The organism is Amycolatopsis pretoriensis (assembly GCF_900107925.1).
GTDB classification, from domain to species: domain Bacteria; phylum Actinomycetota; class Actinomycetes; order Mycobacteriales; family Pseudonocardiaceae; genus Amycolatopsis; species Amycolatopsis pretoriensis.
The window spans coordinates 169,654-214,624 of the sequence record NZ_FNUJ01000015.1; the positions used below are offsets into that span (position 1 = coordinate 169,654).

At 72.5% G+C, this 44,971-nt stretch carries 25 protein-coding genes and 1 pseudogene (1 of these 26 cut by a window edge); 11 read left to right on the forward strand and 15 right to left on the reverse strand.

The genetic code is table 11. The features are described 5' to 3' along the window. The 4 genes in view from BLV96_RS45330 to BLV96_RS45345 are tightly spaced (at most 10 nt apart) and all read left to right on the forward strand, a layout consistent with a single transcriptional unit that may run on beyond the window. On the forward strand, positions 1–7,077 hold the 3' end of the coding sequence (locus BLV96_RS45330) for a non-ribosomal peptide synthetase (protein WP_086675823.1). It extends 10,506 nt beyond the left edge of the window; the window shows 7,077 of its 17,583 coding nt (coding positions 10,507–17,583); its start codon lies beyond the left edge, outside the window; it ends in the stop codon at positions 7,075–7,077. A 10-nt stretch (positions 7,078–7,087) separates the two neighbouring features. Next, complete coding sequence (locus BLV96_RS45335; RefSeq protein WP_091390391.1) at positions 7,088–21,811, forward strand: non-ribosomal peptide synthetase; 14,724 nt, start codon at positions 7,088–7,090, stop codon at positions 21,809–21,811. After that, positions 21,808–23,067, forward strand: coding sequence for an MFS transporter (locus BLV96_RS45340; RefSeq protein WP_086675825.1), 1,260 nt, complete (start codon positions 21,808–21,810; stop codon positions 23,065–23,067). The genes BLV96_RS45335 and BLV96_RS45340 overlap by 4 nt, the downstream gene beginning before the upstream one ends. Further along, entirely contained in the window at positions 23,067–23,264 is a 198-nt protein-coding gene (locus tag BLV96_RS45345) for an MbtH family protein (RefSeq protein ID WP_086675826.1), read from the forward strand. Before BLV96_RS45340 ends, BLV96_RS45345 begins: the two co-directional genes overlap by 1 nt. Positions 23,265–23,308: 44 nt before the next feature. On the opposite strand, the gene BLV96_RS45350 is transcribed toward BLV96_RS45345, so the two are convergent. The 3 genes from BLV96_RS45350 to BLV96_RS45360 all read right to left on the reverse strand — a co-directional run bounded on the left by BLV96_RS45350 (position 23,309) and on the right by BLV96_RS45360 (position 25,070). Next, the gene (locus tag BLV96_RS45350; RefSeq protein WP_086675827.1) at positions 23,309–23,803 is read right to left on the reverse strand and encodes a roadblock/LC7 domain-containing protein; all 495 of its coding nucleotides are present in this window, start codon (positions 23,801–23,803) and stop codon (positions 23,309–23,311) included. Then, entirely contained in the window at positions 23,800–24,168 is a 369-nt protein-coding gene (locus BLV96_RS45355) for a hypothetical protein (RefSeq protein ID WP_086675828.1), read from the reverse strand. The genes BLV96_RS45350 and BLV96_RS45355 overlap by 4 nt, the downstream gene beginning before the upstream one ends. A 251-nt stretch (positions 24,169–24,419) precedes the next feature. Beyond that, complete coding sequence (locus tag BLV96_RS45360) at positions 24,420–25,070, reverse strand: DUF4230 domain-containing protein (RefSeq protein WP_208608507.1); 651 nt, start codon at positions 25,068–25,070, stop codon at positions 24,420–24,422. A 59-nt stretch (positions 25,071–25,129) separates the two neighbouring features. Here BLV96_RS45360 and BLV96_RS45365 point away from each other — a divergent pair, with 59 nt between their 5' ends. Further along, on the forward strand, positions 25,130–25,336 hold the full coding sequence (locus tag BLV96_RS45365; protein WP_086675829.1) for a hypothetical protein: 207 nt from the start codon (positions 25,130–25,132) through the stop codon (positions 25,334–25,336). Here BLV96_RS45365 and BLV96_RS51605 read toward each other — a convergent pair. From BLV96_RS51605 to BLV96_RS45375, 3 genes and pseudogenes are all read right to left on the reverse strand, one after another. Further along, a complete protein-coding gene (locus tag BLV96_RS51605) occupies positions 25,240–25,536 on the reverse strand; it encodes a cellulose binding domain-containing protein (RefSeq protein WP_425266224.1) in 297 nt (98 codons plus the stop codon). The genes BLV96_RS45365 and BLV96_RS51605 overlap by 97 nt on opposite strands. 147 nt (positions 25,537–25,683) lie before the next feature. Next, positions 25,684–26,597 (reverse strand): annotated as a pseudogene (locus tag BLV96_RS45370) (glycoside hydrolase family 10 protein); the annotation flags it as partial. Between the two features lie 7 nt (positions 26,598–26,604). Further along, positions 26,605–27,357, reverse strand: a complete 753-nt coding sequence (locus BLV96_RS45375) for a GH12 family glycosyl hydrolase domain-containing protein (protein ID WP_244180958.1) — start codon at positions 27,355–27,357, stop codon at positions 26,605–26,607. Between the two features lie 235 nt (positions 27,358–27,592). On the opposite strand from BLV96_RS45375, the gene BLV96_RS45380 reads away from it, so the two are divergent. Continuing rightward, a complete protein-coding gene (locus BLV96_RS45380; RefSeq protein ID WP_086675830.1) occupies positions 27,593–30,469 on the forward strand; it encodes a glycoside hydrolase family 9 protein in 2,877 nt (958 codons plus the stop codon). A 119-nt stretch (positions 30,470–30,588) separates the two neighbouring features. Then, complete coding sequence (locus tag BLV96_RS45385; protein WP_086675831.1) at positions 30,589–32,199, forward strand: long-chain fatty acid--CoA ligase; 1,611 nt, start codon at positions 30,589–30,591, stop codon at positions 32,197–32,199. Between the two features lie 140 nt (positions 32,200–32,339). Here the strand turns inward: BLV96_RS45385 and BLV96_RS45390 are convergent, their stop codons facing one another. Beyond that, positions 32,340–33,998, reverse strand: a complete 1,659-nt coding sequence (locus BLV96_RS45390) for a helix-turn-helix domain-containing protein (RefSeq protein ID WP_086675832.1) — start codon at positions 33,996–33,998, stop codon at positions 32,340–32,342. Positions 33,999–34,142: 144 nt separating this feature from the next. Between BLV96_RS45390 and BLV96_RS45395 the strand changes: the two genes are divergently transcribed. Then, a complete protein-coding gene (locus tag BLV96_RS45395; protein WP_086675833.1) occupies positions 34,143–35,519 on the forward strand; it encodes an MFS transporter in 1,377 nt (458 codons plus the stop codon). 55 nt (positions 35,520–35,574) lie between these two features. Continuing rightward, positions 35,575–37,155 (forward strand): tannase/feruloyl esterase family alpha/beta hydrolase, encoded by a 1,581-nt coding sequence (locus BLV96_RS45400; RefSeq protein WP_425266225.1) that lies wholly within the window; start codon positions 35,575–35,577, stop codon positions 37,153–37,155. Here BLV96_RS45400 and BLV96_RS45405 read toward each other — a convergent pair. From BLV96_RS45405 to BLV96_RS45420, 4 genes are all read right to left on the reverse strand, one after another. Further along, positions 37,137–37,871: an FAD:protein FMN transferase gene (locus BLV96_RS45405; protein WP_208608508.1), complete on the reverse strand. Its 735-nt coding sequence runs from the start codon at positions 37,869–37,871 to the stop codon at positions 37,137–37,139. The two genes, BLV96_RS45400 and BLV96_RS45405, sit on opposite strands and share 19 nt — an antisense overlap. Further along, on the reverse strand, positions 37,868–38,293 hold the full coding sequence (locus BLV96_RS45410; protein ID WP_086675834.1) for an FMN-binding protein: 426 nt from the start codon (positions 38,291–38,293) through the stop codon (positions 37,868–37,870). The genes BLV96_RS45405 and BLV96_RS45410 overlap by 4 nt, the downstream gene beginning before the upstream one ends. Before the next feature lie 15 nt (positions 38,294–38,308). After that, entirely contained in the window at positions 38,309–39,679 is a 1,371-nt protein-coding gene (locus BLV96_RS45415) for a ferredoxin reductase family protein (protein ID WP_086675903.1), read from the reverse strand. Positions 39,680–39,776: 97 nt separating this feature from the next. Then, a complete protein-coding gene (locus tag BLV96_RS45420; protein ID WP_086675835.1) occupies positions 39,777–40,715 on the reverse strand; it encodes an SDR family NAD(P)-dependent oxidoreductase in 939 nt (312 codons plus the stop codon). A gap of 54 nt (positions 40,716–40,769) precedes the next feature. Between BLV96_RS45420 and BLV96_RS45425 the strand changes: the two genes are divergently transcribed. Then, positions 40,770–41,324, forward strand: coding sequence for a TetR/AcrR family transcriptional regulator (locus tag BLV96_RS45425; protein ID WP_086675836.1), 555 nt, complete (start codon positions 40,770–40,772; stop codon positions 41,322–41,324). Here BLV96_RS45425 and BLV96_RS45430 read toward each other — a convergent pair. Together BLV96_RS45430 and BLV96_RS45435 are read right to left on the reverse strand one after the other, a co-directional pair. Further along, on the reverse strand, positions 41,312–42,397 hold the full coding sequence (locus BLV96_RS45430) for a spore photoproduct lyase family protein (RefSeq protein ID WP_244180959.1): 1,086 nt from the start codon (positions 42,395–42,397) through the stop codon (positions 41,312–41,314). The two genes, BLV96_RS45425 and BLV96_RS45430, sit on opposite strands and share 13 nt — an antisense overlap. 6 nt (positions 42,398–42,403) lie before the next feature. Next, positions 42,404–42,853, reverse strand: coding sequence for an ATP-binding protein (locus tag BLV96_RS45435; protein WP_086675837.1), 450 nt, complete (start codon positions 42,851–42,853; stop codon positions 42,404–42,406). A 105-nt stretch (positions 42,854–42,958) separates the two neighbouring features. Here BLV96_RS45435 and BLV96_RS45440 point away from each other — a divergent pair, with 105 nt between their 5' ends. After that, entirely contained in the window at positions 42,959–43,804 is an 846-nt protein-coding gene (locus BLV96_RS45440; protein ID WP_086675838.1) for a MerR family transcriptional regulator, read from the forward strand. Here BLV96_RS45440 and BLV96_RS45445 read toward each other — a convergent pair. Together BLV96_RS45445 and BLV96_RS45450 are read right to left on the reverse strand one after the other, a co-directional pair. Next, positions 43,785–44,186, reverse strand: a complete 402-nt coding sequence (locus tag BLV96_RS45445) for a hypothetical protein (protein WP_086675839.1) — start codon at positions 44,184–44,186, stop codon at positions 43,785–43,787. The genes BLV96_RS45440 and BLV96_RS45445 overlap by 20 nt on opposite strands. Next, positions 44,183–44,971: cytochrome b family protein (locus BLV96_RS45450; RefSeq protein ID WP_482746381.1), on the reverse strand; the 789-nt coding region annotated here is incomplete at its 5' end. The genes BLV96_RS45445 and BLV96_RS45450, both read right to left, overlap by 4 nt.

The window sequence follows — 44,971 nt, forward strand, 5'->3', positions numbered from 1 at the left end:
CACGCCGACGTCCCGATCACCCACCTCGACTGGCGCGGCCGCACCCCGGACGAGCGCCAAGAGGCCTGGCAGGACGTCCTCGCCGCCGACCGCGCCCGCGGCCTCGACCTCACCGAGACGCCGTTGCTGCGCCTGGTGCTGGCGCGTCTGTCCGACACCGAAGTCCGCGTGCTGTGGACGTTCCACCACGTCCTGCTCGACGGCTGGAGCGTCTTCGGCGTGCTGTCCGACGTTTTCGCCGCCTACGCCGGCGGTGCACTGCCCGAGCGGCCGCCGTTCCGCGACTACGTGGCCTGGCTGGCCCGCCAGGACGACGCCGCGGCGGAACGCCACTGGCGCGCGGAACTCGGCGACCTGGTGGAACCCGCCCGGCTGCCCTTCGACCGCGTGCCCGCGCAAGCCCACACCACCCGGTCCTCGCAGTGGCTGCGCATCCCGCTAGAGAACTCCGACCGGCTGCGGGACGCGGCTCGGCGCGCCGGGCTCACGGTGAACACGGTCCTGCAGGGCGCGTGGGCGCTGCTGCTGGCTCGCCTCGGCGGCGAACGGGACGTCTGCTTCGGCACGACGGTGTCCGGCCGCCCGGTCGAACTGCCCGGCGCCGACGACGTCACCGGCATCTTCATCAACACGCTGCCCGTGCGCGTCACCGTCGCGGGCGGATCGGTGGCGGACTGGCTGGCCGCGTTGCAGGCGCGCCAGGTCGAGTCGCGCCGGTACGGGCACCTGCCGCTGACGAAGCTGCAGGCGTGGAGCGGTACCACGGGGAGTCTCTTCGACAGCATCGTCGTGTTCGAGAACTACCCGGCCGACACCGCGGCGGCGCACGGCCTGACCTTGCGGGACGTCGACGCGGCCGAGACGACCAACTACCCGCTCAGCGTCGTCGCCTCGCCGGGGGAGCGCATCACCCTCGACGTCGGCTACGACCCGGACCTGTTCGACACCGCGACGGCCGAGCGGATCGCGCGGCAGCTCACCGGCGTCCTCGACGCCTTCGCCGCGGACCTGAACCGGCCCCTGTCCGACGTCGACCTGCTCACCGAAGCCGAACGCCGGCAGGTGCTGATCGAGTGGAACGCCACCGCACACCCGCTGCCGGACGACGATCTGGCGCACCTGTTCGCCGCCCAGGTCGAGCGCACCCCGGACGCCGTCGCGTTGACCGGGGACGGCTTCCAGCTGACCTACGCCGAACTGGACGAGGCCGCCGACCGGCTCGCGCGGCACCTGGTCTCGCTCGGTGCCGGGCCCGAACGCCTGGTCGGGGTGCTCATGGACCGCTCGCCCGGGCTGCTCGTCGCCGAACTGGCGATCATCAAGGCGGGCGCGGCCTACCTGCCGCTGGACACCCGCGCACCCGCACCCCGGCTCAAGACCCTCCTCACCGGCGTGACGATCCTCGTCGCCGACGACAGCTGGGCCTGGACCGCCCGGGCGATCCACAAGGGACTCGTCGTCGTGCCGGACGGCCGGACGGCGGACGTGCCGCTGCCCACCGCGGACCGGGACAACCTCGCCTATGTGATGTACACGTCCGGTTCGACGGGGACGCCGAAGGGCGTGGCCGTGCGCCGGCGGGACGTCGTGGCGCTGGCCGCCGACCGGCGGTTCGGCCCGCACGACCGGGTGCTGCTGCACTCGCCGCACTCGTTCGACGCCTCGACGTACGAACTCTGGGTCCCGCTGCTCACCGGCGGCACGGTCGTCGTCGCGCCGCCGGGCGACCTCGACGTCGACACCCTCGGCCGGCTGCTCACCACGCACGGCGTGACCGGCGCGTTCCTCACCACCGGGCTGTTCCGGCTGGTCGCGCAGGAAGCCCCGGCCGCCTTCGCGGGGATGAGGGAGGTGTGGACCGGCGGCGACGCCGTACCGGCCGCCGCCCTGCGCCGCGTCCGCGAAGCCTGCCCCGGCACCGTGGTCGCCGACGTCTACGGCCCCACCGAAACCACGACCTTCGCGACCGTGCACCCGATGCCCGGCGCGGTCCCGGACGTCGTCCCGATCGGCAAGCCCCTGGACAACATGCGCGCCTACGTCCTCGGCCCGGACCTGCGGCCGGTGCCGCCCGGCGCCCCCGGCGAGCTGTACCTCGCCGGGGAAGGCCTGGCCCGCGGGTACCTCGGCCGGCCCGGGCTCACGGCCGAGCGGTTCGTCGCCGACCCGTTCGGGCCGGCGGGGGAGCGGATGTACCGCACCGGCGACCTCGCGCGCTGGACCGCCCGCGGCGAACTGGAGTTCGCCGGCCGCGCCGACGAGCAGGTCAAGGTCCGCGGGTTCCGCATCGAGCCCGGCGAGATCGAAGCCGCGCTGGCCGCCCACCCCGGGATCGCCCAGGCCGCGGTGGTGGCGCGCGAAGACCACGGCGTCAAGCGCCTGGTCGCCTACTTCACGGGCGACGGCAACGACTTGGCCGAATTCCTCGGGCAGACGCTGCCCGACTACATGGTCCCGGCCGCGTTCGTCCGGCTCGAGCGCTTCCCGTTGAACGTCAACGGGAAACTCGACCGGCACGCCCTCCCGGCCCCGGACTTCGCCGCGGGCGGCACCCGCCGGGCGCCGTCGACCGAGGCCGAGCGGGCCTTGGCCGCGATCTGGGCGGACGTGCTCGGCGTCGAGGACGTCGGCGCCGAGACGAACTTCTTCGAACTCGGCGGCGACTCGATCCTCAGCATCCAGGTCGTCTCCCGCGCCCGCCGCGCCGGCCTGACCCTGCTGCCGCACGACGTCTTCCGGCACCCGACCCTGGCCGCGCTCGCGGCCCACGCCGGCACCGACGACGGCCCGCGCGCCGAACAGGGCCCGGTCACCGGTGACGCACCGCTCACCCCGATCCAGCGGTGGTACTTCGAAACCCAGCCCGCGCGGTTCGACCAGCGCGTCGTCCTCGAGGATGTCGACGAGGCGGCCGTACGCGGTGCGCTCGAGGCGGTGTGGGCGCACCACGACGCTCTCCGCCTGCGGTTCGAGGGTGGCGTCCAGCACGGCGAGCCGGTGTGGCCCGCGGAGCTGCTCACCAAGGAGGTCTCGTTCGACCTCGGGCGCGGGCCGCTGCTGAACGCCGTCCTCGACGGGCGGCGGCTGCTGCTCGCCGCGCACCACCTGGTCGTCGACGGCGTCTCGTGGCGGATCCTCTTGGAGGACTTCCAGGCGGCGTACCGCGGTGAGGACCTCGCGCCGAAGACGACCTCGTTCCTCGCCTGGGCCCGGAAACTGGCCGAGCACGCCGAAGCCGGCGGCTTCGACGACGAACTCGACCACTGGCGGAGCCTGCCGCCCGTGCCGCCGCTGCCCGCCGACGGCGAGGGCCCGGCCACCATCACCGACAGCCGCGAAGTCACCGTTCGGCTCACGGGCGACGAGACGCGGGCGCTGCTGCACGACGTCCCCGAGGTCTACCGGACGCAGGTCAACGACGTCCTGCTGGCCGCGCTCGGCCGCGTGCTGCGGGACTGGACCGGGCACCCCCCGGTGCTCGACCTCGAAGGCCACGGCCGCGAAGAACTCTTCGACGACGTCGACCTCTCCCGGACGGTCGGCTGGTTCACCACGATGTTCCCGGTCGCCGTGGACGTCCCGGACGACTGGGGCACGGCGTTGAAGTCGGTCAAGGAACAGCTGCGGGCGGTGCCGCGGCGCGGCATCGGTTACGGCGCCCTGCGGTACCTGACCGGCACGGCCCCCGCGATCGACCCCTTGGTCAGCTTCAACTACCTCGGCCGGTTCGACGACGCCGCCGGCGGCCTCGACGCCGACGTCGACCCGGACGCACCCCGCACGCACGCCCTCGACGTCGTCGGCCGGGTCGTCGGCGGGGAGCTGGAACTGACCTGGTCGCACATCGCCGGCGTACACCACCGGGACACCGTCGAGAACCTCGCCGAGCGGATGCTGACGGCGCTGCGGGAAATCGTCGCGCACTGCGCCGAACCGGGCGCGGGCGGCCGGACCCCGTCGGACTTCCCCCTGGTGTCGCTCAATCAGTCCATAGTGGACGACCTGGTCTCGCGGGGTGCCGAGGACGTCTACCCGGTGACGCCCATGCAGGGCGGCATGGTCTTCCACGGGCTGTCCCAGGCCGGCCAGGGCTTGTACTTCGAGCAGGCGACCTTCGTGCTCGACGGCGTCACCGACGTCGACCGGCTCGCCGAAGCCTGGCAGCGGGTCGTCGACCGCACGCCGATCCTGCGCACCGCGTTCGTCTGGGCCGGGGTCGCCGAACCGGTCCAGGTCGTGCACCGCGAAGTCACGCTGCCGGTCCGCCGCCTCGACTGGACCGGGGGCGACCGCGACGAGGAACTGCGCAAGCTCCTCGCCGAGGACCGCGCGGAAGGCCTCGACCTCGGCGCGGCGCCCCTGCTCCGGGTCGCGCTGGCCCGGCTCTCGGCCACCGAAGTCCAGGTGCTGTGGACGTTCCACCACGTCCTGCTCGACGGCTGGAGCGTCTTCCAGGTGCTCTCCGACGTCTGCACCGCCTACGCCGGGCAGCCGCTGCCCGCGCGGCCGCCGTTCCGCGACTACCTCGCTTGGCTGGGCCGCCAGGACCAGGCGGACGCCGAACGCTTCTGGCGCGCCGCGCTCGAAGGGATCGAGGGCCCGACGCCGATCCCCGCCGACCGGACGCCGGCCCCGGGCCACGCGCCGGTTTCGGCCGAGTGGCTGCCGGTCAAGCTCGACGAGCCCGCCACGGCCCGGCTCGACGCCTTTGTCAAACGCCACGGCCTCACCCACAACGTCGTGCTGCAGGGCGCGTGGGCGCTGCTGCTGTCGGTCTACAGTGGACGCGACGACGTCGTGTTCGGCGCCACCACCTCCGGCCGCCCGGCCGAAGTGCCCGGCGTGGACGACATCACCGGCATCTTCATCAACACCCTGCCGGTCCGAGCCGGCGTCGACCGCCGCGCCCGCGTGGCGGACTGGCTCGCCGGGCTGCAGGCCGCGCAGGCGGAGGCCCGCGGGCACGGGCACGTGCCGCTCGCCCGCGTCCAGGACTGGGCGGGCCTGCCCGGCGGCGTCGACCTGTGCGCCAGCCTGGTCGTGTTCGAGAACTACCCGATCACCGGCGCGGCCGCCGGTCACGGCCTGACCGTGCGCGGCCTGTCGGCGCGGGAAACGACCAACTTCCCGCTCACCGTGGTCGCGTCGCCGGGCGCCGAGCTGTCGGTCGACGTCGGCTACGACCCGGGCCTCTTCGACGCCGCGACGGTGTCCCGCCTGGCCGGGCACCTGCTGACGGTCCTCGGCGAGCTGGCCGCGGACGGCGACCGGACCCTCGGCGCGGTCACGATGACCACCCCGCAGGAGTCCCGGCTGCTGGCGCAGTGGTCGGCGACCGGCGACGAGCCGCCGGCCCGGTCGCTGCCCGCGCTGTTCGCCGAGCAGGTCCGCACCCGGCCGGACGCGGTCGCGGCCGTCCTCGACGGCGAGGCGGTCACCTACGCCGAGCTGAACCGCCGGGCCAACCGGCTCGCGAACCGCCTGGTGGGCCTGGGTTTGCGGCCGGAGGAACCGGTCGGGCTCGCCGTGTGCCGCACCGACGCCGTGGTCGCCGAGCTGGCCGTGGTCAAGGCCGGCGGCGCCTACCTGCCGATCGACACCCGCGCCCCGGCCGAACGGCAGAAGCTGCTGCTCGACGGTGTCCGGTTCGTCGTCTCGGCCGCGGAGTACCCGGTCGGGCAGACCGTGTTGCTGTCCTCTGTGGACGACGAGTCCGCCGCGGACCCCGAGGTCGCTGTCGATCCCGACCAGGCGGCGTACGTGATGTACACGTCCGGGTCCACCGGCGTGCCCAAGGGGGTCGTGGTGCGCCACCGCGATGTCGCCGCGCTGGCCGCCGACCGGCGGTTCCGCGGCGGCGCGCACGACCGCGTCCTGCTGCACTCGCCGCTGGCCTTCGACGCCACGACGTACGAGCTGTGGGTGCCGCTGCTCGGTGGCGGCCGGGTGGTCGTCGCCCCCGGCGAAGGCGTCGACGCGCCGGCGTTGCGCGACCTCGTGCGCGAGCACGGCGTGACCGCGATGTGGATCACCGCCGGGCTCTTCCGCGTCCTCGCCCAGGAAACCCCGGACTGCTTCAGCGGTTTGCGCGAAGTCTGGACCGGCGGCGACGTCGTCCCGGCGACCTCGGTGCGGCGCGTGCTGACCGCGTGTCCGGGGCTGCGGGTCGTCGACGGCTACGGACCGACCGAGACCACGACGTTCGCGACCGCGCACCCGATGGCCGACGTCGTCGGGGACCGGATCCCGATCGGCCGGCCCCTCGACGGCGTCCGGGCCCGCGTCGTGGACGCGGACCTGCGGCCGGTGCCGCCGGGCGTGCCCGGTGAACTGTGCCTGGCCGGGGCGGGCCTGGCCCGCGGCTACCGGGACCGGCCGGGCCTCACCGCGGACCGGTTCGTCGCCGATCCCCTCGGTGCGCCGGGGGAACGGATGTACCGCACCGGCGACCTCGTCCGCTGGAGCGCCGAAGGCACTCTCGAGTTCCTCGGCCGCCGCGACGACCAGGTCAAGCTGCGCGGGTTCCGCGTCGAACCAGGCGAGGTCGAGACCGTGCTGGCCCGGCACCCGGACGTGGCGCAGGCCGCGGTCGTCGTGCGCGAAGACCAGCCGGGCGCCAAGCAACTGGTCGCTTACGTGGTGTCCGATGTGGACGGGGAAACGCTGCGCGAGTTCCTGGCCCGCACCCTGCCGGACTACCTCGTGCCGACCGCGTTCGTCGCCCTCGAGGGACTGCCGGTCAGCGCCAACGGCAAGGTCGACCGCCGCGCGCTGCCCGCCCCCGCCGCGCCGGAAACCCGGCACGTCGAACCGGAGACCGAGACCGAACGCGCGCTCGCCGGGATCTGGGCCGAGGTGCTCGGCGTGGCCCGGGTCGGCGCCGAAGACAGCTTCTACACCCTCGGCGGCGACTCCCTGCGCAGCCTGCAGATCGCCGCGCAAGCCAGCGCGCTCTTCGACGTCCGGCTCACCCCGGCCGACGTCCTGACCGCGCGCACGGTCGCCGGGCTGGCCGGAACCGTCGAGGAACTCATCCTGGGCGAGCTGGAAAGCCTCGCCTTCGACCAGGAAGCGTGAGGACTGCTCCATGACCACGTCCCGACAGGACCGCATCGCGGCGCTGCCCGCCCACCTGCAGGAAGCGCTGCGCCGGCGGATGGCGGGAGCGGGCGCGCGCACGCCGGAGATCCCGGCCGCCGCCGACCGCTCCCGCCCGATCCCGCTGTCGTCCGCACAGCGCCGGCTGTGGTTCCTCAGCCGGCTGCGGCCCGGCGACCCGGAGTACAACAGCGCGTTCGCCCTGCGCCTCACCGGCGAACTCGACGTCGACGCTCTGGCCACCGCGCTGCGGCTGCTCGTCGACCGCCACGAGCCGCTGCGCACCACCTTCACCGAGGTCGACGGTGAAGGCGTGCAGGTGGTGCGGCCGCCGTACGAGGTGCCGCTGCCCGTCGTCGACGTCGCCCCGGCCGACCTCGACGCCGTGCTGCGCGAGGAGTACGTTCGGCCGTTCGACCTCGAACACGGCCCGCTGCTGCGAGCGCTGCTGGCCCGCGTCGGCCCGGCCGAGCACGTGCTGCTCGTGTGCGTGCACCACATCGCCACCGACGGCGCCTCGATGGGCGTGCTCACCGAAGAACTCGGGCTGCTCTACCGCGACGGCTCGGCCGCCGAGCTGCCGCCGCAGCCCCTGCAGTACGCGGACTTCGCGCTGTGGCAGCACGACCGGCCGACCCGTGCGGCCGGGCTCGAGCACTGGAAGGACCACCTCGCCGGGATCACTCCCCTGGACCTGCCGGCCGACCGTCCGCGCCCGGCCACCCGCGGGACGGCGGGCGCGGTCCGCGAGTTCACCGTTCCCGACGACGTCGCCCGGCGGCTGGCCGAGCTGGCCCGCACGTCGGAGACCACGCTGTTCACCGTGCTCGTCGCCGCCTGCCAGGCCCTGTTCGCGCGCTACACCGGGCAGGACCACATCGCGCTCGGCACCGTCGTGCAGGGCCGCGACCGGCCGGAGCTGGAACGGGTCGTCGGGTTCTTCGTCAACACCGTCGTCCTGCGGTCCACAGTGGACACGTCGGTGTCCTTCGCCGACCACTTGGCCACCGCGCGGCAGACGGTCCTGGACGCCTTCGCCCACGACGACGTGCCCTTCGAGGAACTCGTCGACGCCGTGCACGCCGGCCGCGACCCCGCCCGGCACCCGCTGTTCGACGTCATGGTGCTGCTGCACAGCGCCGGCGGCGGCCTGTCGTTCCCCGGCCTCACCGCCGCACCGGCCGAGGTCGCCCGGGATTCGTCGAACTTCGACCTTTCGCTCGAGTTCGAGGAATCCAGCGGGCGGCTGGCCGGGCTCGTCGAGTACAGCACCGAGCTGTTCGAAGCGGCGACGATCGACCGGCTGCTCACGCACCTGCTGCGGCTCCTGGGCGGGGTCGCCGCGGACCCGGCCCGCCGGATCGCCGACCTGCCGCTGACGACCGAAACCGAAGAAGCCGCGCTGCTGGAGTGGGGGAGCAGGACGCTCGACGTCCCCGCGACGACCGTCGTCGACCTCCTCGACCACCAGGCACGGACCCGGCCGGACGCGACCGCGCTGGTCTGCGGCGACGTCCGGCTCAGCTTCGCCGAACTCGCCGCCCGCACCGACGCGCTCGCCGCGGACCTCGCCGCGCGCGGTGCCGGGCCGGACCGGGTCGTCGCGGTGCTGCTGCCGCGCTCGGCCGAGGCGATCGTCGCGCTGTTCGCCGTGCTCAAGGCGGGCGCGGTGCACCTGTCGATCGACCCCGGGCTGCCGGCGGAACGCATCCGCGTCCTGCTGGCCGACACGCGGCCGGTCGTCGTGCTGGACGGCACGGTCGTGCCCACCGGGAGATCGAGACCGGCCGGGCCACGCCCGTCCGACGCCGCCTACGTCATCCACACCTCCGGCTCGACCGGCACGCCCAAGGGGGTCGTCGTCGAGCACGCGGCCCTGGTCAACCTCCTGGTGAACCACCGGAGCGTGTTCGGGCGCGAGCCGATGCGGGTGGCGCTCACCGCGACGCTGTCGTTCGACACCTCCTGGGAAGGCCCGCTGCTGCTGGCCGACGGCCACGAACTGCACCTGATCACCGACGAAAACCGCCTCGACCCGGCCGCGCTCACCCGGTACGTCCGCGACCGCCGCGTCGACTTCCTCGACGTGACCCCGTCCTACCTGCGGCAGCTGCTGCCCGCCGGGCTCCTGACCGGAGCGCACCACCCGCGGTTCCTGATGGTCGGTGGCGAAGCGATGGACCGCGATCTGTGGCGGGAGCTGGCCGCCTCGGACACGGCCGCGTACAACTACTACGGGCCCACCGAGTCCACTGTGGACGCCACCTGCGCGCCGGTGACCGGCGACCGCCCGCTGATCGGCCGCCCGCTCGGCAACGTCGGTGCGTACGTCCTCGACGAGCACCTGCGGCTCGTCCCGCCCGGTGTGCCCGGCGAACTCTGCCTTGCCGGGGCGCAGCTGGCCCGCGGCTACCTCGGCCGGCCGGGCCTGACCGCGGACCGGTTCGTCGCGAACCCCTTCGGCGCACCGGGTTCCCGGCTTTACCGCACCGGCGACCGCGTCCGCTGGGTCGACGGACAGCTCGAACACCTGGGCCGGATCGACGACCAGGTCAAGGTGCGCGGGTTCCGGATCGAACCCGGCGAAGTCGAGGCGGCACTGCGGCCGTTCGTGACCGACGCCGCGGTGGACGTGCGCGGCGGCCGGCTCGTCGCGTACGTCGTCGGCGACGCCGCCGGCCTGAAGGCCGAGCTGTCCCGCACCCTGCCCGCGCACCTCGTGCCGACCGCCTTCGTGCGCCTCGACCGGCTGCCGCTGACCCGGCACGGCAAGCTCGACCGCCGGGCCCTGCCGCAGCCGGAGCTGGACGCGGCCGCGGAGTACGTGGCCCCGCGCGACGACCGCGAGCGGCTGGTGACCCGCGTCTGGGCGGACGTGCTCGGCGTCGAACGCGTCGGCGTCGACGACAACTTCTTCGACCTCGGCGGCGACTCGCTGCTCGGCATCCGGGTCGTCTCCCGGCTCCGGGACGAACTCGGCGCCGACGTCCCGGCCCGGCTCGTCTTCACCGCGCCCACCCCGGCGCAGCTGGCCGCCCGGCTGCCGGACGCGGCGGCCCCGCAGACGGCGATCCCGCTCCTGCCGCGTGACGGCGGCCCGCTCGAAGCGCCGCTTTCCTTCGCCCAGCAACGGCTGTGGTTCCTCGACGAGTTCGAGCCGGGCAGCACCGAGTACGTCTCGCCGACCGTGCTGCGCCTGCGCGGCGAGCTGGACTACTCGGCATTGAACCAGGCGCTCACCGCGCTGGTCGCGCGGCACGAGTCGCTGCGCACGACGTTCGCGACCGTCGACGGCCGCGGCGTCCAGATCGTCCACCCGCCGTACGCGGTCGACGTTCCGGTGACGGATGGCGACCTGGCCGCCGCGCTGACCAGCGCGACCGGTCCGGTCGACCTGCGCACCGGGCCCCTGCTGCGCACGGCGTTGACCCGGCTCGCGCCCGGTGACCACGTGCTCACCCTGGTGCTGCACCACATCGTCACTGACGGCTGGTCCTCGGGCGTGCTCCTGAACGAGCTGGCCGCGCTCTACACCGCGTTCACCCGCGGCGAGGACCCGGCGTTGCCGTCGCTGCCCCTGCAGTACGCCGACTACGCGGTCTGGCAACGGGATCGCACCGAGTTCGACGACCAGCTCAGCTACTGGCGCCACCGCCTCGACGGGGTCCCGGTGCTGGACCTGCCCACCGACCGGCCGCGCCCGGCCGTGCGCACCAAGAACGGCGCCCTGCACGAATTCAGCGTCCCGGCCGGCCCGACCGCCCGGCTCAAGGAGCTGTCCCGGCAGCACGGCGGCACGCTGTTCATGACCCTGCTCGCCGCCTGCCAGCTGCTGTTCGCCCGCTGGTCGGGCCAGGACGACGTCGCCGTCGGCACGGTCGTCACCGGCCGCGAGCGCACCGAACTCGAAGGCCTGGTCGGGTTCTTCGTCAACACCCTCGTCCTGCGGTCCACTGTGGACCTGAACCGGGACTTCGACGCCTTCCTCGGCGACGTGCGCGACACCGTGCTGGACGCCTTCGCCCACCAGGACGTCCCGTTCGACCGCGTCGTCGACGACCTGCAGCCCGAGCGCGACACCAGCCGCACGCCGCTGTGCCAGGTGATGGTCGTGCTGCACAACACCCCGGACACCCGGCCCGCGCTGCCCGGCCTCGACGTCGAAGAGCTGGCGCCGCCGATCGTCACCGCCGGGTTCGACCTGATGGTGCACTTCCAGGAGACGGCCGGCCGGCTCGACGCGCTCGTCAACTACAACACCGACCTGTTCGACGCGGCCACGATCGAGCGGCTCACCGGCTGGCTGCGCACCCTCCTGGAAGGCATCGCGGCCACGCCGTCCCGCCCTCTGCGTGGGCTGCCGTGGATGACCGACGCCGAGCGCGATCTGGTGCTGCGCCAGTGGAACCCGGCCGGATCACCGGCGCCGGGATCGACGCTGCCCGAGCTGTTCGCCGCGCAGGTGGCACGCACGCCGGACGCCGTCGCCGTGACGCACGAGGGCACCGAGCTGACCTACCGCGAACTGGACCGGCGGGCGAACCGCCTGGCCCACCGGCTGATCGCCGAAGGTGCCGGGCCGGAGCGCCTGGTGGCGTTGCGGCTGCCGCGGTCGGCCGACCTCGTCGTCGGGGTCCTCGGCGTGCTCAAGTCCGGCGCCGGCTACCTGCCGATCGACCCGGACTACCCGCCCGCGCGCATCGAGGCGACCCTCACCGACGCCCGCCCGGTCTGCGTCGTCGACGACGTGGGTGCCGAGGACCGGCCGGACACCGACCCGGAGGTGCGCGTCGACGCGGAGAACACGGCGTACGTCATCTACACCTCCGGCTCGACCGGCGTGCCGAAGGGCGTGCTGGTCCCGCACGCGAACGTCACCCGGCTGTTCTCCTCGACCGCGCCCTGGTTCGGCTTCGACGACCAGGACGTCTGGACGCTCTTCCACTCCTACGCCTTCGACTTCTCGGTGTGGGAGCTGTGGGGCGCGCTGCTGCACGGCGGCCGGCTCGTCGTCGTCCCACCGGAGGTCGTCCGCGCCCCCGAGGACTTCCTGACGCTGCTGGCCGAGCAGCGCGTGACTGTGCTGAACCAGACGCCGTCGGCGTTCTACCGGCTCGGCACACTGCCGTCGCCGCCGCTGAGCCTGCGGTACGTCGTCTTCGGCGGCGAAGCCCTCGATCCGGTGCGGCTGGCGGACTGGCGCCGCCGGCACCCGGACGGCCCGCGGCTGGTCGACATGTACGGCACCACCGAGACCACCGTGCATGTCACCCACCGCGTCCTCGACGCCGAAGGCCCCGCCACGGTCGGTGTGCCGATCCCGGACCTGCGTGCCTACGTCCTCGACGCCGATCTCGCCCCGGTCCCGCCCGGCGTCACCGGCGAGCTGTACGTCGCCGGCGCCGGACTCGCCCGCGGCTACCTGAACCGGCCGGGCCTGACCGCGTCCCGGTTCGTCGCCGACCCCTTCGGCGCGCCGGGCACCCGGATGTACCGCACCGGCGACCTGCTGTGCTGGACTGCCGGGGGCGAGCTGGCCTACCGCGGCCGCGCCGACCACCAGGTCAAGATCCGCGGCTTCCGCATCGAACTGGGCGAGGTCGAGGCGGCGCTGACCGCACACCCGGACGTGACCGGTGCCGCCGTCGTCGCCCACGGCGCCGGCGACTCGCGCCGGCTCGTCGCCTACCTGACCGGAACCGTGCCCGGCACCACTGCGCTGCGCGAGTTCCTCGGCCGCTCCCTGCCCGCGCACATGGTGCCCGCGGTGTTCGTCGGCCTGGCCGAACTGCCGCTCAACGCCAACGGCAAGCTCGACCACAAGGCGCTGCCCGAACCCGGCGCGCGCACCGAAAACCGTTACGTGGCCCCGCGTACGCCCGAGGAGACCGTGCTGGCCGATATCTGGTCGGCGGTGCTCGGCGTCGACCGGGTCGGCGTCGAGGACAACTTCTTCGGCCTTGGCGGCGACTCGATCCTCAGCATCCAGGTCGTCGCCCGCGCCCGGCAGTCGGGGCTGGGGATTTCGTCGAAGGACCTCTTCCAGCACCAGACCGTCGCCGAACTCGCCCGGGTCGCCACGCCGAGCGCGGCGCCTGTCGTCGTCGAGGAGACCGGGCCCGCGCCGCTCGGCCCGATCCAGTCGTGGCTGGTCGAGCACCTCGACGACCCGTGGCGGCTGACCATGTCCGTCCACGTCGTACTGTCCTCCGTGGACCGGGTGCGGCTGATCCGCGCGATCGCCGCGGTGACCGAACGCCATGACGCCCTGCGCATGCGGTTCTCCCGTGCGGGCGGCACCTGGCAGCAGGAACCGGCCGCCACCGAGGCCGCCGACGTCCTCCGGCACGTCGATCTGTCCGAAGTGGACGACGTCGTCACCGCGATGCACGCCGAAGCCGTCCGCGCGCAGACGTCGTTGGACATCGCGGAGGGCCCGGTCTGGCGGGTGGTGCTGTTCACCTTCGCCGACCGGCCGCCCCAGCTGTTCCTCACCGCCCACCACCTGGTCATGGACGGCGTCTCCTGGCGCATCCTGCTGGGCGACCTCGACCGCGCCTACCACGGCGAAGCCCTCGAGCCAGTGGGCAGCTCGTTCACCCACTGGGCCCGGTCGCTGGCCGAGCACGTGAAAATGGGACACCTCGACAAGCACACCGCGTATTGGGAAACTGCGCTGCGCGGTGCGCGGACGGAACTCCCGGTCGACCGCTCTGGCCGCAACCGCGCGAAGTCGGCGCGCGCGGTCTCGGTGTCACTTGGCCGGGCCGAGACCGCCGCGCTCCTGCACGACGTGCCGGCGGCGTACCGGACCGAAGTCAACGACGTGCTGCTCAGCGCCCTCGGCCGGGTGCTCGCCCGGTGGACGGGCCGGCCCCGGATCGTCGTCGCGATGGAAGGCCACGGCCGCGAGGAAATCGCGGCCTCGCTGGACCTGTCCCGGACGATCGGCTGGTTCACCGCCCAGTATCCGCTGGTTCTCACGGTGCCCGACGGGGATTGGGGTGACGTCCTCAAGGCCGTCAAGGAACAGTTGCGTGCCGTGCCGGACAAGGGCGCCGGCTACGAAGCCCTGCGCTACCTGAGCCCGCCGGCCGCACCCGGCGCGGCCCTGCGCGACGACCCCGCGCCGCGGATCTCCTTCAACTACCACGGCCGCTGGGACGTCGACGGCGACGGCTGGTACGCCGGCCGCGGCGAACCCCTCGGGCACGACAGCGATCCGGACGGCACCCGGCCGTACCTGCTCGACGTCGTCGGCGTCGTCGAAGCGGGCGAGCTGCACTTCACCTGGGAGTACTCCGAAGACGTGCACGACGAGTCCACCGTCGGCGCGCTGGCTTCGGAGCTGGTCGAGGCGTTGGCCGAAGTGGTGGACCACTGCGCCGGCGCCGGGGGCCGCACACCGTCGGACTTCCCGCTGGCCCGGCTCGACCAGGACACGGTCGACCGGCTCGCCGGCGACGGCCGCGACGTCGAGGACCTCTACCCGCTCACCCCGCTGCAGGCGGGGATGGTGTTCCACAGCCTGGTCGACCGCGATTCGAGCGCGTACTTCGACCAGTTCCGGCTGCGGCTGGCCGGCGTCCGCGACCCGCACGCGCTCGCCGAGGCGTGGCAGCGCGTGGTGGACCGGACGCCGATCCTGCGCAGCACCATGGTCTGGGACGGCGTCGACGAGCCGCTCCAGCGCGTCCACCGGCACGTCCGCGTCCCGGTCGGGCAGCACGACTGGCGCGGCCGCACCTCGGCCGAACAGGACAGCGCGCTCGCGGAGCTGCTCCGAGCCGACCAGGTCGCGGGGATGGACCTGACGGCACCGCCGTTGATGCGCCTGGAAATCGCCCGCGTCACCGACGACGAAGTCCAGCTGGTCTGGACGTCCCACCACGTCCTGCTCGACGGCTGGAGCACGGCGCAGGTGTTCGGCGAAGTGGCCGAGCAGTACGCGGCGATCGCCGGCGGCCGGACCGCCGAGCTGGCCCCGCGCCGCCCGTTCCGCGACTACCTCGCCTGGCTCGCGGCGCAGGACCACTCCGAAGCCGAACGGCATTGGCGCGCGGCGCTCGGCGACTTCGCGGCTCCGACGCCGTTGCCGTACGACCGCCGTCCCCAGGAGGCCCACCGCGCCGAGTCGGCCGCCGAGGTGCGGGTGGAGCTGTCCTCCGCGGAGTCGGCTCGGCTGCGGGACGTGGCGAAGGCGGCCGCGCTGACGGTGAATTCGCTGGTGCAGGGGGCGTGGGCGCTGCTGCTGGCCCGCCACAGCGGGGAAACCGACGTCCTGTTCGGCACCACGGTCTCCGGCCGGCCGGCCGAACTGCCCGGCGTCGAATCGATGATCGGCATGTTCATCAACACCGTGCCGACCCGGGTCTCCATCCACAATGGACTGCCGGTGGCCGAGTGGCTGCGGGAGATCCAAGGGGCGCAGGCCGAAGCGCGGCGGTACGACTTCCTCGCGTTGTCGCGGCTGCAGGCGTTCACCGGAGTTCCGGCGGGCACGGCGTTGTTCGACAGCGTGGTGGTGTTCGAGAACTACCCGATCGAGGACAGCGGGCAGGACGGCGTGCGGGTGCTGGACGTCAGCTCGCTCGACACCACGAGCTACCCGCTGAACCTGACGGCGTTCCTGCACGACCGGCTGGGTCTCGAGCTGTCGTACGACCCGCGGCTGTTCGACGAGCCGACGGTCCGGCGGCTGGCCGGGCAGCTCGCCCACCTGGTCCGCGCGATCGCGGCGGACCCGGATCGGCGGGTGGGGGAGCTGTCGCTGTCGACGGTCGAGCAACGGCGGGAACTGGTCGAGGCCGGGGTGGGGGCCGCGCTCGAAGTCCCGGCGGGGACGGTCTTGGACATCTTCGAGGCGACAGCGGCGCGGATCCCGGAGGAGACGGCGCTGGTGTTCCGCGACACCCGGTTGACGTTCGCCGAACTCGACGCCCGGGCCACCGAGCTGGCGGGCCGGCTGGTCGCGGCGGGGGCCGGGCCCGAGCGGGTGGTGGCGATCCGGTTGCCGCGCTCGGCGGAGGCGGTCATCGCGATCCTGGCGGCCTTCAAGGCGGGGGCGGCTTACCTGCCGATCGATCCCGGGCTGCCGGAGGACCGGGTGCGGATGCTGGTCGAGGACGCGCGGCCAGTGGTGGTGCTGGATGGCACGGAGCTGCCGCCGAGAGCAGCCGTTACGGCGGAGCGCCCCGGTCCCGCCAACACCGCCTACGTCCTCTACACCTCCGGCTCCACCGGCCGCCCGAAAGGCGTGCTCGTCGAGCACCGCGGGCTGGTCAACATGCTCGCCAACCACCGCGGCGTCTTCCTCGGCGGCCCACGGCTGCGCGCCGCGCTCACCGCGTCCTTCTCCTTCGACACCTCCTGGGAACCCCTCCTCGCCCTCGTCGACGGCCACGAGCTGCACGTCCTCGACGACGACACCCGGCTCGACCCGCGCGCCGCCGTCCGGTACGTGCGGGATCAGCGGATCGACCTGCTCGACCTCACCCCGACCTACCTCCAGCAGCTGCTGGGAGCCGGCCTCTTCGACGGCGACCACCGCCCCGCCACCGTGCTCGTCGGCGGCGAAGCGACCGGCGAAGCCCTCTGGCGCGAACTGGCCGGCTCCGGTGTCAGCGCCCACAACTACTACGGGCCGACCGAAGTGACCGTCGATGCCACGCACGCCCCCGTCACCGGCGACCGGCCGTCGATCGGGCGGCCGCTGGCCAACCTTTCGGCCTACGTCCTCGACGCGGCGGGCCACCCGGCCCCCACCGGCGTCGCGGGGGAGCTGTTCCTCGCCGGCCCTCAGCTGGCCCGCGGTTACCTGAACCGGCCCGGCCTGACCGCCGACCGGTTCGTCGCCGACCCCTTCGGACCGCCGGGCACCCGGATGTACCGGACCGGCGACCGCGTCCGCCGGACCGCCGACGGCCGGCTGGACTACCTCGGCCGCGTCGACGACCAGGTCAAGATCCGCGGCTTCCGCGTCGAACCCGGCGAGATCGAGGCCGCGCTCCGGCAGCACCCGGCCGTCACCGACACGACCGTCGTGGCCCGCGACGGCCGGCTCGTCGCCTACGTCGTCGGCGAGACCCGCGAGCTGCGGACCTGGCTGCGCGGCCGCCTGCCGGACTACCTCGTGCCCTCGGCGTTCGTCACGCTGACCGCGATCCCGTTGAACCGCAACGGAAAGATCGACCGGAACGCGCTGCCCGCACCCGGGCGCGACGCCGAAGCCGAGTACGTCGCTCCGAAAACGACGACCGAGACCCGGCTCGCCGCGATCTGGGCCGACGTGCTGCGCGTCGAGCGCGTCGGGCGCACCGACAGCTTCTTCGAACTCGGCGGCGACTCGATCAGCAGCATGCGGATCACCTCCCGCGTCCGCGCGGAGTTCGACGTCGAGGTCTCACCCCGCGCGTTGTTCACCGCCCCCACCCTCGAACGGTTCGCCGCCGAGCTGCCCGCGGCACGGGCCACCGCGCGGCCGATCCCGGCGGTGCCGCGGGACGGCGCCCTGCCGCTTTCCTTCGCCCAGCAACGGCTCTGGTTCCTCGACGAGTTCGAACCGGGCAGCACCGAGTACCTCTCGCCGACGGCGCTGCGGCTGCGCGGCGAGCTCGACGTCACCGCGCTGCGCCGGGCGCTGACCGCCGTCGTCGCACGGCACGAGTCGCTGCGGACGACGTTCACCACCGTCGACGGCCGGGGCGTCCAGCTCGTGCGGGACCCGTACGACGTCGAGCTGCCGGTCGAAGACTTCACCGAGGAGGCACTGGCGCGCGAGCTGCGGGAGCCGTTCGACCTGCGCACCGGGCCGCTGCTGCGGGCCCGCCTGTTCCGGCAGGCGCCCGGCGAGCACGTGCTCCTGCTGGTGCTGCACCACATCGTCACCGACGGCTGGTCCTCCGGCGTGCTGACGTCCGAAGTGGACGCCTGCTACACCGCGTTCGCCCGGGGCGCCGAACCGGACCTGCCCGAACTGCCCGTGCAGTACGCCGATTTCGCCATCTGGCAACGGGAAACCCTCGACGGCCCGGTGCTCGCCGAGCAGCTCGGCCACTGGCGCGAGCGCCTCGACGGCGTGGCCCCGCTCGAACTGCCGACCGACCGCCCGCGCCCGCCCGTGCGCACCACCGAAGGCGACTGGGTCGAGTTCACCGTGCCGGCCGAGGTGACCGCGCGGCTCAAGGAACTGGCCGGGGACGGTGACGGCACGCTGTTCATGACCCTGGTCGCCGCGTGCCAGGTGCTGCTCGCCCGGTGGGCGGGACAGGAGGACGTCGCGGTCGGCACGGTGACCGCCGGTCGCGAGCGGCCCGAGCTGGAACGGCTGATCGGCTTCTTCGTCAACACGCTGGTTCTGCGGTCCACAGTGGACGCGGAACAGCCGTTCCGCGAGTTCCTCGCCGACGTGCGCACCACGGTCCTCGACGCCTTCGCCCACCAGGACGTGCCGTTCGAGCGGGTGGTGGACGCGGTGCAACCGATCCGCGACTCGAGCCGGACGCCGCTGTTCCAGGTGATGGTGGCACTGCAGAACACCGGCGACGAGCCGGGCGGCGGCACGCTGTCCGCCGAGGAAGTCGCGCTGCCGATGACGACCGCGACCTTCGACCTGCTCGTGCAGTTCGAGGAGCACGACGGCGCGCTGCGCGGGGCGATCAACTACAGCACCGGCCTGTTCGACGCGGCCACGATCGAGCGGATCGCCGCGCGGCTGCGGGTCCTGCTGACCGAAGCCGCGGCGGCCCCGGACCGGCCCGTCGGCGACCTTTCGCTGTTCCTGCCCGGCGAGCGCGAAGACGTGCTGGCCGCGGCCGCGCGAGACCCGCGGCCGGACGTCGCCCTGCCGGAACTGCTGCAGCACGACTCGGACGACATCGCCGTGTCCGACGACCGGATCTCGCTCAGCCACCGCGAACTGGACGTCCGCGCCAACCGGCTCGCGCACCGGCTGATCGCCGCCGGAGCCGCGCCGGAAACCCGCGTCGCGGTCCTGCTGCCGCGGTCGGCGGACCTGCTGGTGGCGCTCCTGGCGGTGCTCAAGACCGGGGCGGCGTACGTCCCGATCGACCCCGGCTACCCGGCCGACCGGATCGCCTACATGATCGAAGACGCCCGTCCGGTCTGCGTGGTCGACGACGTCGACGCGAGTGGTTTCCCCGGCCACGCACCGGAAGTCACCCTCGATCCGGCGTACCCGGCGTACGTCATCTACACGTCCGGCTCGACCGGCCGCCCCAAGGGCGTGGTCGTGAGCCACCGCGCGGCGGCGAACTACCTGCGCTGGGCAGTCGACGCGTACCCGGGCCTGGGCGGCACCGCCGTGCTGCACTCCTCGGTGTCGTTCGACCTCACCGTCACGACGTTGTTCGGCCCGCTCCTGGCGGGCGGGTGCGTCCGGGTCGCCGACGTCCTGGAAACCGAGCCCGTGCCGTGCACGTTCCTCAAGGCGACACCCAGCCACCTGCCCGTCCTGGCGGGCGACCCGCGGGACCTCGTCGTCGGCGGCGAGCAGCTGCTCGGCGACGTGCTCGACCGGTGGCGCCAGGCGCACCCGGGCGCGACCGTGATCAACGAGTACGGGCCGACCGAGACGACGGTCGGCTGCATGGAGTACCGCGTCGAGCCCGGGGACGCGCTCGCCGCCGGGCCGGTCCCGATCGGGCACCCGATCCGCAACACCCGGCTCTACGTGCTCGACGCCGGGCTCAACCCGGTCCCCCCGGGCATCCCCGGCGAGCTGTACATCGCCGGCGACGGGCTCGCCCGCGGCTACCTCGACCGGCCCGGGCTCACGGCGTCGCGGTTCGTCGCCTGCCCGTTCGGGCCGCCGGGGGAGCGGATGTACCGCTCGGGCGACCGGGTGACCCGGCGCCCGGACGGCGAACTCGTCTACCACGGCCGCGCCGACGAGCAGGTCAAGATCCGCGGCCACCGCATCGAACCCGGCGAGATCGAGGCCGCGTTGCGGGCGCACCCCGCCGTCACCGACGCGGCCGTGCTCGCCCGCGACGGGCGGCTCGTCGCCTACGTCGTACCGGACGCCGAACCGGACCTGCGCGAGTTCCTCGGCCGGTCGCTGCCCGACTACATGCTGCCCGCGGCGATCGTCGCACTGGACGCCCTTCCGGTGACCCGCAACGGGAAGCTGGACCGGGCCGCGCTGCCGGACGCCGACGCCGAAGAACACCGGTACGTCGAACCGGACGGGCCCCTCGAGTCGGCGCTGGCCGCGATCTGGGCCGAAGTGCTGGGCCGCGACCGGGTCGGCGCGCGCGACAACTTCTTCGAACTGGGCGGGGATTCGATCCTCAGCATCCAGGTCGTGCACCGCGCCCGGCTGGCGGGACTGCGGATGCGTTCGAAGGACCTGTTCGCCCACCAGACCGTCGCGTCGCTGGCCACCGTGGTCACCGCGGCCGACGAACCCGAGGCGCGGCCCGAGGCCGTCGTCGGGGAGGTGCCGCTCACGCCGATCCAGCGGTGGTTCCTGGACGCCGATCCGGCGAACCCGGCGCACTTCAACCAATCCGTCCTGCTGGAGCTCGCCGAACCGCCGAACGAAGAGGTGTTGCGGCAGGCGCTCGACGCCGTCGTCGCCCACCACGACGCCCTGCGTCTGCGGTTCACCCGGGACGGCGGGCAGTGGCGGCAGCACAACGACGCACCCGAAGCGGCCGTCCCGCTGCGGGTACTGTCCACTTCGGACCCCGAGGCCGTCGCCGACGAGGTGCACGCGAGCTTCGACCTCGCGCGGCCACCCCAGCTGCGGGCGGTGCTGTTCGAGCCGGACCGGCTCTTCCTCGCGGCGCACCACCTCGTCGTCGACGCGGTGTCGTGGAGCATCCTGGTCGAGGACCTCGAACGCGCCTACGGCCAGATCCAGGCGGGGGAGAAGGCGGACCTCGGCCCGAAGACGACGTCGTTCCGCGACTGGGCGCTGCGCTTGCGGGAGTTCGCCGAAGGCGGCGGATTGGACGACCAGCACGAGTTCTGGGCGCGAGACCTCCCGGGCCGCGCGCTCCCGCTCGACCACACCGGCGACGGGACGGCCGCGGTCGAGTCCGTGCCGGTCGAGGTGGGCGAGCGCGACACCGACGCCCTGCTGCACCTGGCACCCGGCGCCTACCGGACGCGGATCAACGACGTGCTGCTCAGCGCGCTCGCGTGGGCCGTCCGCCGGTGGACCGGACAGGACTCGATCGCGATCGACCTGGAAGGGCACGGCCGCGAGGAAGTCCTCGACGGCGTCGACCTGTCCCGGACCGTCGGCTGGTTCACCACGCTGTTCCCCGTCGGGCTGACGATCGACCCGGACGCGGACTGGCGCGCGCTGGTCAAGTCCGTGCGGCGGCAGCTGCGCGCGGTGCCGGGCAACGGGTTCGGCCACGGCGTCCTGCGCACCCACCGGTTCCCCGAACTGGGTGCGAACCCGCCGCAGCTGACGTTCAACTACCTCGGCCAAGGCGACGGCACGGGTGGCGGCGACGGCCTCTTCCGCGCGTCGCACCCGCCGATCGGCCGCGAGCAGGACCCGGCGAACGTGCCCGCGCACCTCCTGGAAGTGGTCGGCGGAGTACGGGCGGGCCGGCTGGAGTTCACGTGGTTCTTCCGGCCGGACCGGCACGACCGTGCGACGGTCGAGGCCGTCGCCGCCGGGTTCGCCGAAGCCCTGCGGAGCATCGCCGCCGACTGCCGCGGGGAGGAGGCGTGAGCGCGCCGAGCAAGGAGAAGCTGTCCCGCAACCGCGACTACCGCCTGCTGTGGAGCGGCCAGGTCGTGTCCGAGGCCGGGTTCAGCACCGCGACGATCGCGTTCCCGTTGCTGGTGCTGGCGATCACGGGCTCGGCCGCGCAGTCCGGGCTGGTGCTCGGCGCGATCGCGATCGCGCAGCTGGTCGCCGGGCTGCCGGCGGGCGCCCTGGTGGATCGCTGGTCGCGCAAGCGGATCATGCTCGGCTGCGAGGCGGTGCAGGCGCTCGGCGCGGCGAGCCTGGTGCTCGCCCTGTGGTGGGGCGTGGCCGGGCTGGCGCAGCTCGTCGTCGTCGCCGTCCTGATGGGACTGTGCCGGGCGTTGTTCGAACCGGCCGAGGAGGCCAGCCTGCCGCGGCTGGTGAGCACCGAGCAGGTCCCGTCGGCGGTGGCGCTGAACGCGGCGCGCACCAGCGCCGGCCAGCTGTCGGGTACGGCACTCGGCGGGTTCCTGTTCGCGCTGGGCCGGTTCGTGCCGTTCGTCTTCGACGTCGTCGCGCACGTGGTGGCGTTCGTGTCGCTGGTGTTCGTCCGCCTGCCCGCGCGTCCCGAACCGGCGGCGGAACGGCCGCCCGCGCACCTGGGCCGCGAGATCGCCGAGGGGCTGCGCTGGGTGTGGCAGCAGCCACGCGTGCGCGTCACGGCGGTGTGCGCGATCGTCCTGAACCTGTTCTTCGCGGCGTACTACCTGGTGATCATCGTGCTGGCGAACGAACGCGGCGTGCCGGCCGGCGAGATCGGCGTGATGGCGGCGATGCTCGGCGCCGGCGGCATCGCCGGGGCGCTGGCCGCGCCGTACCTGCACCGCAGGATCAGCCCGTACGCGCTGATCATCGGCGTGTTCTGGGGCCTGACGGTGCTGACGCCGCTGGCGGTGTTCGTCCACGACGGCTACCTGATGGGCCTGCTGTTCGCGGCGATGGCGTTCCTGGCCCCGGCGGCGAACACCACCATCAACACCTACCAGCTGCTCTACACGCCCGACGAGCTGCGCGGCCGCCTCGGCGGCGTGATGGGCGTGACGGGTGGGCTGGCCGCGGCGCTCGGCCCGGCGCTCGGCGGCTGGCTCGTCGACCTCCTCCCCGATTCCGCCGCCGTGCTCAGCTGCGCGGGGGCGATCGCGGTGGTGACCGTGCTGACGACGTTCAGCCGGACCCTGCGCGGCTTCCCGGCCGTCGCCGACCTCGAAGAAGAAACCCACAACACCAAGGAGTCCTGATGGACGAGAACACCACCTACCAGGTCCTGCTCAACGACGAGGGCCAGTACTCCCTCTGGCCGGCCGGCAAGGAGGTCCCGGCCGGCTGGCACCCCGACGGCACGCGCGGGACGCGGCAGGAGTGCATGGACCACGTCGACGAGGTGTGGACCGACATGCGGCCGCGCAGCCTGCGGGAACGGATGTCGGCTCGGTGAACCGGCGGGGGACCCGAGCGCCGGCCCGGGTCCCCCGCCCGGTCCTACTGCGCGCGGCGGGTGGCCTTCGGCGGGGTGGCCTGCCGCAGCAGGGTCAGCGCCTGCTTGGCGGCGAGGGTGAACAGCCCCATCGTGATGTCCGGCTCGCCGAACACCACGAGCAGGAGCGACGCTTCGACGGGGAAGACGCAGACGTAGCCGGAGCTGCCTTCGAACATCGCGCACCGGGACTCGCCGATCTTGGCGTGCGCGGCGAACTGCGTGGCGAGCCCGACGGCCGCGGCCGACATCGCGGCGACGCTGTCCGGCTCGATGCCTTCGTTGTCGTTGGCCAGGACCAGTCCGTCGTAGGTGGCCACGAGCAGCCCGGCCACCTGGTCGACCTGGCCGCGGATCCGGCGCAGCGCCTCCAGGGTCTGGTTCCGGTCGAGCGACGGGCTCACGACCGCCGGATCGGGCGGCGGCGCGGTGTCCGCGGACGGGCGGCGGATCGGCAGCGGGCCGCCCGGGTACTGACCGTAGGTGTCGGCAGCCTTCATACGGAAAGGCTGGTCTCGATGCGCCTGAGGCTGTGCCGGGCGAGCGCGAGGTTCGCGCGTTCGCGGTCCAGCGCCAAGTAGAGGAACAACGTGGAGTTCCCGCGTGCCGTCAAGGGCCGGATCAGGTGGTACTGGCGTTGCAGCGTGATCAGGATGTCCTCGATGGAGTCGTCGAGCCCGAGCGAAGCCATCACGCGCAGCTTCGCGCGGACGACCTCGGTGTTGCCGGCGGCCGCGACGTCCAGGTCGAGCCATTCACCGCCACCCGCCGAGCCGAGTGACATTCCGCTGTCGTAGTCGACCAGCGTCGCGCCGAGGGCGCCGGGAATGGACATCGCTTCTTTCAACGCCAGTTCGATCGTCATGGAAATGGGGCCCTTTCGCTTGCGAAGGCATGTGACGTTATGTGTTCGCGAAGGGTTCCCGTACGACCGTTCGGAGCAACTTGAACACGGTTCGCGTCGGTAATTATGCCGGGTCCCGGTGGATTCTTCTCACACAAGGTGAGGGAGTGCGGAAGTCGTTTTCTGCGCTGGAACGCTTATTCGGGATCTGCAAATTGCAGGTCGCAAATCACTGTGCGGCCGCGGTGTCGCGCTTATCCGGCGTGAGCCGATCAGCCGGTCGCGTTGTCGGCGTAAGTCACGGTGACGTTCTTGAACCCGAGCGACTGCAACAGCCCGACGAGCATCGTCTTCGTGTTGCGCTCCGCGTCGGCCACCAGCGTGCTCTTGCCGGCCGCCTCGCCGATCTTCTTCTGGGCCAGCTCGTACAACGCCTGCTGCGAATTCGGGTTGCCGCTCAGGAAGTCGTTGATGCGGGTGAACAAACCCTGCTGCTGCGCGTACACATAGGACTCCTTGACGTCCAGGTTCGCCGGCTCCAGCTGGGCGTGGCCCAGCGTGATCGTCGCCGACAGGCGGTCGTCGGAAACCTTGACCGCGTCGCCCTTCAGGCGCGAGAAGTCCACGTACGCGTTGTCCGTGCCCACGCCGACGAACATCGTGTCGCTGCCCGCGAGGAAGCTCGGCAGGATCGAACTCGTCTCGATGTCGACGATCACCTGGAACGTCCCGCTCGCCGCCTCGTAGCGGGACAGCTCGACGATCGACTGCAGCAGCACCGGACCCGAGCGCTCCTCGGTCTTCTCCGCGAACGGGTTGCGCAACTGGGGTAACAGGTGCACCGCCGACGCGACGAGCACCGCCACCGCCAGAAGCACCACTGCCACACCGACTGCGACCAGCCGCTTGCCCCATGCGCCCATGCGGGAAGGTTACCCAGGTCGGCGCGCGGTCAAGCGGGGACGCCGGTACGGTGTCCGGTGTGCGCAAGTCGGTGTGGCTGTGGATCCTGGTGGTCGTCGTCGTCATCGTGGTGCTGGGGCTGATCTTCGGTGGCTACCGCAAGGGCGAGAAGCTCGGCGCGCCCTCGGATCAGCCGGTCGCGCAAGTCGACGTGACGCCCTCGGCGCTGCCGGTGCCCTGGAAGCCGAACTCGGTGGCCTGGCCGGCCGCGACACTGCCGTTGTAGCCCACGTTCGTCCAGGTGACCGCGCCGCTTGTGCCGCTGTTCCCGGCGTTCCAGCCGTTGGTGACCGCCGCACCCGCCGGCAGGTTCGTCGTCACCGACCAACCGCTGAGGGCACTCGACCCGGCCGTCACCCGCACCGTGGCCACGAAACCGCCGTTCCACGAGTTGAGCGACACCGAGCTGGTGCAGCCGCTCGGCACCGGAGTCGTGGGTGTCGTCGGCGTGGTCGGAGTCGTCGGGGTGGTGGGCGTCGTCGGGGTGGTCGTGGTGCCGCCGGCGTTCAACGCGTCCAGGACGCTGGTGTAGGCAGCCTTCTTGTTCCCGTTGCCGTCGAACAGAAGCGGGTTCTCGCCGGTGCGCCACGAGTCGCTGTCGCGGATGCCCCAGACCGTGATGCCCGCGCACCGGGAAACGGCCAGGCAGGCCCGCGTCACCGTGCCGTACACCGCGGCCTGGTTCGACCCCGAGATGTCCAGCTCGGTGATCTGGACCTCGACGCCGAGCGCGGCGAACCGCTGCAGGTTGGCCTGGTAGTCGCCCGGAGCGGAGTTGCTCAGGTGCGACTGGAAGCCGACGCAGTCGATCGGGACGCCGCGCGCCTTGAAGTCCTGGACCATGGTGTAGATGCCGGTGCTCTTCGCGTTGACGCCGTCGGTGTTGTAGTCGTTGTAGCAGAGCTTCGCGCCGGGGTCGGCGGCCCGCGCGGCCCGGAAGGCGGCCTCGATCCAGTCGTTGCCGGTCCGCTGCAGGTTGGAGTCCCGCCGTCCGCCACCCCCGCCGTCCGCGAAGGCTTCGTTCACGACGTCCCACGCGTAGATCTTGCCCTTGTAGTGGGTGGCGACCTGGGTGACGTGGTTGATCGCGGCCTGCCGCAAGGCCGACCCGCTGAGGCCCTGGGCCCAGCCGGGTTGCTGCTGGTGCCACAGCAAAGCGTGGCCGCGGACGCGTTTGCCGGTGCTGACCGCCTGGTTGAGGATGCGGTCGCCGCCCGAGTAGGGAACTGGCCCTGGTTGGGCTCGGTCGCGTCCCACTTCATTTCGTTCTCCGGAGTCACCATGGTGAACTCGCGGTCCAGGATGCCCACGTAGGTGGAATCCCCGAGCTTCCCGGCCGAGACGGCGGTGCCGAAGTACCGGCCGGTCTGGGCGGCCGACGCACCGAGTGTCGAGGCCGCCCCGGCGGAGGTGGCGAGCACCAGCGACACTCCGAGCGAGGTCGCCAGGAACGCCGACGCGAGCGCTGCGCGCGATGTAGATTTCACGGTCGCCTCAACCTATGTTGGCGGAGAAGGAGTTGACCGCGAGGCCGACGCCGCCGCTCCACGGCTCGAACCCGGCCTGGATGCTGGTCAGGTACCAGGAGCGGTCCACGCGGGTGCGGTTGTCGACGTCGTTGACGAAGTCCATCACGTTGAACGACCAGCCCGAGATCGCGGACTGGGCCACGTAGGACACCACGTCGTTGCCGCCGTTGTTGCCCTGCCACACTTCCCAGCTCCGGCCGCCGATGGTCGTGGTACCGACCCGGCCGCCGACCGGCTGCACCCCGCCGACGCGGTTGAACCAGATCATCAGCTCCATCTGGTTGACGCCGTTCGTCTTCGCGGTCGGGTCCATCCAGATGTCGTACGAGGCGTCGAAGGTCGAGCCGCCGACGTAGGTGTAGGAGATCGACGACGACGCGCTGCCGATCCGGCTCAGCTGCCGGGGCAGCGGCGAGCCGGGGGAGCAGTTGCTGTAGTGGCACCCGAGATAGACCGCGGGGTACGACAGGGGCGCGCCGCCGCTGGTCGAGCCCTGCTGGGTCTGGATGCGGAACCCGCTGCCCGTGACGTTGATGCACTGCTGGGCGCTGCTGCCCCAGCGGTTGTTCATGACCACGTACCGGCCGCCGATCGTGGTCGAGCCGTACTGGTCGCAGATCAGGGTGTCCGCGTGGGCCGCGGGGGCCGTGCCGACGACCGGGGCCAGCAGGCCGGCCGTGCACAGTGCTACCGCGGACAGGGCGTGCTTCAGTTTCACGTGCCGCCTCCACCTCGTCGTGGGGAGCGCTTCTGGGAGCGCTCTCAGCTCGGACCGCTTCCGATGAAACCACACGGAACCCACGAGCAAAAGACCTGATCGGTGATCGATTCACGAGTGCCCTTCGAAAGTTTCGCCTCGATTGCCAACGGTGCGGGGGAGCGGATACCGTCGGCCGGGAGCGCTCCCAGCCCGGATCACCATCAGCACGCCGACGATGACGAGGAGATGGCGAATGCGGGCAAGAAAGCTGCGGGCCGGGTCGGCCCTGCTGGTCGCGGTGGCGCTCGGGCTGGCGGGCGGCACCGCGCCCGCGTCGGCCGCGGACTACGAGCGCCTGCTCAACGGCACGTTCTCCGCGGGCACCTTCGACCCGTGGTGGGCCGGGTCGGGCACGACCGGCCACGTCACCGGCGGGGAGTTCTGCACGGACGTCCCCGGCGGCACGGCCAACGGCTACGACGCGCTGTCCGGCCAGAACGGGGTGCCGTTCGAGGCGGGGCAGCAGTACACCCTGACGTTCGACGCGCACGCGACGACCGCGCAGCAGATCTCCGCAGTCGCGGGCGAAGCCGTCTCGCCCTACCGGCAGATCTCGCGGACCGACCTGACCGTGACGCCGGCGACGCAGCACTACACGGTCACCTTCACGTCCACTTTGGACTTCCCGGCCGCGGGCAACGGCCAGCTGGCCTTCTGGTTCGGCGGCCAGGCCGCCGCCAACACCGTGTGCCTGGACAACATCTCGCTCATCGGGGGCGTCGTCCCGCCCGGGGGCCTGCCGCCGACCAGCGGCATCCGCGTCAACCAGGAGAGTTACGCACCCGGCCTGCCCAAGCGGGTCACGCTGATCAGCGACTCGACCGCCGCGCAGACCTGGACGCTGAAGAACTCCGCCGGCACCGCCGTGGCCACCGGCCAGACCCGGCCGCGCGGCGCGGACGCGGCGTCCGGCGAGAACGTGCACGAAATCGACTTCTCCGCCTACGACACCGTGGGCACCGGCTACACGCTGAGCGTCGGGTCCGAGACCAGCTTCCCGTTCGACATCTCCACCGCCGGGCCGCAGAAGCTGCGGTACGACTCGCTGGCGTTCTTCTACCACCAGCGCAGCGGGATCGCGATCGACGCCGCGTACGTCGGCGCGGCCTACGCGCGGCCGGCCGGGCACATCAACGTCGCGCCGAACCAAGGCGACGACAATGTCCCTTGCCGGTCGGACCTGAACTGCGGCTACACCCTCGACGTGCGCGGCGGCTGGTACGACGCCGGCGACCACGGCAAGTACGTCGTCAACGGCGGCATCGCCGCGTGGGAACTGCTCGACGAGTACGAGCGCGCGGTGCGCCTGGGCGACGCGAGTGCCTTCGGTGACGGCAAGCTGGCGATCCCGGAACGCGCCAACGGCGTGCCCGACCTCCTCGACGAAGCACGCTGGGAGGTCGACTTCCTGCTCTCGATGCAGGTGCCGGACGGCAAGCCGAACGCGGGCATGGTGCACCACAAGATCCACGACGCGCAGTGGACGTCCCTGCCCACCCGGCCGGACCAGGACAGCCAGCCGCGCCGGCTGTCCCCGCCGAGCACGGCCGCGACGCTGAACATGGCCGCGGTCGCCGCGCAGGCGTCCCGGCTGTGGCGGACTGTCGACCCGGCGTACTCCGCGAAACTGCTTGCGGCGTCGGAAAAGGCGTACGCGGCGGCGAAGGCGAACCCGGCCGTCCTGGCCGATCCCAATGACGGGACGGGGGGCGGCACCTACAGCGACAACACCGTGACCGACGAGTTCTACTGGGCCGCCGCGGAACTGTTCGCCACCACCGGGAAGAGCGCGTACCGCACCGACGTCACCGGATCGGCGCTCTACCGCGGCAAGAGCTTCACCACCCACGGCTTCGACTGGGCCTCGACGGGCGCGCTCGGCGACATCACCCTGGCCCTGGTGCCCACCGACCTGCCGGCGGCGGACGTCACCGCGATCAGGACGGCGATCACCACGACCGCCGACAGTCACCTCGCGCAGCTGGCGACGATGGGCTACCCGGCGCCGTACCGGACGGCCGACGGCTCGTACGAATGGGGTTCCAACGGCCTGGTGGCCAACAACGGTGTCGTGCTCGCGCTGGCGTACGACTTCACCAAGCAGGACAAGTACCGCGACGGCGCGTTCGCGGCGATGGACTACCTGCTCGGCCGCAACCCCGCGAACTACTCGTACGTCTCCGGCCACGGCGACCAGCCGGTGCGCAACGTCCACCACCGGTTCTGGGCGCACGAGCTGGACGCGTCGCTGCCGACCGCCCCGCCCGGCGCGCTGTCCGGCGGGCCCAACAGCGGCCTGCAGGACCCGACCGCGGCCCGGCTGCTCACCGGGTGCGCGCCGCAGCGCTGCTTCGTCGACGACATCCAGGCGTACTCGGTGAACGAGGTCGCGATCAACTGGAACTCGGCGCTGGCCTGGCTGTCCGGCTGGGTCGCCGAGAAGACGTCGTCCACTGTGGACACGACGGCGCCGGTCGCACCGGGCACGCCGGCCGTGTCCGCGGTGACGAGCGGCGGCGCGACGGTGACCTGGCCGGCGGCCACGGACCCCGAGAGCGGCGTCAAGAACTACGACGTCGTCCGCGTGGCCGGCTCGGCCCGCACGGTCCTCGCCACCGTCACCGGCACGACGGCGACGCTCACGGGCCTCTCGCCGTCGACCGCGTACACCGTGGTCGTCGTGGCGCGCAACGGCGCCGGCCTGACGAGCGCGGACTCGCCTTCGGCGCAGTTCACGACCCAGCCCGCGACACCGGCGGGTGGCTGCGCGGTGACGTACTCGGCGAACACCTGGAACGGCGGCTTCACGGCCGCCGTCACGGTGAAGAACACCGGCACGACGGCGTGGACGAACTGGAAACTGGGCTTCACGTTCCCCGGCACGCAGAAGGTGACGCAGGGCTGGTCGGCGACGTGGGCGCAGTCGGGTGCGGCCGTGACCGCGGCGTCCCTGCCGTGGAACGGTGCGCTGGCCCCGGGTCAGTCGGCGTCGATCGGCTTCAACGGCAGCTACACCGGGACGAACGCGAACCCGGCCGCCTTCTCGGTCGACGGGAGGGCGTGCGGCTGAGTGGAGGTAATCGCCACCGAAGAGGGCGGATGAGTGGGATCTTCCGCCCTCTTCTCCCGCCCTTGACCGCGCTTAAGGTCGTGCCCTGCCGGGGAAACCGACGACCGAAAGAGACGATCATGGACGGGCTGATGCAGCCGCGGCCGCTCACCATCGCCCACATCCTGGACCGGGCCGAGCGGCTTTTCGCGCACAAGGAAGTCGTGACACCGGGCGAACGGCGTACGTACGCCGAGGTGCTGCGGGACGTCCGCCGGCTCGCCACCGCGCTGGACGCCTTGGGCGTCCCGGAAGGCGCGCGCGTCGCCACGTTCGCGAGCAACACCCGCCGTCACCTGGAGCTCTACCTCGCCGTGCCGGCGACCAAGCGGGTGCTGCACTCGATCAACATCCGGCTCTCGGCGGAGCACCTCGAGTACATCGTCGGCCACGCCGAGGACGACGTGGTGTTCGTCGACCGCGGGCTGCTCCCGCGGATCTGGCCGAGTGCGGGGAAACTGCCGAAGGTGCGCCACTGGGTGGTGCTGCCCGACGGCACCGACACCGAAATCCCGGCGGACCCCCGGATCTCGGACTACGACGAGCTGATCTCGGCGGCCGAGCCGGTCACGGGGTCGTTCGAGGCGGCCTTCACGCTCGCGGAGGAGAACCTGGCCGCCGGCCTCTGCTACACCTCCGGCACGACCGGGCCGCCCAAAGGCGTGCTCTACAGCCACCGGTCCACGGTCCTGCACTGCCTGGGCACCCTCGCGGCCGGCCTGATCGGCCTCTGCGAAAGCGACGTCGTCCTGCCGATCGTGCCGATGTTCCACGCCAACGCGTGGGGCCTGCCCTACGGCGCGATGATGGCGGGCGCGTCGCTGGTGCTGCCCGGCGCGTCGGCGGAACCGGCGCACCTGCTGGGGTTGATGGCGGCCGAGCGGGTGACCGTCGCCGGCGCCGTCCCGACGGTCTGGACCAGCCTCGCTCCCGAACTGGGCGCGCACGACCTGGGCGCGACGCGGTTCCTGCTCGGCGGCGGCTCCGCCGTCCCCCCGGCGCTGTCGGAGACCTACCGGGCCGCGATCGGGGTCCCCATCACCCATTCCTGGGGGATGACGGAGGTGAGCCCGGTCGGGGTCATCGGGGGCACGCGGTCCCGGCACGCCGGTCTCGCCGAGTCCGAGCAGGTGGGTGTCCGGGCCGCGCAAGGCCAGCCGCTGCCGCTGGTGAACGTCCGGATCGTCGACGTCGAGACCGGCGAGGAGCTGCCACGCGACGGACGTGCCGTCGGCGAGCTGCAGGTCGCGGGCCCGTGGGTGGCCGGCGGCTACTTCCGGGTGGACGCCGCCGGCAGCTTCACCGGCGACGGCTGGCTGCGCACCGGCGACCTGGCCACCATCGACGGCGAGGGATACCTGCGGCTGGTGGACCGGATCAAGGACCTGATCAAGTCGGGCGGCGAGTGGATCTCTTCGGTCGAGCTCGAAGCCGCGATCGCCGGCCACCCCGACGTCGTCGAGGTGGCGGTGATCGGCCGCCCGGACCCGCGGTGGATGGAACGACCGGTCGCGTACGTCGCCTTGCGCTCGGGGAGTACCACCACGGCCGACGACCTGCTGCGGCACTTGACGCCGCTGGTCGCGAAGTGGTGGCTGCCCGACGAGTTCGTGTTCCTGGCCGCGCTGCCCAAGACGGGCACCGGCAAGCTCTCCAAGCTCGACCTGCGGGAGGCGCAGCGGATCGCCTAGGTGATCGTCGCGCGGAGGCGGTGCAGGCGCAGGCCCAGCTGCAGCTCCAGATCGTTGTGGTGTCGTCGGTCGAAGCCGAGGCGCTGCCCGCGCGGTCGAGCCGGTTGGGGGCGTGTTGGCGTGGCTGTGCGGCGGGTCGCCTAGGTGATGGTCGCGCGGAGGCGGTGCAGGCGCAGGCCCAGCTGTAGCTCCAGATCGTTGCCCTGCCGCCAGTCGAAGCCGAGGACGCTGCCCGCGCGGTCCAGCCGCTTGAGCAGCGTGTTGACGTGGACGTGCAGCGCCCGCGCCGTCGCCGCCACGTTCGCGCGGTGGTCGTAGTACGCGCCCAAAGTCTCCACGAGTTCGGTGCCGCGCTGCTCGTCGTACTCCAGCAACGCGCCGAGCGAGCCGGCGAGGAAGCGGTCGAGCTCGCCGGCCCGCTCGGCGTCGAACACCATGGCGTACAACGCATACTGGCTCGTCGACGCGCCCGTGTCGGTGTGGCCGAGTGCCCGCAGCACCGCGCCGCAGCGGCCGGCCAACGAGAACGCGCGGGACCAGTCGTGCCCCGCCGCCCGCTCGCCGACGACCAGGACCGGCCCGCCGAGCGTGCGCCGGAGTCTGCTGTGGACCTCCGGCACCGTGGTGTCGTCGCCCGGCAGCAGCATCGTGGCCCGGCCCAGGTGTTCGCCGGCCAGCCCGTGGCAGTCGCGGGCGATGTCGTGCAGGTGACGGGCCAGGTCGGTCGGCGCCACCGCGGGGGAGTCCGCCACCACGACCAGTTCCAGGCGGTCGGCGTCGATGCCGCGCGCGCGGGCGCGGGTGCGCTGGGCCGCGCTGATCCCCGGGCTGCCGACCATCAGCTCGGTCAGCAGCTCGCCGCTCACCCGTTCGCCGGCCTCCGCCACGGCCCGCTCCTTGAGGATGAGCAGCCCGAGGATGTGCGTCGCCCGCTCCAGCGTGCGCAGGTCCGTGTCGTCGGGAACGCCGTCCCGGCGCCACACCAGCGCGCCCAGGTAGCTGTCGCCCGCCTGGATCGCCGCCACGCTCAGGCCGGCGGCCACCGTGCAGCGGCCCGAGCGCCGGGCGTCTTCGACGGCGTCGGCCAGCTCGATTTCGCCCGCCCGGTCGAGCAGCGTGACGCTGCCGCCGAGCTGCTCGGCGAGCAGCTGCGCGACGTCGTCCGGGGTGCCGCCGGCCAGCACGACCCCGGTCAGGGCCTCGTGGATCGCTTGCGCCCGTTCGATCTTCCGGTACGCGCCTTGCAGTTCCTGCAACGCGGTCCGGCTCGCTTCGTAGAGCCGGGCGTTGTCGAGGGCGACCGCGGCGTGGTCGGCGAACGCGTTCAGCAACGCGATTTCGTCGGCCTGGAACGACCTTTCGGAGCGGTACGCGGCGAACAGCGCACCCACCGCCTCGCCCCGGATGACCAGCGGCACCCCGAGCAGCGCCACCAGGTCTTCGGTCCCGACCAGCCGGTCGAAGTCCGGATCGTGCTGGATGAGCGTCGAGGACGCGTAGTCGCGGACCCAGTGCGGGCTCCGCGAAGCCAGCACCTTGCCCCCGAGGCCCACCGTCGCCGGGATGGCCGCCGCGAGGAACTCGGCGGAGATCGTGCCGTCGGACGCGCGGGCCGACAGCCGGCCGTCCGCGCCGACCAGCGAGAGGTACGTGAAGTCCGTGCCGATCAGGTCGTGGGCGTGGTGGACGATCGACTGCAGGACCTCGTCCAGCCCGCCGAGCGCGGTGAGGGACTTGACGGTCGCGTACAACGACGCCAGCTCACGCTGCCGGCGCGCGAGCGAACCCGGCTCGGTCACCGCACCCTCCTGTTCGCGCTCGGGTGGACGAAAGGCCCACCGACCCGCCGTGAGGAGTGGGTGGTCCACACCTCATCGCGAGCGTAACGGCGTCCTAGCATCACCGCCATCACCAGGCTGCGCTCAACGACGAAGGCGGCATCCATGACCATTCCGCGCACTGAGCCCGAAGGGCAGTCCGGCGTGTCCCCGACCCGGCGCCGGGCCTTCCGCAAGCTGCTGGCCGCCGGGCTCGTCGGCAGCTCGATCGAGTGGTACGACTTCTTCCTCTACGGCACCGCGGCCGCGCTGGTGTTCCCCAAGGTGTTCTTCCCGCATTCCTCGGCGCTGACGGGGACTTTGCTCGCCTTCAGCACGTTCTGGGCGGGGTTCGTGGCGCGGCCGGTCGGCGGGGTGCTCGCCGGTCACCTCGGCGACAAGTACGGGCGCAAGCCGGTCGTCGTCGCCTGCCTGGCGGTGATGGGTGCCGCGACCTTCCTGATCGGCTGCCTGCCGACCGCGGCCGCCGTCGGTTCGCTGGCCCCGACGCTGCTGGTCATCCTGCGTTTCGTCCAGGGTCTCGCGACCGGCGGCCAGTGGGGCGGCATCATCCTGCTGCTCACCGAATCCGCCGGGCCGAAACGACGGGGCTTCGCCGGAACCTTCGGCCAGACCAGCGTTCCCGTCGCCGTGATCATCTCCAACCTCATCTTCGTCGCCGCCAGCGGCCTGATGCCGGACGCCGCGTTCCTGTCCTGGGGCTGGCGGATCCCGTTCCTGCTCAGCGTCTTCATGTTCGGAGTCGTCCTCTACATTCAGGCCAAGGTCGAGGACACGCCCGAATTCCTCGAGCTGCAGAAGGAGGCGGCGAAGTCCGACGACGAGGTGGTGGTCCGGGCGCCGCTCGCGCAGGTCCTGCGCAGCAAGTGGGGGACGATCCTGCTCGGCTGCGGGCTCCTGTCGGCCACCAACAGCCTGTTCTACGTCAGCATTTCCGGGCTCTTGAGCTACGGCACCGGATCGCTCGGGCTCAAGCGCGACTCCCTGCTGGCCGTCGTGCTGCTCGCCTCCGCGGCGATGCTCGCGACCATCCCGTGGTCGGGCCACCTCTCGGACAAGATCGGCCGCCGCCCGCTGATCCTCGTCGGCGGCCTCGGCGTCGCCGCCTGGGGCTTCCCGTACTTCGGGCTCGTCGGTACCGCGTCCCTGCCGCTGATCTTCGTCGCGGTGGCGGTCGGGTTCGTCTTCCAGTGCCTCACCTACGGCCCGATCGCGAGCTTCCTCGGCGAGCTGTTCGCCCCGGCCGTGCGGTACTCGGGCGCGTCGCTGGCCTACCAGCTTTCGGCGATCATCGTCAGCGGCGGGACGCCGTTCCTCATGACGGCGCTCATCGCGAAGACCGGCAGCACGTGGCCGGTCGCCGCCTACATCACGCTGATGGGGCTGATCACCTTCGCCAGCGCGTGGTTCCTGCCCGAGACGAACCCCGCTCCGGTCCGGGAAGACCCGGAAGCCGTGCCGGGCGCGCACCTCTACCGCTGAACCCCCGACTTCACGGAAGGAGACCGGAGTGCGGAAGTTCTCCCTGTTCGCCGCGGTGCTGGTGGCCGGCGCGTCGACGATCGCCGGCGCCGGCCCCGCCACCGCCGCGACCGCGTGTACTGACCTGGACCAGGCGGCGATCCCGGCGTCGGCGATGAGCCTGCCGACCACCGGCGGCCGGGTGACGTCGGCGGCGGTCGCGACGGGCCCCGCCGGCGAGTACTGCCGGGTCGACGCCGACCTCTTCCCGGTGGACCGGACGGCGCCGTCGATCAAGCTGCGGGTCGCGCTGCCGCGGGACTGGAACCGCAAGGCGCTGATGTTCGGCGGTGGCGGCTACAACGGCACGATCCCCGACGTCGCGTCGAACGTGCCGTTCGGCCCGGCCGACCGGCCGGTGCCGCTGGCCCGGGGCTACGCGACCTTCGCGAGCGACTCGGGGCACCAGCAGAACCCGGCGTCGCCGCCGTCGCTGGACGGCTCGTTCGGCGCGAACGACGAGGCCCTGGTCAACTTCGCGGCCGGGGACGCGCTGAAGAAGACGCGGGACGCGAGCCTGTTCCTGATCCGGCGCGCCTACGGGACGTCACCCGCCGAGACGTTCTTCGCGGGCGGGTCGACCGGCGGCCGTGAAGCCCTGAACGTCGCACAGCGGTGGCCGACCGCGTTCGACGGTGTCATTTCCGCCTTCCCCGCTTGGAACAACATGGCCGAGATCCTGGATCTCGGCTACCTGACGCAGGTTCTCTCGCAGCCGGGTGCTTTTCCGGGGCCGGAGAAGCAGAAGCTGCTGTACACCAGCGTAGTCAACGCGTGTGACGGGCTGGACGGCATCCGGGACCAGGTCGTCTCGAATCCCGGTGCGTGCCACTTCGATCCGCGCGTGCTGCGGTGTCCCGGTGGGACGGATGCCGGTCCGGCGTGTCTGTCGGACGCGCAGATCGGTGCGGTGAAGGCGATGTCGTCGCCGTTCCGGTGGCCGTACCGGATCGCCAGCGGGGAGACGCAGTACCCGGGTTTCCCGTTCCTGTCGGGCGCGGATATGAGCACGCCGTTCCTCGGTTTCGGGACGACGGCGCCGGCGAATCCGATGCCGGTCACGAGCGGCTACGGGATGCAGTACTGGGACCAGTGGGTGAAGTACTTCCTGACGCGGGATCCGCAGTACCGATCGCTCGACGTCGATCCCCGGCACCCCGGGAAGTGGCTCGCCCGGATCAGCGAGCTGTCGAAGATCGAGGACCGCAACAACGCCGACCTCCGCCCGTTCGCCCGGGCGGGCGGCAAGCTGATCCTGCTGCACGGCGCGGCGGACGAGCTGGTCTCGCCGTACTCGACGAGCGACTACTACGAGCGGGTGCGGTCAGTGGTGGGGCCGCGGGCGACGGACGGTTTCCTGCGGTACTACGTGGTGCCGGGCGCGAACCACGCCAACTTCGGCACCCCGGCGTTCGCCGCCGCCTGGGATTCCCTCACGGCGCTCGAGCGCTGGGTCGACAATGGACAGTCGCCGGTCAACCCGGTCGTGACGGACTTGGCCCACGCCCGGACCCGGCCGCTGTGCGCGTACCCGGGGTGGCCGCGGTACCGCGCGGGGGACCCGGACAGCGCGTCGAGCTACGCCTGCACGCGCTGACCGGCGATCCACCGCGGCTCACCCGCGCCGACGACGTACACCCGGTGGTCCCGCAGTCCCGCGGCCCAGGTGAAGACCTGGTCGCCCATGGCGAAGGCCGCGGTGGCGTACGCGTCGGCGCGAGTGAGCGACGGGCCCGTGACCGTGACCGCCGCCAGGCCGGTGGCCGGGGCGGCGGTCACCGGGTCGATGATGTGCGCCCCGCGTTCGGACGTGCCCGACGTCGCCACCGCGAAGTCCCGGCCGGTGACGACCGTGAGGATCCGCCGGGGGTTCGCCGGGTCGCTGATGCCGATCCGCCACGGCTTCCCGGGCGCGGACTCCCCGGCCAGCCGGACGTCACCGCCGCCGTTGACCGCGTGGTTCGCGCTGCCGCGCTCGCGCAGCAGCGCGCTTGCCCGCTCGATCGCCCAGCCCTTCACCAAGCCTGTCGGGTCGGGGGTGCCGCGCCAATGGGCCGTGAAGTAGCCGCCGGTTTCGTCCTCGAACTCCTCGCACAGACGGAAAACCTCCGCGACGAGCGGGTCGGCGCCGGCGACCGTCAGCTCGCCGCGGCCGAGGCGGCTGATCTCGCTCTCGGGCCGGTACGTGCTGAACAGCGCGTCGACCCGGTGCAGCCACGCGACGACCTCCGCGATCGGGCCGGCCCAGTCGCCCGGGTCGCGGACGTCGATGCTGAACACCGTGCCCATGCAGTGCTCGACGTGGACGGTCACGAGATCCCGGCCTTGTCGAGCGCGCTCTGCAGTGATTTGACGTAACCGTCGGAGGTGTAGGTGGCGCCGGAAACCGTGTCGATGTCGGCGGACCCCGCTTGCGCGGCCTCCTCGTTGAGCTGCGGGATGGCGTAGGAGTTGATCTCCTGGTCCCGCGGGTTCTCGGTCGGGTATTCGACCGCGGTGACCGACGTGAGCTTGCCGTTCTCGACGGTGATCCGGACCTGGACGGGCCCGAACCGCGTGTCGGCGGAGTCCCCGTCGACCGTGCCGGACGACGTGCCCGGAGAAGTGCCCGCGGCCGCGCCGCTGACGGCGGCCGGCGGGGTCGCCGCGGCGGTGGTGCCGGGCTGGGTCTTGAAGGACAGCAGCAGCACCAGCCCGGTGATCGTGCCGGCGAAGGCGAAGATGACCCGTTTCATCGGGGAAAGCCTTTCTCAGAACTCGAAACTCTCGTGGTGGATCCGGGCGCGGGGGACCCGGGCGGCACGCAGTTCGGCGTGCACGGCGTCGGTCATGCCCGGCGGCCCGCAGAGGTAGACGTCGTGCTCGGCGACGTCCGGTACGTGCCGGCGCAGCAGGGTCAGCGGGTCGCCGCCGTGCTCGGCGCGGGTGCCGGTGAGGATCCACAGCCGCGCACCCCGGTCGGCGGTGAGCTGCTCGAGCTCCTCGCGGAACACGACGTCGGCTTCGTGGCTGGCGCGGTAGACGAGCGTGAGATCGCCCGGCCCGGCCGGCAGCGCCTGGAACAACGCCCGGATCGGGGTGATCCCGACCCCGCCGGCGACGAGCAGCACTTTCCGCCGGCGCCGCGCCGACGGTGTCATCGCCCCGTACGGCCCTTCGGCGACCACCCGGGTGCCCGGCTTCACCGCGGCAAGGGCGGCGCTGTGGTCGCCCAACGCCTTGACGGTGATCCGCAGCCGGCCAAGCTGCGGGGGAGCGGAGAGCGAGTACGGCGAGGACACCCACCACAGGTCCCGCGTCAGGAAGCGCCAGCGGAAGAACTGCCCGGCCTCGGCCCGCAGCTCGTCGAGGTGCGCCCCGGCGACGACGACGCTCACGACGCCGTCGGCTTCGGGACGCACGGATTCGACGCGCAGCCGGTGGCGCACCGCCTGCCGCACCGGCGTGACGAACCGGTACCAGAGAATCGCGGCCCCGACGACGGCGTACAGCGCCGACCAGGCGACGCGGGCGCCGAGGTTCGCCATGAACTCCGCACCGGTCGCGAACTGGTGGCTGAAGGCCAGCGCCATCGCGAGGTAGGTGTAGAAGTGCAGGAAGTACCAGGTTTCGTACCGCAGCCGGCGGCGCGCGGCGCGAGCCGAACTGATTCCGACGCCGACGAGCAGCAGCCCGGCGACGGTCGCGGCGAGCACGTCGGGGTAGCTCAGCAGCAGCGTCGTGGCCTGGCCGAGGAGCCCGGCGTGCGCGGAAACGGCGTAGCCCCAGGTGATCAGCAGCCCGTGCGCGACGACGAGCGAGACGACGTACCGGCCGCCCATCGCGTGCCAGCGGGCCAGCCGGTCGGCGCCGACGCCGCGTTCCAGGGGCGGGATCCGCGCCATCAGCGCGACGAGCGCGACGAACCCGTACCCGGCGAGCAGGCCGGTGATCCGCCCGGCGTTGGTCAGCCAGTCGCCGAGACCGTGCACCGACGGCGTGTCCGCCCACCACAGACCGAGCACGCCGAGCGCGCCGGCGGCGATCACCACGAGGACGGCACCGGGGTGCGCCCGCACCGGAACGGGCGCCGGGACCGGCGCCGCGAGCGGCCGGACGGGGACGGGGTGAACCGAGGTCATGCCCCCTTTGTCCGGCATGAACCTGTACCGCGCTTGGGCGGTTCCTGTGAGAAGTCTTTGACGCCGGGCGCGGGGTTTTCGGCCGGCCAGCAGCAGGTTAGCGCTCGGCAAACCCGGTCAGTTCGGCCGAAACCGTCCAGAGCCGCCGGGCGAGATCGGGGTCGAGGGCCCACGCTTTGACGCCGTGGGGGTGGTCGGCGAGATCGGCGTCGTCGGGGACGGTGTAGGCCTCCCGCGCGTCGTCGAGGTAGTGCCCGCCGGTTCGGGCGAACTCGGGGGCGACGGCCGCGACGATGGTCGTCGCGGCGCCCTGCCCGACGGTCTTGTACCGGAAGATCCCGGCCGCTTCGGCCGCGGCCAGGGACGCCTTCTGCGCGTCGGTGAAGTCGCGCTGGAGGCCGGTCGCGACCCCGCCGGGGTTCACGGCGTTCGCGAAGATCCCGTCGGCCGCCCAGCGGCGCGTCGCTTCGACGGCGAAGAGCGAGTTGGCCGTTTTCGACTGGGCGTAGGCGAGCTGGGGGTCGTACGGCCGCCGGGTGAAGTGCAGGTCGGTGAAGTCGACGCCGGCGCGCATGTGCGCGGTCGAGCTGAGCGCGACGATCCGCGCCTCGCCGCGGTCCGCCGCGCCCGCCGCGAGGGCGTCGCGCAGACCGGCGGCCAGGGTGAAGTGGCCGAGGTGGTTCGTCGCGAACTGCAGCTCCCACCCCTCCGGCGTGCGGGCCAGGCCGCCGGTGACGATGCCCGCGTTGGCGACGAGCAGGTGCAGCGGACCGGCCCAGGCCTCGGTGAAGCGCCGGACGGATGCCTGGTCGGCGAGGTCGAGCCGGGCGACCCGCGAAGCTTCCGCGACGGCGGCCGGGTTCCGGACGGCGTAGGTCACCTCGGCGCCGGCGGCGGCCAGCACGCGGGCCGTTTCGGCGCCGAGGCCGGAGGACGCGCCGGTCACGATCGCGCGGACCCCGGACAGGTCGACGCCGGCCAGCACCTCGGTCGCGGTACTGGTGGCGGTGAACGGCGTGGTGATCAGGGAGGACACGTCTTCGACTATACGGACTAGGCAGAAGTTGTAAAGTAAGTCTAGAGTGGCGGCATGGCTTCCGAACCAGCCGCCGACCGCCGTGACGCGGTGCTGGAGTCGGCGCTGCTGACGTTCGCCCGCCACGGCTACCGGAAGACGTCCATGGACGAGGTGGCCCGCGCGGCCCGGATCTCCCGGCCGGGCCTCTACTTCCTGTTCGAGTCCAAGGAGGCGCTGTTCCGGGCCGCGGTCACCCGCGCGCTGGAGGAGGACCTCGCCGCGGCCGAGCGGATCCTCGGCGACGCGCGAAAGCCGTTGCGGGAACGGGTTTCCGGTGCGTTCGACCGGTGGGCCGGCCGGTACGCCGGGCCGTTGAGCCGGGACGTGACGGGGGTGATCGAGCAGAACCCGGACCTGCTCGGCGCCATCGTCGAGACCGCCCCGGCGCGCTTCGAGGCGCTCGTGACCGACGCGATCGCCGAGGTGACCGGGCGGGCGACGGCGACCCGCGTGACGCAGACGTTGATCAGCGCGTCGGTCGGGTTGAAGCACCAGGTCGAGAGCCGCGAGGCCTACCTCGCCCGCTTCGCCACTGCGGTCGAGCTGCTGATTCCTCAGAAGGCGTAACGGATCCGGAGGTAGGGCGCCCGCTCGGCGACGAGGTCGAGCAGCTCGTCGAGGAGCAGCCGCTTCTGCCCGGCGCGGTAGCGGACGTTGATGCCGCCGCCTTCGCTGCGCTTGGTCTCCTGGAGGTCGGGCCGCCACAGCACCTGCTCGGCCTTCGGGTGCCAGCCGAGGTTGACCTCGTGCAGCGCGCGGTTGTGCGTCAGCATGATGACCTCGGCGGCGAGCTGTGCCTTGGTCGCCTCGGCGGTGGCGTCCCCGAGGTCGCTCAGCAGCTCCGCCCAGTCGTCGAGCCAGCCCGGGTAGACGACGACGGGGCTGAGGTTGACGTGCACCTCGTACCCGGCCTCGACGAAGTCGTCCAGGGCGCGCAGGCGTTCGGGGATCGGGCTGGTCCGCAGGTCCAGCAGCTTGGCCGCCCGCGCGGGCATCAGCGAGAACCGGACCCGGGTCCGGCCGCGCGGGGACAGGTCGAGCAGGCCGCGGTTGACGTACTTGGTGGCGAAGCTCGCCTTCGCGGTGGGTTGCGCGGCGAACAGCCCGATCAGGTCGGCGACGTTGTCGCTGACCAGGGCGTCGACCGAGCAGTCGGAGTTCTCGCCGATGTCGTAGACCCACGCGGCCGGGTCGCACTGGTTGGGCTCGGGCTTCGGGCCCTGGCGGGCGATGTGGCGGGCCAGGTAGCCGGTGATCCGGTCGATGTTGGCGAAGACCGTGATCGGGTTCGAGTAACCCTTGTGCCGCGGGACGTAGCAGTAGGCGCACGCCATCGCGCAGCCGTTGGCCGTCGACGGCGCGATGAAGTCGGCGGAACGCCCGTTCGGCCGCGCGGTCAGCGACTTCTTGACCCCCAGGACGAGGGCCTCGCGCTTGATGCGGACCCAGCGCCGGACGTTGGTCTCGTCACCGTGCAGCTCGGGGATCTGCCAGTGGCTCGCGACCTCGACGCGGGTGGCGTCCGGGAACCGGGCCAGCACCTGCTGCCCGCGGGGCAGTTCGGCGGCGGCGGGTTCGAAGTAGATGCGCGACGGCGACAGCATCCGGTCGCGCTCGACGTCGGCGGGGGTGGTGGTCACTGTGCGTCAGTTTACCGACCGCAGGAGGGCCCAGACGGTCTTCTCGGCGGCGTCGTGGCGGACACCCCAGTCGAGGGCGACGGTGGACACGACCGCCAGGCCGGTGCCGGACCCGCGGACGCCGTCGCGGATGGCCGCGAGCGTTTGCGTCCGGTGCGGAGCCGCGTCGGTGACTTCGAGGAGGAGCCCGGCGCGGTGGCGGGCGTACCGCAGCCGCACCGGTGCGCCGGTGTGGGTGTAGGCGTTGGTGACCAGCTCGTCGGCGACGAGCACCGCGTAGCCCAGCGCGGCCGTGGGACCCGTGCCGAACGCCAGCCGGTCGGCGAGCCGGCGGCGGATCACCGCGGGATCCGGCCGGGACCGGAGGTCGATGACGCCTTCGGCGACCTCGCCGACCCGCGCGCACACGCGGCCGACCTGGGTGGTCACCCACGGGTGGCCGGGTTCGGTGTCCATCGGCGCACCTCCGATGCGAATGCGATCCAGATGTGGGTTTCGGAGTGGCAGTACCCGGCCTGACCGGCTGTTCCGTGATTCAATACGCGTCCGGAAGGAGGCCGGATGAGCCGGAACACCGGACCGCGGCCGCTCAGCTCGAGCGAGGTGGCGCGGACGCTGGGGGTGTCGCAGGTGACGCTGCGCACCTGGGAGCAGCGGTACGGGATCGGGGCCGCGGAACGCGAGGCCAACGGGCGGCGGCGGTACACGGCCGAGGACGTCGAGCGGCTGCGCCGGATGCGGGCGCTGCAGGCCCAGGGGACCAGCGCGCGCGACGCCGCCCGGCTGGTGCTGGCGCGCTCGGCGGCCGAGGTGACCGCCGGGGAGCGCCGGCAGCGGCTGGCCGAGGCGGCCGAGTCGCTGGACCTGCCCACGATGGGCGGGCTGGTCGACGACGCGCTCGGCAGCCTGGGCGTGGCGAAGACCTGGACTGAGGTGATCGCGCCGGTGCTGCGCGCGATCGGCGAGCGGTGGGCCCAGCACGGCGACCGCGCGGCGATGGCCGCGGAGTGGGCGCTGGCGACGGCGGCGTCCGCGGCCCTGGACCGGTACCCGGCACCGGCGCGGGTGGGCCAGGCCCCGGTGCTGTTCGTGTGCGGACCGGCGGAACGCCACGAGCTGCCGGTCAAGGTGCTGAGCGCGGCGCTGAACGACGACGGCGCGCCGGCGTCGTTCCTGGGCGGGCTGGTTTCGCTGGACGTCCTGCGCGTGGTGGCCAACCGGTTCACGCCGGCGGGCGTGGTGGTGTGGTCGATGACGTCGCAGTCGGCGGACGTGCGGATCCTGCGCACCCTGCACGCCGACGGGGTGCCGGTGCGCCCGGCCGGCCCCGGGTGGCGGGGGCTGCCGATCGTGGGGGAGCCGGTGCCGGCGTCGTTCACGGCGGCCCTCACGGCTTTCTCCGGCTGACCGAGCTGATCGCGCGCGGTGCGGTCGTTCCGGTGGCGAACACCGCGAGCACGGCCAGCGGCCCGGCGATGTTCTCCAGAACCTGCACGGCGACCAGGCCCGGCTGCCCGGGGAAGTGCCCGGCGGCCGTCCACAGTGAACCGGCGAGCAGGAAGCACGCCAGCAGCGATCCGACGACCGTCGCCGGGCCGCGCAGCCGCCGGTCGTGACTGTCCACAATGGTCAGCAACAACGCGCCGTGGACGGTCAGCGCCACCCCGGCCGCCACGGCGGGTGACTCCAGGGGCAGCCAGCCGAAACTGGCCGTCGTGGCGAACGTGGACAGCAGCGCCGCGGCCGCCGCGCACCCGGCCGCCAGGCGGGTGGTGAGCGTGCAGGTCATCGCCGGCCCCGGTTCAGGGCCCGCGTCTCTGCGGGCGGGTCCGGCGTCAGCAGCGAGCCCGGGACGGCGTGCCCGCCGGAGCCCAGCTTGTTCATCTTCTTCGGCACCGGCGCGCCCTGGTAGTCGAGCGGAGCCGCGGCCAGGGGCTGGTGGATCTCGACGAACTCGCCGTGGGGCAGGCGCTTGATGATGCCCGTCTCGACGCCGTGCTCCAGGACCTCGCGGTCGGCGCGCTGCAGGCCGACGCACAGCCGGTAGGTGAGGAAGTGGGCCAGCGGCGGCCCGACGAGCAGCCCGATCCGGCCCGCCCACGTCATGGCGTTGAGCGAGACGTCGAACTGGACGGCGAGGATGTCGTTGAAGCTGGACAGGGTGAGCACGAGGAAGAACGTGATCGCCATCGCGCCGAGCGACGTGCGGACCGGGACGTCCCGCGGGCGCTGCAGCAGGTTGTGGTGCGCGGTGTCGCCGGTGAGCCGGCGTTCGATGACCGGGTAGCTCAGCAGGAGCGTCACGAGCACGGCGATGCCGATCGCGCCGGCGAAGAACACCGGGGGCACGGTGTGGTCGCCGAGGTAGACCTCCCACGGCGGCCACACGCGCAGCAGCCCGTCGGCCCACCCCATGTACCAGTCGGGCTGGGACCCGGCGGACACCTGGGAAGGGTTGTAGGGCCCGAAGTTCCACACCGGGTTGATCTGGAACAGCCCCGACATCAGCGCCAGCACCCCGATGACCAGGGTGAAGAACGCCCCGCCCTTCAACGCGAAGTACGGCATGATCCG

What these genes read in the sequence shown, in the direction of transcription:
- BLV96_RS45350 (WP_086675827.1), bottom strand. Translation starts at nt 23,803, where the DNA reads ATGAAGGCTGCCGACACCTACGGTCAGTACCCGGGCGGCCCGCTGCCG.
- BLV96_RS45380 (WP_086675830.1), top strand. Translation starts at nt 27,593, where the DNA reads ATGCGGGCAAGAAAGCTGCGGGCCGGGTCGGCCCTGCTGGTCGCGGTG.
- BLV96_RS45445 (WP_086675839.1), bottom strand. Translation starts at nt 44,186, where the DNA reads ATGACCTGCACGCTCACCACCCGCCTGGCGGCCGGGTGCGCGGCGGCC.
- BLV96_RS45410 (WP_086675834.1), bottom strand. Translation starts at nt 38,293, where the DNA reads ATGAAACGGGTCATCTTCGCCTTCGCCGGCACGATCACCGGGCTGGTG.
- BLV96_RS45335 (WP_091390391.1), top strand. Translation starts at nt 7,088, where the DNA reads ATGACCACGTCCCGACAGGACCGCATCGCGGCGCTGCCCGCCCACCTG.
- BLV96_RS45385 (WP_086675831.1), top strand. Translation starts at nt 30,589, where the DNA reads ATGGACGGGCTGATGCAGCCGCGGCCGCTCACCATCGCCCACATCCTG.
- BLV96_RS45360 (WP_208608507.1), bottom strand. Translation starts at nt 25,070, where the DNA reads ATGGGCGCATGGGGCAAGCGGCTGGTCGCAGTCGGTGTGGCAGTGGTG.
- BLV96_RS45355 (WP_086675828.1), bottom strand. Translation starts at nt 24,168, where the DNA reads ATGACGATCGAACTGGCGTTGAAAGAAGCGATGTCCATTCCCGGCGCC.
- BLV96_RS45435 (WP_086675837.1), bottom strand. Translation starts at nt 42,853, where the DNA reads ATGGACACCGAACCCGGCCACCCGTGGGTGACCACCCAGGTCGGCCGC.
- BLV96_RS45345 (WP_086675826.1), top strand. Translation starts at nt 23,067, where the DNA reads ATGGACGAGAACACCACCTACCAGGTCCTGCTCAACGACGAGGGCCAG.
- BLV96_RS45425 (WP_086675836.1), top strand. Translation starts at nt 40,770, where the DNA reads ATGGCTTCCGAACCAGCCGCCGACCGCCGTGACGCGGTGCTGGAGTCG.
- BLV96_RS45415 (WP_086675903.1), bottom strand. Translation starts at nt 39,679, where the DNA reads ATGACCTCGGTTCACCCCGTCCCCGTCCGGCCGCTCGCGGCGCCGGTC.
- BLV96_RS45395 (WP_086675833.1), top strand. Translation starts at nt 34,143, where the DNA reads ATGACCATTCCGCGCACTGAGCCCGAAGGGCAGTCCGGCGTGTCCCCG.
- BLV96_RS45440 (WP_086675838.1), top strand. Translation starts at nt 42,959, where the DNA reads ATGAGCCGGAACACCGGACCGCGGCCGCTCAGCTCGAGCGAGGTGGCG.